The 57671-nt window shown below is 72.5% G+C and carries 47 protein-coding genes and 1 pseudogene (1 of these 48 cut by a window edge); 38 read left to right on the top strand and 10 right to left on the bottom strand.

Annotation, left to right across the window (positions count from 1 at the left end):
- Together RDV89_RS03795 and RDV89_RS03790 are read left to right on the top strand one after the other, a co-directional pair.
- Positions 1–691: the 3' portion of a CaiB/BaiF CoA transferase family protein gene (locus RDV89_RS03795; RefSeq protein WP_315731421.1), read on the top strand. Its footprint begins 473 nt before the window's first position; only the last 691 of its 1164 coding nucleotides appear in the window; the start codon falls outside the window, past its left edge; its stop codon occupies positions 689–691.
- A complete protein-coding gene (locus RDV89_RS03790; RefSeq protein ID WP_315731419.1) occupies positions 688–1512 on the top strand; it encodes an FAS1-like dehydratase domain-containing protein in 825 nt (274 codons plus the stop codon). Before RDV89_RS03795 ends, RDV89_RS03790 begins: the two co-directional genes overlap by 4 nt.
- 78 nt (positions 1513–1590) lie before the next feature.
- On the opposite strand, the gene RDV89_RS03785 is transcribed toward RDV89_RS03790, so the two are convergent.
- The gene (locus RDV89_RS03785; RefSeq protein ID WP_315731418.1) at positions 1591–2748 is read right to left on the bottom strand and encodes an acyl-CoA dehydrogenase family protein; all 1158 of its coding nucleotides are present in this window, start codon (positions 2746–2748) and stop codon (positions 1591–1593) included.
- Positions 2745–3938, bottom strand: coding sequence for an acyl-CoA dehydrogenase family protein (locus RDV89_RS03780; RefSeq protein WP_315731417.1), 1194 nt, complete (start codon positions 3936–3938; stop codon positions 2745–2747). The genes RDV89_RS03785 and RDV89_RS03780 overlap by 4 nt, the downstream gene beginning before the upstream one ends.
- 109 nt (positions 3939–4047) lie before the next feature.
- Between RDV89_RS03780 and RDV89_RS03775 the strand changes: the two genes are divergently transcribed.
- From RDV89_RS03775 to RDV89_RS03765, 3 genes are read left to right on the top strand one after another with little or no spacing between them, the layout of a single operon-like run.
- Positions 4048–5022: a cyclase family protein gene (locus RDV89_RS03775; protein WP_315731416.1), complete on the top strand. Its 975-nt coding sequence runs from the start codon at positions 4048–4050 to the stop codon at positions 5020–5022.
- A 42-nt stretch (positions 5023–5064) separates the two neighbouring features.
- The gene (locus RDV89_RS03770; protein WP_315731415.1) at positions 5065–5937 is read left to right on the top strand and encodes an enoyl-CoA hydratase; all 873 of its coding nucleotides are present in this window, start codon (positions 5065–5067) and stop codon (positions 5935–5937) included.
- Entirely contained in the window at positions 5916–6752 is an 837-nt protein-coding gene (locus tag RDV89_RS03765) for an SDR family NAD(P)-dependent oxidoreductase (RefSeq protein ID WP_315731414.1), read from the top strand. The genes RDV89_RS03770 and RDV89_RS03765 overlap by 22 nt, the downstream gene beginning before the upstream one ends.
- 19 nt (positions 6753–6771) lie before the next feature.
- On the opposite strand, the gene RDV89_RS03760 is transcribed toward RDV89_RS03765, so the two are convergent.
- On the bottom strand, positions 6772–8415 hold the full coding sequence (locus RDV89_RS03760) for a hypothetical protein (protein ID WP_315731412.1): 1644 nt from the start codon (positions 8413–8415) through the stop codon (positions 6772–6774).
- Between the two features lie 112 nt (positions 8416–8527).
- Here RDV89_RS03760 and RDV89_RS03755 point away from each other — a divergent pair, with 112 nt between their 5' ends.
- Entirely contained in the window at positions 8528–8839 is a 312-nt protein-coding gene (locus tag RDV89_RS03755) for a hypothetical protein (RefSeq protein ID WP_315731410.1), read from the top strand.
- 219 nt (positions 8840–9058) lie between these two features.
- Positions 9059–9580 (top strand): hypothetical protein, encoded by a 522-nt coding sequence (locus RDV89_RS03750; protein ID WP_315731409.1) that lies wholly within the window; start codon positions 9059–9061, stop codon positions 9578–9580.
- An 81-nt stretch (positions 9581–9661) separates the two neighbouring features.
- Here the strand turns inward: RDV89_RS03750 and RDV89_RS03745 are convergent, their stop codons facing one another.
- The 3 genes from RDV89_RS03745 to RDV89_RS03735 form a co-directional block, all read right to left on the bottom strand.
- Positions 9662–11326 (bottom strand): flavin-containing monooxygenase, encoded by a 1665-nt coding sequence (locus RDV89_RS03745; RefSeq protein ID WP_315731408.1) that lies wholly within the window; start codon positions 11324–11326, stop codon positions 9662–9664.
- Positions 11327–11384: 58 nt separating this feature from the next.
- Positions 11385–13856 carry a CaiB/BaiF CoA transferase family protein gene (locus RDV89_RS03740; RefSeq protein WP_315731407.1) on the bottom strand — a complete coding sequence of 824 codons (2472 nt, stop codon included), beginning with the start codon at positions 13854–13856 and terminating at the stop codon, positions 11385–11387.
- Positions 13857–13940: 84 nt separating this feature from the next.
- Positions 13941–15689, bottom strand: a complete 1749-nt coding sequence (locus tag RDV89_RS03735) for a class I adenylate-forming enzyme family protein (RefSeq protein WP_315731406.1) — start codon at positions 15687–15689, stop codon at positions 13941–13943.
- 32 nt (positions 15690–15721) lie between these two features.
- On the opposite strand from RDV89_RS03735, the gene RDV89_RS03730 reads away from it, so the two are divergent.
- The 7 genes from RDV89_RS03730 to RDV89_RS03700 all read left to right on the top strand — a co-directional run bounded on the left by RDV89_RS03730 (position 15722) and on the right by RDV89_RS03700 (position 24545).
- Positions 15722–17200 (top strand): carboxylesterase/lipase family protein, encoded by a 1479-nt coding sequence (locus RDV89_RS03730; RefSeq protein WP_315731405.1) that lies wholly within the window; start codon positions 15722–15724, stop codon positions 17198–17200.
- A gap of 105 nt (positions 17201–17305) precedes the next feature.
- Positions 17306–18778: a flavin-containing monooxygenase gene (locus RDV89_RS03725; RefSeq protein WP_315731404.1), complete on the top strand. Its 1473-nt coding sequence runs from the start codon at positions 17306–17308 to the stop codon at positions 18776–18778.
- The gene (locus RDV89_RS03720; RefSeq protein WP_315731403.1) at positions 18775–19644 is read left to right on the top strand and encodes an amidohydrolase family protein; all 870 of its coding nucleotides are present in this window, start codon (positions 18775–18777) and stop codon (positions 19642–19644) included. The genes RDV89_RS03725 and RDV89_RS03720 overlap by 4 nt, the downstream gene beginning before the upstream one ends.
- Positions 19641–22226: a CaiB/BaiF CoA-transferase family protein gene (locus tag RDV89_RS03715; RefSeq protein WP_315731402.1), complete on the top strand. Its 2586-nt coding sequence runs from the start codon at positions 19641–19643 to the stop codon at positions 22224–22226. The genes RDV89_RS03720 and RDV89_RS03715 overlap by 4 nt, the downstream gene beginning before the upstream one ends.
- On the top strand, positions 22226–23395 hold the full coding sequence (locus tag RDV89_RS03710; RefSeq protein WP_315731400.1) for a thiolase family protein: 1170 nt from the start codon (positions 22226–22228) through the stop codon (positions 23393–23395). Before RDV89_RS03715 ends, RDV89_RS03710 begins: the two co-directional genes overlap by 1 nt.
- Positions 23392–23802: a Zn-ribbon domain-containing OB-fold protein gene (locus RDV89_RS03705; protein ID WP_315731398.1), complete on the top strand. Its 411-nt coding sequence runs from the start codon at positions 23392–23394 to the stop codon at positions 23800–23802. Before RDV89_RS03710 ends, RDV89_RS03705 begins: the two co-directional genes overlap by 4 nt.
- Positions 23799–24545: an enoyl-CoA hydratase-related protein gene (locus tag RDV89_RS03700; RefSeq protein WP_315731396.1), complete on the top strand. Its 747-nt coding sequence runs from the start codon at positions 23799–23801 to the stop codon at positions 24543–24545. Before RDV89_RS03705 ends, RDV89_RS03700 begins: the two co-directional genes overlap by 4 nt.
- 48 nt (positions 24546–24593) lie before the next feature.
- On the opposite strand, the gene RDV89_RS03695 is transcribed toward RDV89_RS03700, so the two are convergent.
- Positions 24594–26210 (bottom strand): GMC family oxidoreductase, encoded by a 1617-nt coding sequence (locus RDV89_RS03695; protein ID WP_315731394.1) that lies wholly within the window; start codon positions 26208–26210, stop codon positions 24594–24596.
- Between the two features lie 79 nt (positions 26211–26289).
- On the opposite strand from RDV89_RS03695, the gene RDV89_RS03690 reads away from it, so the two are divergent.
- The 9 genes from RDV89_RS03690 (at position 26290) to RDV89_RS03650 (ending at position 36632) form a co-directional block, all read left to right on the top strand.
- Positions 26290–26802: an FAS1-like dehydratase domain-containing protein gene (locus tag RDV89_RS03690; RefSeq protein WP_315731392.1), complete on the top strand. Its 513-nt coding sequence runs from the start codon at positions 26290–26292 to the stop codon at positions 26800–26802.
- The gene (locus tag RDV89_RS03685; RefSeq protein ID WP_315731390.1) at positions 26799–27236 is read left to right on the top strand and encodes a MaoC/PaaZ C-terminal domain-containing protein; all 438 of its coding nucleotides are present in this window, start codon (positions 26799–26801) and stop codon (positions 27234–27236) included. The genes RDV89_RS03690 and RDV89_RS03685 overlap by 4 nt, the downstream gene beginning before the upstream one ends.
- A 139-nt stretch (positions 27237–27375) precedes the next feature.
- Complete coding sequence (locus tag RDV89_RS03680; RefSeq protein WP_315731388.1) at positions 27376–28791, top strand: aldehyde dehydrogenase family protein; 1416 nt, start codon at positions 27376–27378, stop codon at positions 28789–28791.
- Positions 28792–28851: 60 nt separating this feature from the next.
- Positions 28852–30099, top strand: a complete 1248-nt coding sequence (locus tag RDV89_RS03675; protein WP_315731386.1) for a cytochrome P450 — start codon at positions 28852–28854, stop codon at positions 30097–30099.
- Between the two features lie 73 nt (positions 30100–30172).
- Complete coding sequence (locus tag RDV89_RS03670) at positions 30173–31528, top strand: MFS transporter (RefSeq protein ID WP_315731524.1); 1356 nt, start codon at positions 30173–30175, stop codon at positions 31526–31528.
- Positions 31529–31635: 107 nt separating this feature from the next.
- On the top strand, positions 31636–34362 hold the full coding sequence (locus RDV89_RS03665) for an ABC transporter permease subunit (RefSeq protein ID WP_315731384.1): 2727 nt from the start codon (positions 31636–31638) through the stop codon (positions 34360–34362).
- On the top strand, positions 34359–35114 hold the full coding sequence (locus tag RDV89_RS03660; RefSeq protein WP_315731382.1) for an ABC transporter ATP-binding protein: 756 nt from the start codon (positions 34359–34361) through the stop codon (positions 35112–35114). The genes RDV89_RS03665 and RDV89_RS03660 overlap by 4 nt, the downstream gene beginning before the upstream one ends.
- 71 nt (positions 35115–35185) lie before the next feature.
- Positions 35186–36376: a cytochrome P450 gene (locus RDV89_RS03655; protein ID WP_315731380.1), complete on the top strand. Its 1191-nt coding sequence runs from the start codon at positions 35186–35188 to the stop codon at positions 36374–36376.
- A gap of 28 nt (positions 36377–36404) precedes the next feature.
- Positions 36405–36632 (top strand): ferredoxin, encoded by a 228-nt coding sequence (locus RDV89_RS03650; RefSeq protein WP_315731378.1) that lies wholly within the window; start codon positions 36405–36407, stop codon positions 36630–36632.
- Positions 36633–36731: 99 nt separating this feature from the next.
- On the opposite strand, the gene RDV89_RS03645 is transcribed toward RDV89_RS03650, so the two are convergent.
- The gene (locus RDV89_RS03645; RefSeq protein WP_315731376.1) at positions 36732–38369 is read right to left on the bottom strand and encodes a flavin-containing monooxygenase; all 1638 of its coding nucleotides are present in this window, start codon (positions 38367–38369) and stop codon (positions 36732–36734) included.
- 115 nt (positions 38370–38484) lie between these two features.
- Between RDV89_RS03645 and RDV89_RS03640 the strand changes: the two genes are divergently transcribed.
- From RDV89_RS03640 to RDV89_RS03605, 8 genes are all read left to right on the top strand, one after another.
- On the top strand, positions 38485–39306 hold the full coding sequence (locus RDV89_RS03640; protein ID WP_315731374.1) for an alpha/beta fold hydrolase: 822 nt from the start codon (positions 38485–38487) through the stop codon (positions 39304–39306).
- Positions 39303–40433, top strand: a complete 1131-nt coding sequence (locus tag RDV89_RS03635; RefSeq protein WP_315731371.1) for a Rossmann-fold NAD(P)-binding domain-containing protein — start codon at positions 39303–39305, stop codon at positions 40431–40433. Before RDV89_RS03640 ends, RDV89_RS03635 begins: the two co-directional genes overlap by 4 nt.
- Positions 40434–40651: 218 nt before the next feature.
- The gene (locus RDV89_RS03630; protein WP_315731370.1) at positions 40652–41803 is read left to right on the top strand and encodes an ABC transporter substrate-binding protein; all 1152 of its coding nucleotides are present in this window, start codon (positions 40652–40654) and stop codon (positions 41801–41803) included.
- A gap of 87 nt (positions 41804–41890) precedes the next feature.
- Positions 41891–43063 (top strand): epoxide hydrolase family protein, encoded by a 1173-nt coding sequence (locus tag RDV89_RS03625; protein WP_315731368.1) that lies wholly within the window; start codon positions 41891–41893, stop codon positions 43061–43063.
- 109 nt (positions 43064–43172) lie between these two features.
- A complete protein-coding gene (locus tag RDV89_RS03620; RefSeq protein ID WP_315731366.1) occupies positions 43173–44162 on the top strand; it encodes a PDR/VanB family oxidoreductase in 990 nt (329 codons plus the stop codon).
- 89 nt (positions 44163–44251) lie between these two features.
- Positions 44252–45490 carry a cytochrome P450 gene (locus RDV89_RS03615; protein WP_315731364.1) on the top strand — a complete coding sequence of 413 codons (1239 nt, stop codon included), beginning with the start codon at positions 44252–44254 and terminating at the stop codon, positions 45488–45490.
- 39 nt (positions 45491–45529) lie between these two features.
- Entirely contained in the window at positions 45530–46798 is a 1269-nt protein-coding gene (locus RDV89_RS03610) for a cytochrome P450 (protein WP_315731363.1), read from the top strand.
- Entirely contained in the window at positions 46795–48021 is a 1227-nt protein-coding gene (locus RDV89_RS03605; protein ID WP_315731361.1) for an NAD(P)/FAD-dependent oxidoreductase, read from the top strand. The genes RDV89_RS03610 and RDV89_RS03605 overlap by 4 nt, the downstream gene beginning before the upstream one ends.
- Before the next feature lie 95 nt (positions 48022–48116).
- On the opposite strand, the gene RDV89_RS03600 is transcribed toward RDV89_RS03605, so the two are convergent.
- Positions 48117–49211, bottom strand: a complete 1095-nt coding sequence (locus tag RDV89_RS03600) for an NDMA-dependent alcohol dehydrogenase (RefSeq protein ID WP_315731359.1) — start codon at positions 49209–49211, stop codon at positions 48117–48119.
- Positions 49212–49434: 223 nt separating this feature from the next.
- On the opposite strand from RDV89_RS03600, the gene RDV89_RS03595 reads away from it, so the two are divergent.
- The 4 genes and pseudogenes from RDV89_RS03595 (at position 49435) to RDV89_RS03585 (ending at position 53652) form a co-directional block, all read left to right on the top strand.
- Positions 49435–50844 carry an FAD-dependent oxidoreductase gene (locus RDV89_RS03595; RefSeq protein ID WP_315731357.1) on the top strand — a complete coding sequence of 470 codons (1410 nt, stop codon included), beginning with the start codon at positions 49435–49437 and terminating at the stop codon, positions 50842–50844.
- Positions 50845–50849: 5 nt separating this feature from the next.
- A pseudogene (locus RDV89_RS20210) lies at positions 50850–50960 on the top strand (CoA transferase); the annotation flags it as partial.
- A 57-nt stretch (positions 50961–51017) separates the two neighbouring features.
- Positions 51018–53093: a CaiB/BaiF CoA-transferase family protein gene (locus RDV89_RS03590; protein ID WP_315731356.1), complete on the top strand. Its 2076-nt coding sequence runs from the start codon at positions 51018–51020 to the stop codon at positions 53091–53093.
- A gap of 46 nt (positions 53094–53139) precedes the next feature.
- Positions 53140–53652 (top strand): nuclear transport factor 2 family protein, encoded by a 513-nt coding sequence (locus tag RDV89_RS03585; RefSeq protein ID WP_315731355.1) that lies wholly within the window; start codon positions 53140–53142, stop codon positions 53650–53652.
- A gap of 9 nt (positions 53653–53661) precedes the next feature.
- On the opposite strand, the gene RDV89_RS03580 is transcribed toward RDV89_RS03585, so the two are convergent.
- A complete protein-coding gene (locus tag RDV89_RS03580; RefSeq protein ID WP_315731354.1) occupies positions 53662–54471 on the bottom strand; it encodes an alpha/beta fold hydrolase in 810 nt (269 codons plus the stop codon).
- A gap of 140 nt (positions 54472–54611) precedes the next feature.
- On the opposite strand from RDV89_RS03580, the gene RDV89_RS03575 reads away from it, so the two are divergent.
- The 3 genes from RDV89_RS03575 to RDV89_RS03565 are packed head-to-tail and all read left to right on the top strand — an operon-like array spanning position 54612 to position 57057.
- Positions 54612–56042, top strand: a complete 1431-nt coding sequence (locus tag RDV89_RS03575) for an NAD-dependent succinate-semialdehyde dehydrogenase (protein WP_315731353.1) — start codon at positions 54612–54614, stop codon at positions 56040–56042.
- Positions 56039–56560, top strand: coding sequence for an HtaA domain-containing protein (locus RDV89_RS03570; protein WP_315731352.1), 522 nt, complete (start codon positions 56039–56041; stop codon positions 56558–56560). Before RDV89_RS03575 ends, RDV89_RS03570 begins: the two co-directional genes overlap by 4 nt.
- On the top strand, positions 56557–57057 hold the full coding sequence (locus RDV89_RS03565) for a nuclear transport factor 2 family protein (protein ID WP_315731351.1): 501 nt from the start codon (positions 56557–56559) through the stop codon (positions 57055–57057). Before RDV89_RS03570 ends, RDV89_RS03565 begins: the two co-directional genes overlap by 4 nt.
- Positions 57058–57671: the final 614 nt, after the last annotated feature.

The raw sequence follows: 57671 nt of genomic DNA, 5'->3' as shown, positions 1-57671 counted from the left end.
GGACCCGAGCAAGGTGGGCTTCTCCGTCGCGGACATCGCGACGGGCATGTACGCCTACTCCGGCATCCTCGCCGCCCTGGTGCAGCGCGGGATCACGGGCCAGGGGGCGACCCTGGAGGTCGCGATGATCGACGCGCTCGGCGAGTGGATGGCCCAGCCGCTGAACCACTCGGTCTACGGCGGGGGCGAGCCGCGACGTACGGGGGCGCGGCACGCGTCGATCTCGCCGTACGGTCCCTTCCTCGCCGGCGACGGCAGCCGCGTGTTCCTCGGCGTGCAGAACGACCGCGAGTGGGCAGCGCTGTGCCGGGAGCTGCTCGGCGACGCCGCGCTGGTCGAGGACCCACGGTTCGTGCACAACCCCGAGCGGGTGGCCAACGACGCGCTGCTGGCCCCGATCATCGAGGCGGCGCTCGCCGGGCTCACCGCCGACGAGGTGGTGGCGCGGCTCGACGAGATCGGGATCGCGTGCGCGCGGCTGCGCTCGCCGGCTGAGCTCGCCGCGCATCCCCAGCTGGAGGCGCGGGACCGCTGGCGCGACGTCAGCACGCCGGGCGGGACCATCCGCGCCCAGCTGCCGCCGGTGACGGTGCAGGGCCAGGAGCCGCGCATGGGGGCCGTGCCGCGGTTGGGAGCGCATAACGCAGCGATCCGGGCCGAGTTCGGGCCCGTCACGGAGGAGGAGCGATGACCGAGGACGTGATCGTGCGGAGCGAGCTGATCGGTCCCGGGCCGGCGGAGGCGCTGGCCGGGTTGCTCGACGTCGGGCTGCCGGACCTCGAGGCGGAGGGGCTGCCGCTGCTGTGGCACTGGCTGCACCTCCTCGAACGGCCGCGGCAGGAGGACCTTGGCGCCGACGGGCACCCCGTGCGGGGCGTCATCCCCGCCCCGCCCGAGCCGGGGCGGCGTCGCATGTGGGCGGGGGGACGGGTGCGTCGGCTGGCTCCGCTCCGTGTCGGCCGCGAGGCCGGGCGCACCACGCGGGTGCTCTCGACGACCGACAAGGAGGGTCGCTCCGGCCGGCTCACCTTCGTCGTGGTGCAGCACGTGATCAGCCAGGACGGCGTGGACGTGGTCGTCGAGGAGCAGGACGTCGTCTACCGCGACGCGGTGGCCGTCACGACGCCCCCGGACGCGGAGCCCGTGGGGGAGCACGCCCCCCTCGCCGCGGGGGACCGGGACGTGCCTGTCGACCCGACACTGCTGTTCCGGTTCTCGGCGCTCACCTACAACGGGCACCGGATCCACTACGACCGCGACTACGCGCGGGAGGTCGAGGGATATGCGGGTCTCGTCACCCACGGCCCGCTGCAGGCCGTCGTGATGGCCGAGGCCGCGCGGGCTCTCGGGGCCAGGGGCCCGCTGGAGATCGACTACCGGCTGGTCTCACCGCTGCTCGACCACCAGGGTCTCGTCGTGCGCGCCGACGAGGACGCCGACGGCTGGGTGACGCGCACCCGCGACCTCGCCGGTCGCACCACCGCGCAGGGACGGGTCGTCGCGCTCGGCTGACGCCGACCCTCCCGACGCAGTCGTGGCCCCAGTGGTACGGATTCCGTACCGCTGGGGCCACGACTCGTGGTGGACCGATCAGGCGCCGTCGATGACCTGGCGCGCGACCTGCTCGACGTGGTCGTCGGCCGCACCGAGGACGGCGGCGTCCGAGACCGCGCGCTTCAGGTAGAGGTGGGCCGGGTACTCCCACGTGAACCCGAGGCCACCGTGGAGCTGGATCGCGGTGGCGGCGACACGGAAGTAGGTCTCCGACGCGACGGCCCGCGCCAGGCTCGCGGCCAGTCGGGGGTCGTCGGTGCCGTCCTGGAGGGCCCAGGCGCCGTGGTACGCCGCGGAGCGGGCCTGCTCGACGGCCATGAACATGTCGGCGCACTTGTGCTTGACGGCCTGGAACGCACCGATGGCCTGACCGAACTGGAGTCGGGTCGACGCGTGCTCGACCGTGCGGTCGAGCATTCGCTGGGCGCCGCCGACCTGCTCGGCGGCCAGCAGGACGGCGCCGACGCGGGCGGCCTGCTCGCAGGCGCCGGCCGCAGCGTCCACGTCGGCGACGAGGCGCGCCGGCACGTCGACCAGGTCGAGCCGGGCCTGCCGGCGGGTGAGGTCCATCGTGCTGTGGGCCGTGCGGGAGAGCCCGGGCGCGTCGCCGTCGACGGCGAGGAGCACCGCCCCGTCGGCCGTGCGGGCGGCGACGAGGAGCACGTCGGCCGCCGCGCCGTCCGGCACGTGGTCGACGACGCCGTGCACGGTCCAGGCCTCCCCGTCCCGCGTCGTGGAGGCCCCGAGGGCGTCGCTCTCGAACGTGCCGGAGCCGAGGGGCGCGGCGAGGGCGAGCACCGTCGTGCCGGTGAGCGCCGAGCCCAGCAGTTCGGCGGCGAGGGCACTGTGCGGCAGGACCGAGAGCGCCGGTACGGCGAGGGCGAGCGTCCCCACGACCGGGCCGGGCACGAGGGCGGCGCCCATCTCCTCCAGCACCACCGCCTGCGCGACGAGGCCGATGCCGTCGCCGCCGAGCTCCTCGGGCACGGCGAGACCGAGTACGCCGAGCTCGGAGCCGAGGCGCCGCCAGAGGGCGGGGTCGTGGCCGAGGTCGGACTCCATCGCCGCGCGCACCACCTCTTCGGGCACGACCTCGGCGCAGAACTCGCGCACCATCTGTCGGAGCTCGACGAGGTCGTCGGAGAAGGCGAACTCGGTGGCCTCGGTGGCCTCGGTGGTCGGGCTCTGCGTCATCGGGGGACGTCCTTCCAGGGCTTGCCCTTGTCGTTGCGGACCTCCTGCGGGAGCTTGAGGACCCGCTCGCCGATCACGTTGCGCATGATCTCGGAGGTGCCGCCCTCCAGCGTCGTTGCCCGCGAGCGCAGGAACTTGCGCTGCAGCGCGGTGGGACCGCTGACGTCGTCTGGGGCGTCGGGGGAGTAGGTGTCGACGAGCGCACCCTCGGCCCCGAGCAGGTCGATGCAGAACTCGTAGACCGCCTGGTTGAGCTCGGAGCCGACGAGCTTCGTGATCGCGCTCTCGGGTCCGGGGGTGCCTCGGGCCGCCGAGACCCGCGCACGGTCGGCGGTCAGCCGGTGGGCCTCGGCCCGGATCCACAGGCGCGTCAGGCGCTCCCGGCGCACCGGCGTGTGTCGGTCGGGACGGGCACGCCACAGGTCGATCGCGTCGGCGATGGTGCCGCTGCCGCGGGCCGGGACCCGGTCGCCGAGCGAGGTCCGCTCGTCGCCCAGGGTGCTGTTGGCGACGAACCAGCCGGCGCCGACGTCGCCGAGCCGCTGGGAGTCGGGGATGCGCACGTCGTCGAGGAACACCTCGTTGAAGGACGCGCGGCCGGTGATCTGCCGCAGCGGACGCACCTCGATGCCCGGGCTGTCCATCCGCACGACGAAGTAGGTGAGGCCCTTGTGCTTGGGCACGTCGGGGTCGGTGCGGGCGAGCAGCACGCCCCAGGCCGACTTGTGGGCGAGGCTGGTCCACACCTTCTGGCCGTTGACGACCCACTCGTCGCCGTCGCGCACCGCGCGGGTCGCGAGGCCGGCCAGGTCGGAGCCGGCGCCCGGCTCGCTGAAGAGCTGGCACCACAGCTCCTCGCCGGTGGCCAGCGGGCGCAGCAGGCGCGCGGCCGTCTCCGGCGGGGTGAAGCGGCAGATGGTGCCGGCGACGATGCCGTAGCCGATCGTGTTGACGGTGCGCGGCTCCGGGCCACCGGCCTCGCGCAGCACGCGGTTGGCCCGCGGCTGGGCGGAGCGCTCCGCGCCGAGACCGCCGAGGCCCGGGGGGAAGTGGACCCAGGCGAGGCCCGCGTCGTACCAGGCCCCCATCAGGTCCGTCAGCGGCGTGGTCGCGGGCGGGTGGGCGGCGACGACCTCGCGCGCCAGCGCCTCGACCGCGCCGGCGTCGGGCGGTGTCTCGGCCGTCGTCATCGCGTCTCCTCTACTGTCGTACCGGGCTCTGGCGCGACAGTAACAGAACTAGAACATAATTAGACCTGGGTGCCGCCCGGCTCCCGTCCCCGCACCAGGAGGTAGTCCCGTGACCGCACCCGAGGACCTGGCGCCCCGCCGGGACTGGACCACCGACGAGGTCCACGCGCTCGCGCTCGAGCTGCGCACCTGGGGCGACTGGGGCCCGGACGACGAGATCGGCGCCGCCCACTGGACGACGCCGGAGACGGTGCGGCACGCGGCCACGCTCGTGCGGCGCGGGGTCGCCTTCCCGCTCGCGCTGCCGCTGGACCGGACGGGGCCCCAGACGGGCCGTACGGCGCGGGTCAACCCCCAGCACGTGATGCTGCGGCACGGGGGCGACCTGCTCGCCGACGGCGAGGCCGGGCTGCGCGGGATGCGCTCGACCGACGACGCGGTCTACCTGCCGCTGCAGGCGGGCACGCAGTGGGACGCGTTCTGCCACATCTTCTACGACGGGCAGACCTACAACGGCCGGGGCCCGGAGACCGTGACGAGCGCCGGGGCGTCGGTCAACAGCATCACGCGGATGGCCGACCGCTCTGCGGGGCGGGGGGTGCTCGTCGACCTGCCGCGGCTGGTCGGACGGGAGCACCTCGAGCCCGGCGAGGCGGTGCAGGACAGCGACCTGGAGCGCTGGTCGGCCCAGCACGGCGTCGAGATCGGCGCGGGCGACACCGTGCTCCTGCGCACGGGGCACCTCGCGCGCAGGCGGGCCGAGGGGTGGGGCGACTACGTCGCGGGACCGGCCCCGGGGCTGGGCCTCAGCGGCGCGGCGTGGCTCGCGCGGCGCCGGGTCTCCGCGGTGGCGGCCGACACCTGGGGCATGGAGGTGCTGCCCTCGGAGTGCCCCGATATCTCGCACCCGGTGCACGTCGTACTCATGGTCAACGCGGGCGTGCGGATCGGCGAGATCTGGGACCTCGACGACCTCGCCGCGGACTGCGCGGAGGACGGCGTGCCCGAGTTCCTGCTGGTCGCGCCCCCGCTGCCCATCACCGGGGCGGTGGGGTCACCGTTGAACCCGCTCGCGATCAAGTGATGCTATAAACGTCTCCAAGTAATGATCGAGAGAGGGTTGCGCATGACGGAGTACCGGTTCATCACCTATGAGCTGCTCGACGAGGGCACCATCGCCCGCATCACGCTCGACCGGGCCGGCTACCGCAACGCGCAGAACCGCACGCTGCTCGTCGAGCTCGACCACGCCTTCCTCGCCGCCGAGGCGGACGACACGGTGCGCGTCGTCATCCTGGCCGGCGCCGGTGAGGTGTTCTCGGCCGGTCACGACATGGGCACGCCGGAGCGGGCCTCGGAGCGGGACCCCGACTCGGAGCACTTCCACCCGACGTTCACGACCCACGGCGCGACGAAGCGCAGCGCGGAGAAGAAGACCGTCGAGGAGTGGCACTTCTTCTACCAGAACGCCTGGCGCTGGCGGAACCTCCGCAAGATCACCATCGCCCAGGTCCAGGGCGCCGTGCTCGCGGCCGGGCTGACCCTCGCGTGGTCGTGCGACCTCATCGTGGGCGCCGAGGGCACGAAGTTCGCCGACCCGGTCGCCGTCCGCCTCGGCATGTGCGGCGTGGAGTACTTCGCCCACCCGTGGGAGTTCGGCCCCCGCAAGGCGAAGGAGCTGCTGCTGCTCGGCGACACGATCGACGTCGAGGAGGCGCACCGCCTCGGGATGGTCAGCCGGGTCTTCCCGGCCGACGAGCTCGAAGAGAAGACGCTCGAGATGGCCCGTCGCATCGCCGAGCGCCCCAGCTTCACCAGCCTGATGATCAAGGAGTCGGTGAACCAGACGCTCGAGAACCAGGGCTTCTACAACGCGCTCCAGTCCGCGTTCAACCTCCACCAGCTCAACCACGCGCACTGGGCGGAGATCCACGGCGAGGGCGGGGACCGGGCGACGGCCGAGGACGGCGCGCGTCCGTGGAAGCTGACGAGGGACTGAGCGCGATGACGGTGGAGCGCGACACGAGCGAGGTCCCCGACTACGCCGCGATGCTGCGGCTCGACGGCACGGTGCAGGTGGTGCTGGGCGCGGGCTTCGGCATCGGCCGCCAGGCGGCGCACGCCCTCGCGGCCGCCGGCGCCACGGTCGTGTGCGTCGATCTCGACCCCGAGCGCGCGGCGGACGTCGCCGCCGAGGTGGGCGGTGCCCCCTGGTCGGGCGACCTGACGCAGCGCGACGACGTCGCCGCCCTCTTCGACCGGGTGATCGCGGACCACGGCCGCCTCGACGGGGTGGTCGACATCGTCGGCGCCGCGCGCTACAAGGCGCTCACCGACCTCACGGACGACGACTGGGCGTTCCACCTCGACCTCGTGCTCCGCCACGCGTGGCTCGCGATCGAGCACGCCACCCGCTTGTGGCGCACCCACGGCGGCGGCGGCACCATCACGTTCGTCGCGTCGGTGGCCGGGTTGACGAGCGCGCCGATGACCGCGGCGTACGGCGCGCTCAAGGCCGCGCTGATGTCGCTGGTGCGCACGTCCGCGGTGGAGCTCGGGCCGGAGGGGATCCGCGTCAACGCGGTCGCGCCGGGAGTGGTCCGCACGCCGCGCCAGGTGGCGAACCCGCGGTGGACCCAGGACCTGCTCGACTCCAACATCGCCAAGACGCCGCTGCGGCGGCTCGCCACCCCCGCGGACGTCGCCTCGGCGCTGCTGTTCCTCAGCACGCCGCTCTCGGCGTACGTCACCGGGCAGACCCTGGTGGTCGACGGCGGCGCCACGATCGTCTACTCGGTCGACACTCCCGGCTGAGGCGCGGCGACCGCCCGCCTCAGCGCAGGAGCTTCTCCACCTCGCGCTCGGCGAGCTCCTCGGCCTCGGTCCGCGTCAGTCCGCGGCCGCCCGGCTTGACGATCCGGGCGAGCCCGCGGCGGAGGTCGTCCTGGTAGCGCGCCTCGACCACGTCGAACTCGAGGTTCTTCACGTAGATCCGCAGCCGGTCGCGCAGCGAGCCGTCGGCGTCGGCGGCCTCCACGACGTCGGGCAGCATGCTCGTCTGCACGAGCAGCGCGTGCGCGACGCGGCGGGCCCGCTCGTCACGCAGACCGATCACGATCTCGCGCTCCGAGGACCGGATGATGTGGTCCTTCCACCAGTCGAAGTCGTCCTGCGCCTGCACCGCGACGAGCTCGATCTCCGGCTGCGCCAGCGTCCGCGCGAGGTTGCCGGTGGCGGCGCGGAGGTAGACCGACCGCTCGGCCGCGGAGAGCGCCCGGAAGGTGCTGCGCAGCTCGTCGCGGGCGTCGGCGGCGGAGTAGCAGTAGCGGCGCACGCCGTGGATCGAGGAGTCGTTCAGCCCGAACTCGTAGTTGAGGATGCGGAACGGGTTCACCGCGCTGCCCAGCTCGGCCGGGCGGCCGACGGCGGCCGCGGCCCCCGGGGTGAACCCCCACACGGGCGTGCCGACGCGGTCGCCGGAGAGCACGTCGTGGTGGATCGCCGCGCCGAAGAAGCGCTGCGGCAGCAGCGGGCCCGGCCCGCGCGAGTACGAGATCGTGACGCCGCTCGACTGCGCCTGGCGCAGGAAGCGGTTCATGTCGAGGTAGGTCAGCGACGCCGTGTAGCGGGTCAGCGGGGAGGGCCGCAGCACGCTGAGGTGGAAGGCGGCGTCGAAGAGGCGCTGGGGCCACTCCTCGCCCCAGCAGTCCAGGGCGGCCGCGGCGATCGCCCGACCGACGTCGGCGTCCTCCCCGGCGTACTGCGCCCCGACGCTCGCGCAGCCGAGCAGGCCGAGCACCGCGGTGACGGGCGAGTCGAAGCCGACGACGTCGTCGGAGGACGTGACGAGCAGCCCCAGGGACCCGCAGAGGCGCCCGAGCGGCGTCGCGCGGTCCACGACGAGCTGGGGCTTGAGGTCCGCGAGGAGCCGCAGCCCGCCGGCGGTGAACTCGCGCTGCCGCTCGCCCGTGTCCATCGCGGCGACGACGAACTCGCGCAGCACGCGGGACTCGTCGGCGTACCGCTCCTCCGGCCGGCCCTCCTCGAGGGACTCCACGACGTACGCCGCGAGCGCCGCCGTCGCGGGATCGGCCGCGAGCGCGTCGAGGAACTGGACCAGCTCGCGTCGCCGGGTGGGGGAGAACGGGGCGGGCGCGCTCCGGTTCGCGGCGATCGCCACCTCCGAGAGGGACACCTGCGGGGCGGGCCGGGAGCCGTCGGGGGAGGCGTAGGTGCGCAGCGTGCCCTTCCGCACCCACTGGTTGACCGCCTGCCTGCTCACGCCCACCACGCGCGAGGCCTCCGCCTGCGTGACGAGGTCCAGCGGGGCCTCCCGCGGGGCGCCGCGCGTGCGCAGCCGCTCGGCGGCCCGTTCGAGCGAGCGGACCAGCTCGCCGACGGGGACGGCGCCGGACTCGCCGAGGGTGAGGGCCAGTCGCTCAAGGGCGTCGGTGATCGAGTTGGGCTTGTCGCTCATGGTGCGAGGAGCGTACCCGCAAACGGTGTCAATGGCGTCGCTTGACGCCGGTCGGCGAGCGATCTAGTGTGCGTGTGACCCGCACGACAGTGGGTCTCGTGAAGGAGGACGCATGGGGCACCCCGAGCAGCGCTGGGCGGACCTGGGCGACGCCGCGGCGGCACTGCTGCCCGAGGCGCCGGCCGAGGACGACGTCGTCGGCTACCTGGCGTGGCGCGAGCTCGTGTGGGGCACCGCCGAGCGGCTCGCCCGCCGTGCCGACGCGGACCTCGACGCCCCGACGCTCGCCGCGCCCGCGCTCGAAGGCCCCGCCCTGGACGGCCCCGCGCGGGCCGTGACGGGTGCGGCGCTCCTGCACCTCGCGCGCGAGATCGCCGCCGCCGACCGGGTCGCGCGACGAGGGTCGTTCCAGCACCACCGCTGACCTCGGCCCCGAGCGGCCCGCAATGCTTACCTAACACAATTCGATCACGGGAGGTGTCCGACGGTGTCGGGCCTGTTCGCAGGCCACGAGGCCGGGCGGAGGGGTCGCCTACTATTCTTGACAACGCTCGAACCATGGTGCTCCAATGATCCTGGTTCGAGTCCTTGTCGTGCTATCAAGCACCACTCGAACCGGCTCCGTCGGCGAGAGAAGGTGGCCATGGTGGCTCGGGACCGCACCGCGCGAGCACGCATCCGTCAGTTCCTGGCGACGTCGGGACCTCTCGACGACAGCTCGGGGCACGCCACGAGTGCGCTCAAGGAAGCGATCGACTACCAGGGATCATCGGTCGCCTTCATCCAGCTGATAGCGGCAATGGACCGGGACGGCGAGATCGAACGGGAGATCCGTGGCAAGCGGACCTACCGCATCACCGGGGTCGGATCCCCACTGACGCACGCAGCCGCTCCCGCGCCTTCAGGCATAGTCACGGTGGCGGGGGCAACGCCTGCCACGCTCACGATCGATTACGACCTGCTGGCCCGTGCCCTCGTCCGTGAACTGCTCGCACAGGTCGCCGCACCTGCGGCGCCGGTCGAGACGGACGCACAGACCGCCGCGGAGCGCGCGGAGTACATGCGCCGCCTTGCGGATGCCCGCGAGAAGATCGACGCCCTCCTGTCCGGGGAGATCGACGGCGAGGTCGCTGCGCCCGAGGGCACCATCGTCAGCTCCCGCTGACAGCGACCCGAGCCAGAGAACTCGAACGTTGCAGGGCCCCGTCCGGTGGACGGGGCCCTGCCACGTTGTGGGAGAGGTGTGTCACCGGGTGAGCACGAACCCGGACCAGCCGGCGTCGCGGGAGTCGTGCAGCTTCTGCACGAAGTCGGGCAGCGAGCCCGAGTACGCCAGGTAGGCGCGCGGCCGCCCCGGGATGTTGTCGCCGTACACGTACGTGTTGGCCGTGGCCATCAGCGAGTGCGAGGCGATCTCGTAGACCCACTCGCTCCACTCCTTCTCGGCGCGCGGGTCGGCCTCGACGCGCCGCACGTCGTGCTCGACCAGCCAGGCCGCGAAGTCCGCCATCCACTCGACGACCTTCTCGCTGCAGCGGGGCGAGTTGCCGTGGCCGCCCTTGCCGTGCGGACCGCCCATGATGAAGAAGTTCGGGAAGTCGGCGACCTGCACGCCCATGTAGGTGAGCGGGCCGTACTCCCACTTCTCGCGCAGCAACAGACCGTCCACGCCGCGGATCTCGATCCGGTTGAGCGCGCCGGTGAACGCCTCGAACCCGGTCGCGATGATGATCACGTCGGCCTCGATCTCGCCGTCCGGGGTCCGTACGCCGCGCGGCGTGTACTCCAGGATCGGCGACGTCTTCAGCGACACCAACTCGACGTTCGGCCGGTTGTAGGTCTCGAAGTAGTTCGTCTCGCACGGCACCCGCTTGGTCCCGAACAGGTGGTCCGTCGGGATCAGCTGCGCGGCGACCTCGGGGTCGTCGACGCGGTCGCGGATCTTGCCGGCCAGGAACTCGCCGTACTCCCGGTTGGCCGTCTCGTCGGTGGCGACGTCGTGGTAGACGCCCTGCCACTTCGCGAAGCCGGGCCGCTGGTAGAGGTCCTCGTAGTGGGCCAGCCGCTCCTCGCGCGGGACGCTCGTCGACGTGGTCGGGTCGGCCTCGTGCATGAATCCGCTGAAGGTGCGCTGCAGGCGGGGGAACAGCGCGGGGTAGTCCGCCCGGATCTCCGCCATCTCCTGCGCCGACAGCGGCCGGTTGCGCAGCGGGATCGCCCAGTTCGGCGTGCGCTGGAAGACGGTGAGGTGCTCGGCGACCTTGCCGACCTCCGAGATCACCTGGATCCCGGTGGCGCCGGTGCCGATCACGACGACCTTCTTGCCCTCCAGCGCGACCTCCTCGTGGGGCCAGGCGCCGGTGTGGTGCCACTCGCCCTCGAAGGTCTCCAGCCCCGGGATGTCCGGGAAGTTTAGGGCGGAGAGCACGCCGGTGGCCGCGATGACGTACGTCGCGTGCAGGATCTCCCCGCCGCGCTCGTGGACCTCCCAGAGGTTCCGCTCCTCGTCGAAGACCAGGCGCTGCACCGTGAAGCCGAACTGGATGTCACGGCGCAGGTCGTGCTTGTCCGCGACGCGGTTGAAGTAGCGCAGCAGCTCGGGCTGGCCCGCGAACATCTCGGCCCAGTCCCACTCGGCGAGGAGCTCCTCGTCGAAGGCGTACTGGTAGGTGAAGCTCTCCGAGTCGAGCCGGGCGCCGGGGTAGCGGTTCCAGTACCAGGTGCCGCCGACGTCGCCGCCGCCCTCGACGACGCGCACGCGCAGGCCGCGGCGGCGCAGCAGGAGCAGCTGGTACATGCCGGTGACGCCGGCGCCGACGATCACGACGTCGTACGGCGCCGTCGCCGAACCGGTGGCGTCGGTGGTGGCGGGCTGCTCGCCCGCGGGGGGCGTGTCGATGGTCTGGCTCATGGGTCCTCTGTCGTCGATCGGAAAGGGTAGGCCGCGGCGGGGGCCGGCGGGCGGCCGGCTACGCGAGCCGGGAGACCGGCCGGAGGTCGGCGGTGTCGAGCGCGATCCCCAGCTCGGTCGTGACCCGTGCGGTGTCGACGCCCGGGAGGGGAGCCGCCGCTGCCGGCGGCGGCGCCGAGACGCTGAACTTGAGGGCGGGGCCGGCCACCTGCACGCCGCCGTCCGCGACCGCGTCAGGCAGCGTCATCCGCATGCCCCGGGCCAGCGCCTGCGGGTGGGCGAACGCCTCGGCGATCGTCAGCACTCGGGCGCCGGGGATCCGGAGCTCGACGTACAGCTCCTCCCACTGCGCCGCGGTGCGGTCGAGGAAGCTGGGCTCGACCAGCCGGTAGAGCTCGGCCTCGTTGGCGCGGCGCAGCGGCTCGGTCGCGAACCGCGGGTCGTGCTCCCACTCGGGGTGACCGGCTGCCTCGCAGAAGCGGTGCCAGAACTGCGGGGTGATGCAGATGACGAACCAGCCGTCGTCCGCGGTGCGGAACGCGCCGAACGGCAGCGACCCGCTCCCGCCGCGGCGCGGCTCGGGCAGGAACTTCTTGCCGACCGTCACCGCCTGCGGCACCCGGTAGGACAGCAGCGCGACCTGCGCGTCGAGCAGGGCGAGGTCCACGCGGCCGCCCACCCCTGTGAGGCGACGGCGACGCTCGGTCGCGAGCACGCCGAGCGCCGCGAACAGCGACCCGGTGAGTCCGCCGATCGGGTTTCCCCAACGGACCGGTACGTCGGGCTGCGTGTGGTCGACCGTCACGCTCATCCCGCCGCCCAGCGCCTGGATCGCGGGGTCGAACGCCGGGTGGGCGCTCCAGGGGCCCGAGTGGCCGAAGCCCGTGATGGAGCAGCTCACGAGGTCGGGCCGGACCTCCTGCAGCGACGCTAGGTCCGCGCCGAGGCGCTCGAGGACGCCCGGCCGGTAGTTGTCGAGCACGACGTCGGCGTGCGCGGCGAGCGAGCGGAGGAACGCGCGTCCCTCGTCGGTCTTGAGGTCGGCGGTGACGCTCTCCTTGCCGCGGTTGAGGCCGGCGCGGAAGATCGCCTCGCGGGCGACGTCGGGGTAGGGCTCGAGGTGCTGGCCCACGGGCCGGTCGACCCGCAGCACGCGGGCGCCGAGGTCGGTGAGCAGCTGGGCGGCGAAGCCCTTGCTGGGCTCGTCGCCGTTGAGCTCGAGGACGACCGTGCCGGCGAGCGGCCGGTCGGTGGGCCGGCCCGAGCCGTCCGGCGTGGGCACGAACCGCTCGCGCAGCGCGACGGCCGGCACGCCCTCCTCGCGCGAGAGGTGCAGCGCACCGGCGGCGTCGAGGCGCTCGAGCTCGTCGGCCGGTACGCCGAGGAGCGCGGTCAGCACGTGGGCGGTGTCCGCGCCGACGGGCCGCGGCGCCCACCACGCGGCGGGGTCGCTGAACTTCAGCGGGTCGCCCGCGACGGTGGCGGTGCGCCCGCGGTGGTCGGTGATGTCGACCGACATGCCGCGGGCGAGCACCTGCGGGTGGTCGAAGACCTCGGCGACGCCCTGCACCTTGCAGACGACGACGCCGGAGGCCATGAACTCGGCCTGCCACTCGTCCGCCGTCCGCGCCCGCAGCTCGTCCTGGAGGATCGCGGTGATCTCGTCGCGGTGGGCGTAGCGCTCGGCCTGGGTGGCGAAGCGCGGGTCCGTCGCCAGGTCGGGGCGCCCGAGGATGCGGCACGCGTCGGCCCACATCCGCTGGCTGATGCACAGTGCGACCCAGCCCTCACGGCAGCGGAAGTTGCCGAAGGGGACGGTGCCCTGCCCGCCCTCGAAGGGGGACGGGCAGGGCTCCTGGTCGAACGTCAGGGCCTGCGGCACGCGGTAGGTGTTCAGCGCGAGCATCACGTCGAGCATCGAGACGTCGACGTGCTGGCCGACGCCCGTGCGGTCGCGGTGCACGATCGCGCCCACGACGCCGATCGCGGCCATCACGCCGGCGTACAGGTCACCGATCGGGATGCCCCACCGCACCGGGGGGCTGTCGACGCCGAGGCGCGTGTAGTTCATGGTGCCGCTCAGCGCCTGGACGATGGGGTCGTACGCCGGCATGGTCGCCCAGGGGCCGTCGCCCCCGAACCCGGTCAGCGAGCAACTGACGATCGCGGGGTTGCGCTGCTCCAGCGCGGCCCGGTCGAGCCCGAGGCGGTCCATCACGCCTGGGCGGAAGTTGTCGAGGACGACGTCGGCCTGCTCGACGAGGCGCAGCATCAGGTCGCGGCCCTCGGCGCTCTTCAGGTCGAGGCTCACGGAGTGCTTGTTGCGGGCCAGACCCCAGGAGAAGGCCTCCTCCTCGGTGAGGGGCTGGCTCCCGTCGGGCGCCTCGTCCCCGGTCGGGACGGCCTCGACGCGGATCACCTCGGCCCCGAGGTCCGCGAGCATCAGCGACCCGAACGGACCGGAGACGACGCGGGTGAGGTCGAGGACGCGGACGCCGTCGAGCGGCGGCGCCGAAGAAGACTGAGGCATGCGCCGAGCCTAACTGCCACTCTTGTTAAAACACAACTAGAACACCATTTTCAGTAATGGTGGAGCGGCGGTCCCCCGACCCGCTCAGCCGGCGCTCTCCAGGGCCTCCGCGAGGCCCATCTCGTCGGCGATCCCGAGCTTCAGGATCTTCCCGCTGGCCGTGCGGGGCAGCCCGATCTCGGTGAGCACCACCCGGGCCGGCACCTTGAACGCGGCCAGGCGCGCCGCGACGTGGGCGCGGATCGCGTCGGCGTCGGCGCTCGCGCCCGGACGCAGGCGCACGATGGCCGCCAGCTCCTCGCCCAGCGTCGGGTGCGGGCGGCCGAACGCCGCCGCCTCCACCACGTCGGCGTGCTCCGTCAGGCACGCCTCGACCTCCGCGCAGTGGATGTTCTCCCCACCACGGATCACGACGTCCTTGAGCCGCCCCGAGACGTAGAGGTAACCCTCGTCGTCCAGACGTCCCAGGTCGCCGGTGCGGAACCAGCCGCCGACGAAGCTGTCGGCGGACGCGCCGTGCTGGTAGGCCGTGATCACCTGCGGGCCGCGCAGGGCGATCTCGCCCTCGACGCCGGCCGGCTGCACCCGCGCCTCGCTGTCGAGGATCGCCACCTCGGCGGTCGGCAGCGCCCGCCCGACGCTGTCGGGCCGGGCGATCCAGTCGGGCCCGCCGATGGCAACGACGCCCGACGTGCTCTCCGTCAGGCCGTAGCCGGTCCGCGGCTTGACCCGCCCGCCGAACTGCTCGTGCACGCGGAGGATCACGTGCGGCGGGATCGAGGCGCCGCCCAGCCCGATGCTCGTCAGGGACCCGACGTCACGACCGCCGTCGGCCACCTCGTCCAGGAACGTCTGCACGACGAACGGGGGACCGGACAGCTCCGTCACGCCCTCGGCCTCGACGAGCCGCGCGGCCTCGGCCGCCTCCCACTTGTGCAGGAGCACCATGCGGTGGCCGGGGTAGCTCGACGTGTAGAGGGTGTTCACGCCGGCGATGTGGAAGAACGGGAAGGTGACGAGCTTGACGCCGGGGCGCGGCATCACGACGCGACCGTCCGGCTCGACGCGGACGGCCCGGATCAACTTGTTGAGGAGGGAGGCCGCGTGGTTGAGGTGGGTCCCGACCGCGCCCTTGGGCCGACCGGTCGTGCCGGACGTGAACAGCACCGTGGCCGGGTCGAGCGGGTCGACGCTCACGTCGGGGACGCCCGCGTCGGCCGGTGCAGCGGCGAGCAGGTCGGCGTACGCCAGCGCGCCCTGCGGGAGGTCGTCGGTGCGGACGCCGACGACCGTGCGGACGCCGAGCGCGGCGACGTCGGCCTCGACGGCGGCCGCGACCCGCTCGCGGTCGGCCACCAGCACCGACGGGCGCGCGTCCGCGACGAGCGCGGCCAGCTCGGCCGGCTTCAGCCACGCGTTGAGGGGGACGGTGACGGCCCCGAGCAGTTGGGTCGCCCAGAAGGTGAAGATCCACTCGGGGTAGTTGCGCATCGCGATCGCGACGCGGTCGCCCTGGCGTACGCCGACCTGCTCGCGCAGCGCGTGGGCGAGGCGGAGCACCTCGGTCCACTGCTCGGCGAACGTCCACCGCTCCTCGCCGTAGACCACGGCGTCGCCCGCGTGCGTCGCTGTCGCCAGGAAGGCGTCGCGCAGCGTGCGAGGGTCGCGGTCGAAGACCTCGAGCGCGACGCCGTCCACGACCCGTCGCGTCAGAGGGAAGGGGCCGCCGGGCGCCGTCAGCAGCTCCATGGCGGAGCCGGGCGTGGTGCCGGTGGTCGTGCGGGCTGTGTCGACGTGGGTCACCGACGGTCCTTCCTCGTCGTGGTACATCATTAGAAACACCATAGCAACAGTGGAGGGATCTCGTGGACGTCGATGTCGTCATCGCCCAGGGGCGGGTCACCGGCACGCGTGCGGGCGGAGTGAGCGTCTTCCGGGGCGTGTCGTACGCCGCCGCGCCCCGTGGGCCGCTGCGGTTCGCCGCGCCCGCGCCGCCGCCGCGGGGCGACGTCGACGCGCGCGCCTGGGGAGCGACCGTGGCGACGCCGCCGCAGCGCTCGCCGGAGATCGACGCCCTGCTCCCGGACCCGGTGCGCGCGGGCGACCAGCCCCTCAACGTCAACGTGTGGACCCCGGACCCGGCGGCACGGCTCCCGGTGCTCGTCTGGGTTCACGGGGGCGGCTTCGTGACCGGGGCCGGCTCGATCACGGCGTACGACGGCGCCGCCCTCGCCCGGGGCGGAGTCGTGGTCGTGACGTTCAACTACCGGCTCGCGGTCGAGGGCTTCGTGGCGCTCGGGGGCGCGCCCGCGAACCGTGGCCTGCGCGACCAGCTCGCCGCGCTCGCGTGGGTGCAGGACAACATCGGTGCGTTCGGCGGCGACCCCGACCGGGTGACCCTGGCCGGGGAGTCGGCCGGGGCGATGGCGGTCGTGACGCTGCTGTCCGCGCCCGGTGCCGCCGGGCTGTTCCACCGGGCGGTCGCGCAGAGCGGGGCCGGCCACCACGTCCACACCCCCGACGAGGCGGCGGTGGTCGCGGAACTGCTCGGGCGTGAGCTCGGGGTGCCGCCGACGGCGGAGGCCGTCGGCGCCGTGGCCGAGGCCGACGTGCACGGCGCGCTCAACCGCGTGCTCGGGACCGTCGCCGCTGGCCGGGAGCCCGGGACTGCGCCGCTGCGCAGGCTCGGGGTCCAGCCCGTCGTCGACGGCGAGGTGCTCCCGGCCCGCCCGGTGGACGCGCTGCGGGCCGGGGCGGGGGCCGACGTCGACCTGCTGATCGGCACGAACGCGGACGAGTACGGGCTGTTCGTCACGGCGACCGGTCTCGACGCGCGGCTGGACGAGGCCGCGCTGACGGGGCTCGTACGACGGCTGGGGCCCGACGTCGCGGGGCTGCTGCCGGCGTACCGGGAGCGCCACCCGGGCGCTACGCCCGCCGACCTGTACCGGCGGCTGCAGGCGGACTGGTTCTTCCGCGTGCCGCAGCTGCGGGCCCTCGCAGCGCGGCACGACACCGCCGGCGCGGGGCGGACCTACGCCTACGAGTTCGCCTGGTCGCCGGCCACCTTCGACGGTCGCCTCGGGGCGTGCCACACGCTCGAGGTCCCGCTCGTGTTCGACAGCGTGGACGACCCGTGGGGACGGGCGCTGCGCGGCGAGGTCCCCCGCCCCGTCGTCGAGGTGGTGCACGGGGCCTGGCGCCGCTTCGTCGTCGACGGTGACCCCGGGTGGCCGGAGCACGGCCCGGAGCAGCGGGTGGGCGTCCTGACCGACCGGGTCGACGTGGTCGACGACCCGTACCGCTGGACCGCGGACCTGTGGGCGGGGCTCGCGCTGTCATGACCGGCGTACGACTGCGGACCCTCTAATTATGTTATAGTCGTGTTCGTCTTCGGTCGCCCCCTGCGTGCGGCCCGGGTGAAGCGAGCGAACGGGAGAGAGCTGAGCATGAAGCCGCTGAAGGTCGCCGTCGTCGGCGCCGGGATGTCCGGCCTGTTCATCGGCTACCACCTGAAGCGGGCCGGCCACGACCTGACGATCTACGAGAAGCGGTCGGCGGTCGGCGGCACCTGGGACGCCAACACCTACCCGGGCCTCCACGTGGACGTGCTCACGCGCAACTACGAGTTCCCCTTCGCTCGCAGCCACCACTGGTCGAAGCGGTACGCCCCGGGCTCCGAGGTCCGTACCTACCTCCACGACTTCGCGCGGGACCAGGGCCTGCTGCCACACGTCCGCTTCGGCGTCGAGGTCACCTCCGCGACGTGGCAGGACGGCGCCTGGGCGATCACCACCTCTGACGGCCGCTCCGACGTGGTCGACGTCGTCGTCGCCGCGACGGGCTTCCTGCGCGTGCCGCGGCGCCCGGCCGTGCCGGGCGCGGAGTCGTTCGCCGGCCGCTCCTTCCACTCCTCAGAGTGGGACCACTCGCTCGACCTCGACGACCGCAGTGTGCGGTACGCCGTGGTCGGCACCGGCTCCAGCGGGGTGCAGATCACCACCGCCCTCGGCGAGCGCGGCCTCGACGTCACCCAGTTCGTCCGCAGCCCGCAGTGGATGCAGGTGAAGCCCAACCCGCGCTACACCGTGTGGGAGAAGCTCGTGATGCGGATCCCGCCCCTGGCGCGGCGCTACGACCGGAAGATGGCCGAGCTGCGCGTGCGCACCGACGGCAACGAGACGTGGCGCCTGGTGCCCGGACCGGACCGCGAGGAGATGAACCGGCGCTTCCGCGACATGCTGCGCACCGAGATCCCGGACCCCGAGCTGCGTGCGCGGTTCACGCCCGAGGAGACCCTCGGCGTGAAGCGGATCGCGAAGACCCCGAACTACTACCGGGTCGTGCAGCAGCCCAACGTCACCCCGGTCTTCTCGGGGATCACGCAGATCGAGCCGACCGGGCTCGTCGACGACGACGGCGTGCTGCATGAGGTCGACGTGATCGTCTGGGCGACCGGCTTCGACGCGCACGCCTACATGCGCCCCATGAACGTCATCGGTCCCGGCGGCACGACCATCGACGAGGCCTGGTCCGCGGGGGTCAGCGCCTACAAGGGGGTCGCCGTCACGGGCTTTCCCAACCTGTTTCTGCTCTGCGGCCCGTTCGCGCCGGTGAACTCGATCTCGATCCCGACGACCCTCGCGCACGAGGTCGGCTACCTGATGCAGCTGCTCGAGAAGATCGAGAGCACGGGCGCCGGCTACGCGCCGACGGCCGAGGCCACCGAGGAGTTCCTCGCCGAGGTGCGCGCGGCGCTGCCCGGCACGACGTACTCCGAGGGCGACAACTGGTACAGCCAGACCGTCGGCACCCCGATCATCTGGCCCTTCACGCGGCAGAAGCACATCGACCAGTACGCCGAGCTCCGCATGGATGACTTCGAGGTGTTCGACGCGTCGCACGCCGCCCGGTCCTCATGAGCCCGCGACCCCTGGTGGTCGACGCCCAGGTGCACGTCTGGAAGGGGTCCACCCCCGACCGGCCGTGGCCCGCGGACGCGATCGAGCCGCAGCGCGTCGTACCGCTCGAGGTGCCCGAGCTGCGCCGGGAGCTCGACGCGGCCGGCGTGCAGGCGGCGCTGCTGCTCGGGCCCACCTGGGAGGGCGGGCGCAACGACTACGTGCTGGAGCACGCCGCGGCGGACCCCGCCCGGTGGGGCGCGCTGTGCCGGTTCCCCACCTCCGACCCCGCCGAGGTCGAGCGGCTCGCTCACTGGCGCGACGTCGTCGGCATGCGCGGCATCCGGCTGTCGCTCAACCGCGGCGACGTGGCGGGCGACCTGGAGCGGGCGACCCGCAGCGGTTTCTTCACCGCGGCGGAGCGGTACGGCGTACCGCTGAGCATCTACGCGCCGGGCCGCTACGACCTCTACGCCGAGCTCGCGCAGCGTCACCCTGCCCTGTCGATCACGGTCGACCACGTCGCCGTTGAGACGGTGGTGCCGTCCCTCGTCGACGCGGTGCGCCCCCTGCGGGCCCTCGCGCGGTTCCCCGGCGTCGCAGTGAAGGCCTCCGCGCTGCCGTGCTTCGTCGCCGAGGAGCACCCGTTCCCGTCGCTCGCGCCGGCCGTCTACGAGCTGGTCGACGCCTTCGGGGCGCAGCGGGTCTTCTTCGGGTCCGACCTGTCCCGGCTTCCCGTGCCCTACGCCCGGCTCGTCGACGCGTTCGTCGAGCACCTGCCGCGTCTCGACGCTCCCGAGCGGGAGCTGGTCCTGGGACGCGCCCTCACCACCTGGCTCGACTGGCCCGAGCCGGTCGCCGCCCGAGAGATGGAGATCCTGCGATGACAGAGCCCACCGGGACCACCGAGCCCACAAGGACCAGCGGCTCGGCCGCGCTCGCCGACGTCCGGGTTGTCGAGATCGGTGACCACCAGGGCGAGTACTGCGGGCTCGTGCTCGCCGGCCTCGGCGCCGACGTCGTCAAGGTCGAGCCCGTCGGCGGCAGCGCGTCGCGACGGTTCGGCCCGTTCGTCGACGACGAGCCGCACCCCGAGCGCTCGCTGCACTTCTGGGCGTACAACCGCGGCAAGCGCTCCGTCGTCCTCGACCTCGCGACCGACGCGGGCCTCGCGGAGTACCGCGCGCTGGTCGCCGGCGCCGACGTGGTCGTCGACTCGACGCCGCTGGGTGAGCTCGACGCGCTCGGGCTCGGCTCGGCGCAGCTGCGTACCGAGCACCCGCACCTCGTCTACGCCCGGCTCACGCCCTTCGGCGAGGACGGGCCGCAAAAGGACTTCCGCGCCTCCGACCTGGTCCACCTCGCCTACGGCGGCGTCGTCATGAACAACGGCTACGACCCCGACCCGCGCTCGCGCTACGAGACCCCGCCGATCGCGCCGCAGCTCAACCACTCCTACGCGATCGCCGGCGAGCAGCTCGCGTTCACCGTCGTCGCGGCGCTGACCACCCGTGGCCGGACGGGCCGGGGCCAACACCTGTCGTGCGCGATCCACGAGGCCGTCGCCAAGAACACCGAGGGCGACCTGATGTCGTGGGTCGCGCTGCGTACCCCCTTCCACCGCCAGACCTGCCGCCACTCGGCGCCGTCGGTCTCGCGGCACCGCTCGATCTTCAGCACGAAGGACGGGCGGTGGTATCTCGCGATGACCCGCAACGCGAAGCTCCTCGGTCCCTTCCTCGACGAGTGGGGGATCGGCGGCAGGATCACCGACGGGAGCGAGGAGAAGGAGCAGGACTCACGCGTGCTCCCCGGCATGGAGGGCGGCTCGGCGAGCAACATGGACGTCGTCGAGCAGACGATGCGCCGCTACATGTACGACACCGTGCCGTGGCGCGAGGCGCAGCAGGCCGGGCTCATGTGGGTGCCGGTGCGCAAGCCGCACGAAAGCGCCGACGACGAGCACTGGAAGCAGCGGGGGACCTACACCGAGGTCGCGCACCCCGAGCTCGGCCGGTCGTTCCCGTATCCGACGAGCAAGTGGGTGACCGACGGGTCCCGATGGATCACCGGTCGGCGCGCACCGCTGCTGGACGAGGACCGCGCCGCCGTCCTCGGCCAGCCGCGACCGCGCCCCGTGGTGACGACGCGGCCCGTGACAGGCCCGGAGCGACTCACCCCCGCGGGCACGCCGTTCCCGCTCCAAGGCGTCCGGGTGCTCGACTTCACGTGGATGCTCGCCTCCGCGGGGGCGACCCGCTTCCTCGCGGCGCTCGGCGCCGACGTGATCAAGGTCGAGTGGCATAAGAACCTCGACCCCCGCCGCGGCGGTGCGCCAGTCGGCGGGCGGGAGGCGCGCGAGGCGGCGACCGGCCCGGTGCCGTCGCGCTGGCCCGCCGACCAGGGCGGCCCCGTCGGGGCGCAGTACAACAACAAGAACCCCGGCAAGCGGGGCCTCTCGCTGAACGTGAAGCACCCCGAGGGCCTCGCGCTGGCCAAGCGGCTGATGGCGGAGTCGGACATCGTCGCCGAGGGCTTCTCGCCGGGCGTGATGGAGAGCTGGGGCCTCACCTACGACGTGATGCGCGAGATCAACCCGCGGATGATCTACGCGAAGCAGTCCGGCATGGGCAGCCAGGGTGTGTACGGCCGTTTCCGCACCGTGGGACCGGTCGCGCAGGCCTTCTCGGGCCTGTCCCACATGAGCGGTCTGCCCGAGCCGTACGCCCCGGCTGGCTGGGGCTACTCCTACCTCGACTGGTACGGCGCGTACAGCTTCGCGCTCGCGATCCTGGCCGCCGTCTACCGCCGGGACCGGACCGGTGAGGGCGAGTGGATCGACGCGTCGCAGAGCGAGGTCGGGCTCTATCTGACCGCGCTGCCGCTGCTCGACCACGCCGTCAACGGCCGTGAGTTCGAGCGGGTCGGCAACCGCTCGCCGTACGGCACCGCGGCGCCCGAGGGCATCTACCGCTGCGCCGGCGACGACCGCTGGATCGCGATCACCTGCGCCACCGACGACGACTTCGCCCGGCTCGCGAAGGAGGCCGGCCACCCCGAGTGGCTCGAGCGTCCCGAGCTGGCGACGCTCGAGGCGCGGCAGGCGCACCGGGCCGAGCTCGACGCGCTCGTCGAGGCGTGGACGTCGGAGTGCGAGGCCTTCGCACTGATGGAGAGGCTCCAGGGCGCCGGGGTCGCGGCCGGCGTGGCGCAGACGGCGGCGGACCGCTACGACCGCGATCCGCAGCTGCGGCACCTGAACTGGCTCACCGAGCTGGAGGCGACGAACTTCGGCCGGTGGCCGGTGGCGGCGCCGTCGGTGCACCTGAGCGAGACGCCGCAGCACATCGGCGGGCCCGTGGGGCGCGCCGCGGCGGCGTACGGTGAGCACAACTACGAGGTCTACTCCGAGCTGCTGGGCCTCTCGACCGACGAGGTCGACGGACTCGCCGCGCGGGGGATCGTCTGATGACGGGCCGCCGCGCCCCTGGGGCGGTGGGCGGCGACGTCGCCGTCGTCGCGGTGGGCAACACGCTCCAGGGCACCCTCCCCGGCATCTCCGCGGACGAGCTGGCCGTCGAGGCGCTGCGGGTCACGCTCGCGGACGCCGGCATCGACAAGTCCCGCGTCGACGGGCTGATCACCTGCAAGTCGTACGGCGGGTACGGGATCGACACCGAGATCGGACGGCTGGCGGGCCTCAACCCGGCCTACAGCGCCACCCTCGACTACGGCACCTGCAACTTCTCGCTGCACCTCGCCGTGGCGGTCGTGCGCGCAGGGCTCGCCCGCTGCGTCGCGATCGTCTACGGCACCAACCAGCGCAGCGCCGGCAACCGCTTCACCCTGCCGCTGGGCCGGCAAGACGACGCGAGCGTCAACGGCTTCCTCAACGTCGCCGGCGTGGCAGGTATGGCGTTCCGGCGCCATCAGGCGCTCTACGGCACCACGGAGGCGGACCTGGCCGAGATCGCAGTCTCCCAGCGCCGGTACGCCGCGGACAACCCCCTCGCCATCTTCCGCGACCCCCTGTCGGTCGAGGACTACCTCGCCTCGGACTACCTCGTCGAGCCGCTGCGCCGCTCCGACCTCTGCATGATCTCCGACGGCGGGGCCTGCCTGATCGTCGCGGACGCGGCGACTGCCGCCGAGCTGACGGACCGCCCGGTGCACGTGCTGGGCATCGCTCAGCAGACCGGGTTGCGGGACCGGCAGAACGCCGACCAGTGGATGCGGCCCTGGATCGGCCAGGTCGCCGACCGGATCTACCCCGCCGCGGGCGTGGAGCGCTCGGACGTCGATGCGCTCTACATCCAAGACCCGACGAGCGTGTGGGTCATGCAGATGCTCGAGTGGTACGGCTTCGTGGAGCCCGGCGGCGTCGGCGAGGCGTTCCGCTCCGGCGCGATCGGGTACGGCGGGCGGTTGCCGCTGAACACCAACGGGGGCCAGCTCTCGGAGGCCTACATGTGGGGGTTCCTGCACCTGTGCGAGATGGTCCGCCAGCTCCGCGGCGAGGCCGGCGCGCGCCAGCTCGAGGGGCTGCGCACGGCCCAGTACTGCTCGACCTTCGGGATGATGAAGGCCGCGAGCACCATCTTCTCGGTGGACCCCGCTCTCGTGGTGGACGCGGCATGAGCGCCGACCTGCCGTACGGCGCGACCGGTGACGACTCCCCGTTCTGGGCGGGCGCCGCCGAGCGCCGCCTCGTGCTGCAGCGCTGCGATGACTGCGCCTACGTTCGGTGGCCGGCCGCCGGGGTGTGTCCGGAGTGCCTGTCGCGGCAGGTCACCTGGGCCGAGGTCGAGGGCCGCGGGACGATCTGGAGCCACGTCGTCTACCACCGGGCGTACGCCGCGTCCCTGCGCGAGCAAGTGCCGTACCGCGTCGCTCTGGTGGAACTCGTCTGCGGCGCGCGGATCCTCGGTCGCGTCCCGGACGTCACCACGCCGCTGGCCGTCGGGGACGAGGTCGTCGTGGACTACGCCGAGGTCGGCGAGCACGGCCTCGTGCCGGTGGTGGTGCCGGTCCCGCGGTCGGCGTGAGCGCGGTCGTCACGCGGGTCGGTCCGGTGCCCGTCGTCGAGCTCGACCGGCCGCACCGGCGCAACGCGATCGACGCGGCGACCACCGCCGCCCTCGACGCCGCGTTCGACCGGCTCGAGGACGACCCCACGCTCCGCGCGGCCGTCCTGGGCGGCCGGGGGCCTGCGTTCTGCGCGGGCAGCGACGTCATCGACGGGCCGGGTACGCCGACGGCGCGCGGCGGCTGGTACGGCGTCGTCCGCCGCGGGCCGCTCAAGCCGGTCGTCGCTGCGGTCGACGGCCCCGCCCTCGGCGGGGGCTTCGAGCTGGTGCTGGCCTGCGACCTCGTCGTCGCCTCCACGGCGGCCTCCTTCGGGCTGCCGGAGGCCACCCGCGCCCGGCTGGCCCTCGCGGGCGGTCTCTTCCGCGCCGCCGACCGCCTCCCGCGCAACGTCGCGACCGAGCTGCTGCTGACCGGCGGTCGTCTCGACGCCGCGCGCGCCCACGCGCTGGGACTCGTCAACCGCCTCGTCGCGCCCGGTGACGCGCTCGCGACGGCCGTCGCGCTCGCAACGGACCTGTGCCGGGACGCGGCGCCGACGTCGGTCGAGGAGACGCTGCGCGTGACGCGGCGCCTCGACGCCGCGGCGGAGGCCGACGCCTGGGCGGCGACGGCCGCCGCCGCCGAGCGGGTCGCCGCGTCGCCGGACCGCGCCGAGGGCACCGCCGCGTTCCGTGAGCGGCGCGCCCCGCGCTGGACCTGAGCACCGCCCCGCTCCTCCCCCGGGGGAGCGGGGCGGTGCCCGGGAGGCTCAGGCGTCCTCGAGGATGAGCCCGGAGGCGATCCACGCGAGCGCCTGCGTCGGCGCGCTGCAGTTGCCCGACGGCATCGCGGGGAAGACCGACGAGTCGACGACCCGCAGACCCTCGACGCCGCGCACCCGCAGCCGCCCGTCGACCACGTCGTCGGCGTCCGGGCCGATCGAGCAGGTGCCCAGCGTGTGGATCCCGGCGACGCCCTTGTTGAGCGCGAAGTCGGCGACGTCCGCCTTGGGCGGCAGGGCCGGACCGGGCTCGAGCTCCTCCGCGACGAGCCGCGAGAAGGGCTCCGTGGCGAGGATCGCCCGGGCCTTCTCCAGTACCTTCGGGATCAGGTCGCGGTCGTGCTGCGTGGCCATGAAGTTCGGCACGATCCGCGGCGCGGCGTCGGGGTCGGGGCTCGTCACGTGGATCGAGCCCTCGCTCGTCGGAAAGGTCGGCGAGACGACCATCCGGGCGCCGGGGAACGAGTCGACCACGAGGCGGCCCGAGATCGGGTTGACGCGCGACGTCGAGATCGGCGTGAAGAACACGTGGGTGTCGGGCCGCTCGGCGGCCGGGTCGGAGCGCCAGTTGGCGACGACGTTGTAGCCGCCGAACGCGATCAGCCCGCGCCGCGTGAACAGGTACTTGAACCCCGCCCACATCTGCCGGACGAAGCTGGAGGCCTGCCGGTTGTAGCCCGCGGCGCCCTTCAGGCGGACCTGGAGCTGGATGCCGCGGTGCTCGCGCAGGTTCTCGCCGACCTTCGGGCTCGCCACGCGCACGGGGATGCCGGCGGCCTCGAGCACGTCGGGGCGGCCGATCCCGGAGCGTTCCAGCAGCTGCGGCGACTCGAGCGGGCCGCCGGCGACGATCACCTCGCGGGCGACGCGGTAAGTGACGGGCCGACCCTTGCGGCGGGCCTCGACCGCGACGACGCGGGTACCGTCGAGCACCAGCCGGTCGGCGGTCGTGCCGGTCACGACGGTCAGGTTGGGGCGGCGCCGAGCGGGGCGCAGGAAGGCGCGCGCGGTGCTCACGCGGGTGCCGCGGCGGATGCTCGAGGCGACGTACCCCACGCGCTCGTCGTCGCTCCCGTTCGGGTCCTCGACGAACCCGATGCCGTGCGTGCCCATCGCCTCGATCAGCGCGTCGCTGACCTCCTCGGTCGGGCGCGCGATCGAGACGGACACCGGCCCGCCCTTCCCGCGGTACGGGCCCGCGCCGAGCTCGTGGTCCTCCAGCTCCTTGAACGCCTGCAGGAAGCGGTCCCAGTTCCAGCCCTCGAGGCCGCGGGCCTCCCAGGCGTCGTAGTCAGGCGCCCAGCCGCGGTTCCAGACCATCCCGTTGATGGTGGTGGACCCGCCGAGCACGCGCCCCCGGGGCCAGGTCGCGACCTGCCCGTCGCCGTACTCCTCCGTCGAGTACGTCGTCGCCGAGCGTGGGTCGTTCATCGTGAAGTAGAAGCCCTTGGGCACGAGGTGCATCGGGTTGCGGCCGGGGCCGCCCGCCTCGATCAGCAGCACGCGGTGGCGGGGGTCGGCGCTGAGCCGGTTCGCGACGACGGCGCCGCCAGCACCGCTGCCGACGATCACGTAGTCGAACTCGGTCGAGGACTGCTCGGGCATGCGCGCAACCTATCTAGGTGTGGACGATGTGCGCCACTATTATGTTCTATTAATGTTCAAGTGAAGGCAGGTGGTCCACGTGGAGCAGGGGACGCTCGTCAACGACGAGATGCGCGCGGCGCTCGGCGACGAGATCGACTGGCGCACGTCGTACCCCGTCGACGCCTCCGACCTCCGGCGCTGGTCGATCGCCGTGCACTACCCGGAGGCGCCCCCGCGGCGGTTCCTGAACGCCGAGCACTACGGCGGGCTGGTCGCCCCCGACGAGTTCAACCCGTTCGCGTGGCAGGTCGCCCGGCGGCGTCGCCCGGTGGTCGTGCCGAAGGCCCGCGACACCGACCGTCCCGAGAAGGTCCATGGGATCCGTGGCCCCGGGCTGCGGCACCAGGTCGCCGGGGGCATCGAGGCCACCTACGGGGAGTCGATCCGCGTCGGCGACGTCGTCACCTCGCGCACCCGGCTGGTGGCGTACGTCGAGAAGCAGGGCCGCCTCGGCCCGATGCTGCTGACGACCACGGAGGACCGCTGGACCAACCAGGACGGCGCGTTCGTGCGGCTGCTGCGAGAGACGTCGATCCGGTACGACGCGTGAGCGGCCCCGACCCGGCGCCGGGCGTCGGCGACGTGCTGCCGTGGCTGAAGCGCGTCCCGGGCCTCGCGCACTGGAACCGCTTCGCGGCGGTCAACGACGAGTTCGTGCCGATCCACATGGACGACGAGGCCGGTCGCCGGGCCGGGTACCCCGGGGCGATCGGGATGGGGAGGCTGCAGTGGGCGTACGTGCACGTGCTGCTGCGCTCGTGGCTGCCCGACGGCGGTCGCGTGGAGCGGGTGGACCTGCGCTTCGTCGCGCCGAACCTCCGCGACCGACCGGTACGCGTCGGCGGCCGCGTGACGGCGGTCGAGGAGGCGGGAGCGGGGGGCGTCGAGAGGGCCGGGTGCCGGGTCGCCGTGGAGCTCGTGGTCGAGGACGACGCGGGCGCATGCCTGGCCCGGGGCAGCGCCCGGGTCCACATCCCCGTGTGATCCCGCGCACTCGTGCTGTTGCGCAGCCGTCCGCGCGCTACTAATCTTCTAATGAAGTTAGATCACTTCTTGCTGCGGCGACCGAACACAGTTGTCGAGTCGTCCAGCCACCCGTCCGATCTCCCGAAGGTGGCCCACCGTGCCCGACCTCCAGCAGTTCCGCATGACGATCGACGGCCGGGCCGCCGGCTCCGAGACCTTCACCGTGCTCGACCCGGCCACCGAGCAGCCGTGGGCCGAGGTGCCCGCGGCGACTCAGTCCGAGGTCGACGCCGCGTTCGCCGCGGCGGACGCCGCCTTCGCAGGCTGGGCCGCGGACGACGACGCCCGCCGCGCAGCGCTCCGCCGTGCCGCTGAGAAGGTCGGCGTCCACCTCGACGAGCTGGCAGGCCTGCTAGTGCGGGAGCAGGGCAAGCCGTACGCCGACGCGCTGGGCGAGGCCCAGGGCACGGTCGGCTGGATCCAGTGGTTCGCCGAGGTCGAGGTCCCCAAGTCCGAGGTCGTCACCCCGGGCGAGGTGCTGCAAGTGCGCTTCCCCCTCGGGGTCGTCGCGGGCATCACGCCGTGGAACTACCCGCTGATCCAGTCGGCCTGGAAGTTCGCCCCCGCCCTGCGGGCCGGCAACACCGTCGTGCTGAAGCCCTCGCCGTACACCCCCGTCGCCACGCTGCGTCTCGGGGAGCTGCTCGCCGAGGTGCTGCCCCCAGGCGTGCTCAACGTCGTCTCCGGCGGCGACGCGGTGGGGGTGGCGATGACGACGCACCCGACGACCGCGATGGTGAGCTTCACCGGCTCGACGGCGGCCGGGAAGTCCGTCGCCGCCGCCGTCGCCCCCGACCTCAAGCGGGTCACCCTCGAGCTGGGCGGCAACGACCCCGCGATCCTCCTCGACGACGTCGACGTCGACGCGATCGCCGAGCCGCTGTTCTGGGGCGCGTTCACCAACAACGGCCAGGTCTGCGGCGTCGCCAAGCGCGTCTACGTGCCGGCCGCCCTCCACGACCGGGTGGCCGACGCGCTCGCCCGCGTCGCGGAGTCCGTCGCTGTCGGCGCGGGCTCCGAGGACGGGGTGCGGCTCGGGCCAATCAACAACCGCCCGCAGTACGAGCGCGTCAACGGCCTGCTCGAGGACGCCGTGGCGGCCGGCGCGACGGTGCGCTCGGGCGGCAAGCAGGTGGGCGAGGCGGGCTACTTCCTGACCCCGACGATCCTCACCGACGTCGCGGCGGGCGCCGCGATCGTGGAGGAGGAGCAGTTCGGCCCGGTGCTGCCGCTGGTGGCGTACGACGACCTGGACGCCGTGGTCGCCGAGGTCAACGCCTCCAAGTTCGGGCTCGGCGGCTCGGTGTGGAGCGCCGACGCGAACCGCGCCCTCGGCGTCGGTCGCCGGCTGCGCGTCGGCACGGTCTACATCAACGGCCACGCGATCAACCACGGCCCGCACGTGCCCTTCGGCGGCGCCCGCTGGAGCGGCATCGGCGTCGAGAACGGGCTCGCCGGCCTGGAGGAGTACACGCAGCGCCAGATCATCTACGGCAACGGCGCCGACCTCTGAGCCTGCCCCCGCGCACCCGAGCACCCGAGCACCCGAGCACCGCCCCCGAGGAGAACCATCATGAGCGTCGACCAGATCGCGCTGGAGGACCTGCGCGCGCAGCACCGCCGCGACTACGACCCTTACAACAACGCGACGATCGCGGAGCACCTCGCCGAGATGGCCCAACGGCGCCGCGAGATGCCGATCAGCTACTCGGCGCGCGGCAACGGCACGTGGGTGCTGACGCGGTACGACGACATCGCCAGCGTGCTGCGGCGCAACAACCGCGGCTTCGTGAGCAACCCGAACGACCCCGACGGAGGGAACCCGCAGGGCGCGCAGAAGGCGCTGATCCCGATCGAGCTCGACGGCGACGAGCACAAGTTTTACCGCCGGCTGCTCGACCCCCTGTTCTCGCCGCAGCGGGTCGCCGCGCTCGAGGACCAGCTGCGCGCTGCGGCCAACGACTTCATCGACGGGTTCATCGAGCGGGGCGAGTGCGACTTCGTCGAGGAGTTCGCGATGCCCTTCCCGGGGGCGACGGTGATGCACCTGATGGGCTGGCCGCTGAAGGACCTCGGTCGCCTGAACGAGTGGACCGGCACGATCCAGCACGGGATCGTCGGCGTCTCGAAGGAGGAGAGCCAGGCCGCGCAGGGGCGGGCGGCAACGGAGATGCGGGCGTACCTCCTCGACCTGATCGCGGAGCGCCGCACGAACCTCGGGGACGACGTCACCTCGCACGTGCTGCGGGCGGAGAAGGACGGCGCGCCGCTCTCCGACGACGACCTGTTCGACCTGCTGCTCCTCCTGGTGCTGGCCGGGCTCGACACGGTGCAGAGCACCTTCGCGCAGAGCTTCATGCACCTGGGCCGCCAGCCCGAGCTGTGGGACCAGATGTTCGCGTCGCCCGAGTCGTTGGAGCCCGCGATCGAGGAGCTGCTCCGGATCGCCGCCCCCGCGGTGCCGACGCGCACCGTCGTCCACGAGTCGGTGCAGGTCGGCGAGCTCGAGCTGCCCGAGGGGGAGCGCGTGCACTTCCCCCTGGCCGCGGCCAACCGGGACCCGGCGTACTACCCCGACCCGGACCGGATCGTCTTCGACCGCGCCCCGAAGCCGCACCTCGCCTTCGGGATGGGCCCGCACCGCTGCCTGGGCGTCCACCTCGCCCGGCTCGAGCTGCGGATCGGGTTCACCGAGCTGCGGCGCCGGATGCCGCGGTTCAGCCTCGACGAGTCCCGGACGCCGACCGAGCACCTCGGGCTCGCGTGGGGCGTGGGCAACCTGCACCTGCTCTTCGAGCCCGGTCCGCGCGAGCGTTCCTGAGGTCGTCGCGCCTCCCTCCGCGGGCCGTTCTCCGCACCCACCTGCGGGCGCCGGTCCGCGCGGCACCGTCGCGATCCTCGCGGTCGCGGTCTGCTCGTTCGCCCTGATGCAGTCGCTGACCGTCCCGGTGCTGGCGCGGATCGCGCAGGAGTACGACGCGGCGCAGTCGACGGTCACCTGGGTCCTCACGGGGTACCTCCTCGCCGCCTCGGTGGCGACGCCGATCGCCGGCCGGCTCGGCGACGTCCACGGCAAGCGCCGGGTGCTCGTCGTCTCGCTCGGCCTGCTCTGCGCGGGTTCGCTGCTGGCCGCGGTCGCGCCGTCCGTCGGCGTGCTGATCGCCGCCCGGGTCGTGCAGGGGCTGGGCGGCGGCGTGGTGCCGCTGTCGTTCGGGATCGTCCGGGACCGGCTCGACCTCCCCCGGGTGCCGGGGGCGATCGGCCTCCTGTCGTCGCTGATCGCGGTGGGGACAGGCGCCGCGGTCGTCGTGGCGGGGCCGATCATCGCGACCTTCGGGTTCGCGGCGCTGTTCCTGCTGCCCGCCGCGGTGACGGGCGCGGCCGCGGTCGCCGCCCGGCTGCTGCTGCCCGACCCGCCGCGCGGCGAGCGCGCCCGGCTGCCCCTGCTGCCGGCCGTGCTGCTGGCCGCGTGGCTGGTCGCCCTCCTCCTCGGCGTGACGCGGGCGCCCGTCCTGGGGTGGACCTCGGCGCCCGTGCTCGCGCTGCTCGGCGGCGCCGTCGTGGTCGGTGGCCTGTGGGTGCGCCAGGAGCGTCGGGGCCCCGTACCGCTGATCGACCTGCGCCTGCTGGCCCGGCGCCCCGTCTGGACGGTGAACGTGGCCGCCATGCTGCTCGGGGGAGCTCTCTACGCGTTCGTCGCGTTCGCGCCGCAGCTGCACCAGACACCGACCTCGGCCGGCTACGGGCTGGGCGCGACGGTGACGGGCTCGGGGCTGCTGATGCTGCCCTACTCCGTCGCCACCTTCGTGCTGGGACTCCTGTCGGCGCCGCTCGCGCGGCGCTTCGGCGGCCCGTCCGTTGCCGCGGCCGGCTGCCTCGTCACCGCCGCGGCGACGGCGCTGCTGGCCGTGGCCCACGACGCCGTCTGGCAGGCGGCGCTCGTCAGCACCCTCGTGGGTGTCGGCAACGGGCTCGCCTTCGCGTGCCTGACGAGCCTGCTCGTCGCCTCGTCGCCGCCCGAGCACAGCGGGGTCCTCAGCGGGATGAACGCGAACCTCCGCACGATCGGGGGATCCGTCGGCACGGCGGTCGTCTCCAGCGTGGTGACGGCGCGAACGACGGCGGACGGGCTGCCCGTCGAGGGTGGCTACGTCGCCGGCTTCCTCGTGCTCGCCGTCGCGCTCGTCGCCGCCGCGGTGGTCGCACGGCTGGTGCCGACCCCGCCCCGCACCCGGGGTGGGCGGCTATAGTTGTGTTGAACTGCTGGACAAGTAATGGAGTAGCATCGTAGCGTGACGCATGACACGCCGCGGCGCCCACGGTCGACGTCGCGGCTCGAGGCAAGGATCTCCACGTAATGCTGACTGAGCTGCTGCCCTTCGTCGTCGCGGGAGTCGCGACCGGCGCCATCCTGGGCATCGCCGGCACCGGTCTTGTGCTCACCTACAAGACGTCCGGCATCTTCAACATCGGCCACGGCGCCGTGGCTGCCGCGGCGGCCTACGTCTTCTACTTCCTGCACGTCGAGCAGGAGCTGCCCTGGATCCCCGCGTTCCTGCTGGCTGTCGTCGTCCTGGGGCCCGTGTTCGGGCTCGTGATGGCCGCGATCAGCCGGTCGCTGGCGGAGCAACGCGCCGCGATGAAGATCGTCGCCACAATCGGGCTGATCCTGATCGTGCAGGGCCTCGCGACGGTGAAGTACGGGTACAACGGCCTCCAGGTGCCGCAGTACCTCCCGAACGGGCTGCAGACCTTCGAGCTCGGCGGCGTCTTCGTCTCCTACGCCCAGGTCACGGTGATCGGGATCTCGCTGGTCGCCGTCGGGGCGCTCTTCGTCTTCTTCCGCACCTCGCGCACCGGCCTCGCGATGCGGGCGGTCGTCAACGACCCCGAGCTCGTCGGCCTGCACGGCACGAGCCCGCAGCGCGTGCAGCGCCTCGCCTGGGTGATCGGCGCGACCTTCGCCGCGCTCTCGGGCGTCCTGATCGCCCCGGTGAGCGGCCTGGAGTCCGTCGCGCTGACGTTCCTCGTGGTCCAGGCGTTCGGCGCCGCCGCGGTCGGCGCCTTCTCCAGCATCCCGCTGACGTACGTCGGGGCGCTCGTGATCGGCGTCGCCGCCAGCCTGACGACGAAATACGCGCTCGAGCTGCCCGAACTCGCCGGGCTGCCCGCGAGCCTGCCGTTCGTCTTCCTAATCGTCGCGCTGCTGGTGCTGCCGAAGAGCAGGCTCGTCGCTCCGGCGCGCAACGAACGGGCGCCGAACGTGCCCTGGCACGGCCCGACGTCCTCCCGCCTCGTCGCGGGCGTGGTCGTGGTCGGCGCCCTCGCGCTGGTGCCGACCTTCGCGGGCGCCAAGCTGACCTACTTCACGACCGGTCTGACGCAGGCGATCATGCTCCTCTCGCTGGGCCTGCTGATCCGCACCGCCGGCATGGTCTCGCTGTGCCACGCGGCGTTCGCGGCCATCGGTGCCGCCGCGTTCGCCCAGTTCGCCGGCGACGCCGGCATGCCCTGGCTCGTCGCCCTGATGCTCGGCGCCTTCGTCGTGGTGCCCGTGGCGGCCCTGCTCGCGCTCCCCGCGATCAGGTTGTCCGGGCTGTTCCTCGCGCTGGCGACGCTCGGCTTCGGCCTGATGGTCGAGCAGCTGCTGTACTTCCGCGACTTCTTCTTCACCCAGACCGGCATCGGCCGGGAGATGCCGCGGCCCTCCGGCTTCAAGAGCGACGACCGCTACTACTACGTCGTGCTCGCCTTCTTCGTGGCGACGGGCGTCGCGATGATGCTGATCCACCGGGGCCGCCTGGGCCGCGTGCTGCAGGGGCTCTCGGAGTCGCCGCAGGCGGTGCGAACGCTCGGCCTCAACGTGAACCTGACGCGCCTCATCGTCTTCTGCGTCTCCGGCTTCTTCGCGGGTGTCGCCGGCATCCTCTACGGCGCGTCGGCGAACTACGCGGCGCTCGGCGACCCGCAGTTCATGGCGTACCAGTCGCTCGTCCTCGTGGCGACGCTCGCGCTGATGCCGTTCCGCGAGCCCTGGTACGCCGTGATGGGCATTGCGGCGGCGGTGATCCCGGCGTACATCCACGGCGAGTCGACGGCCGCCTGGATGAACGTGCTCTTCGGCTTCTTCGCCATCGTCACTGCGACGCAGGGCGGTACTCCGGCCATGCCGGCCCCCGTCCGCCGCGCGGTCGACCGGGTGTTCCGCAGCCGGCGCCCGAAGCCCGCGCCGACGCGGGTCGCCACGGACGGCGAGGGCTACCGCCTGCGCGACGGGGCCAGCGGCCTCGAGGTGCGCGACCTGACGATCCGCTACGGCGGCCGGACGGCGGTCGACGCCGTCAGCTTCACCGCACCAGTCGGGCAGATCACGGGGCTGATCGGGCCCAACGGCGCGGGCAAGACGACCACCTTCAACGCGGTGAGCGGGCTCCTCTCGCCGTCGGAGGGTGCGGTGCTCCTGCACGGGTCGGAGGTCACGTCCCTCAGTCCCGGTGCCCGCGGGCGCCGCGGGCTGGGCCGGACGTTCCAGCTGATGCAGCTCGCCGACTCCCTGACGGTCGCCCAGAACGTCGAGCTCGGCGTCGAGTCGGGTCTCGCGGGCTCGTCGGTGCGCGGCCAGCTGGTCGCCTCCCCGGCCGAGCGCCGCGCGACGGTCGCCGCCGCGGAGCGGGCGATGGAGCTGTGCGGGATCACGCACCTGCGTGACCAGCACACGGGCGCGCTGTCGACCGGGCAACGCCGCCTCGTGGAGCTCGCCCGGTGCCTCGCCGGCCCGTTCGATCTGCTGCTGCTCGACGAGCCGTCGTCCGGGCTGGACCCGGTGGAGACCGAGCAGTTCGGCTCGACGCTCGAGCGCGTCGTCGCCGAGCGCGGCTGCGGGATCCTGCTGGTCGAGCACGACATGGCGCTGGTGCTCCGCATCTGCCGGGAGATCCACGTCCTCGACTTCGGGAAGCTTCTCTTCCATGGCACGCCCACCGAGGTCCGCACCAGCCCGGTCGTCCAGGCGGCCTACCTCGGCAGCGCCGAGATCATCGAGGAAGAGCTCGACCAGTCCGTCCAGGAAGGACTCGTCCGATGACCGCGGTCACCACTCCCCCCACCTCCGCAGCCGGTACGACGGCCGCCGCCCACGCCGCCCTCGAGCTGCGCGGCGTCGACTGCAGCTACGGCGACACGCAGGTGCTGCGCGACGTATCCCTCGTCGTACGCCCCGGCCGGGTCACCGCGCTGATCGGGCCCAACGGGGCTGGGAAGACGACCTCGCTGCGCGTCGCCTCGGGCCTGCTGCGGCCCACGACCGGGACCGTGCTGTTGGGCGGCGAGGACATCACCGGGGTGCCGACGCACCGCCGGTCCACCCGCGGGCTGTGCCACGTGCCCGAGGGACGCGGGGTCTACCGCAACCTCACCGTGCAGGAGAACCTCACGATGCAGGCGCCGCGCGGCACCGTCGCCGCCGGCATCGAGCGCGCGACCGCAGCCTTCCCCGTGCTGGGCCAGCGGCTGCAGCAGAAGGCGGGCACGCTCAGCGGCGGGGAGCAGCAGATGCTGTCGCTGTCCGCGGCGTACCTGCGCAACCCGTCCGTGGTCCTCGTAGACGAGCCGTCCCTCGGGCTCGCGCCGATCATCGTGGACGTCGTCTTCGAGTTCCTCCAGACGCTGGGCGCCGAGGGCGTCTCGCTGCTCCTGGTGGACCAGTTCGCGATCCGCTCCCTGTCCATCGCCGACCACGCGTACGTGCTGCGGCGCGGCCGCGTGGCGTACGACGGCCCGGCCGACGAGCTGCTCGACGGCAACATGTTCGAGCAGTACATCGGCGAGGGAGCCTGAGCGCGACGGCCTGAGCGCGGCGCTCGACCACCGACCGAACGAACGACCACGAGACCACGGAGGCACACCGCATGCCGACCATGCTGGAACGGGCCGAGAGCCACGGCCTGCCCGTCCACCTGCTCGACCTGGAGAACGACGAGCGGCTCGCCGCCGACCCCTTCGGGGTCTGGGACGAGATGACGAAGGTGGCACCGCTCTTCTACAGCCCGGCCAACCGAGGTTTCCTTGTCGCCTCGGACTTCGACACCATCAAGACGGTCCTGCGGGACGCGAAGACGTGGGCGAACCTGCCCACGACGATCGTGTACACCAAGGAGCAGGTCCTGATGAACACGCCACCGATCAGCATGGACCCGCCGGTCCACACGAAGTTCCGGCGCGCGCTGATCCCGCTGTTCGCCCCGAACGAGGTCACGCCGCTCGAGCCGCGGATCCACGAGATCACGCACCGCCTGATCGACGAGATGCTGACGAAGCCCGACCCTGACTACATCCGGGACTTCTCCTCCCAGCTGCCGGCGCGCTTCTTTCTCGGTTGGCTCGGGCTCGGCGACGACGACGTCAGTCGGATGTACCAGCTCGCCCAGCGCGCCACCTTCGAGTTCGAGGACCAGGCGAAGCGCGACGCCGTCGAGCACGAGATCGGCGAGATCGTCGGCAACCTGTTCCGGGCCCGCAAGGAGCACCCGCAGGACGACCTGGCCAGCAAGATGCTGGCAATGGAGATCGACGGGGAGCCGATCGACGTCGACCTGTGCATCGACATCGGCCGGCTCGCGTTCATCGCCGGCCAGGACACGACGTCGACCCAGCTCGGATACATCATGTGGCACCTCGCCCGGAACCCCCAGGACCGCGCGCACATGGTGGCGCGCCCCGAGCTCACGAACGACGCGGTCGAGGAGCTGACCCGGTACTACAACACCGGCGGCCCCGCCGGTCGGATCGCGCGGCAGGCCGGCGAGCTGAACGGCTACCCGATCGAGCCGGGCGACCGCGTCTTCATCGCCCGCTGCGGCGCCGACCGGCAGTTCGCGCCGGAGGTGCAACTGGACCGCAAGCCCAACCGCCACACCGCCTTCGGGCTCGGGATCCACCGCTGCCTCGGCTCGCACGTCGCACGCGTCGAGATGGAGATCGCGCTCAAGGTCTGGCACGAGCGGATCCCGGAGTACCGGATCGCCGACGGCTTCGCGCCGCGGCACCGCTACGGGTCGTTCATGCAGCAGCTCACCAGCCTCCCGCTCGCCCTCGGCTGAGCCGGACCACCACGACAGGAGACGAGAGATGACCGCACAGCAGACGGAGACCGGCCTGCGCTACCGGATCGACACGGAGTTCTGCGCCGGCCACGGCCGGTGCTACGCCCTCGACCCGGACGCTTTCGTGTCCGACGACGTCGGGTACGGCGAGGTCGTCGACAAGGTCCACCCCTTGTCGCGCCGCGACGAGATGGAGTCGGTCGCGGTCGCGTGTCCGGAGGAGGCCGTGACGGTGGTGGGCTCCGAGGACTGAATCCCAGCGCCCACGACGAAGGGGGCGGCGAGCATCCTGCCGGATGCTCGCCGCCCCTTCGTCGTACCGGGACGGGGCCGTGGGCCCGCGGGCCCCGGCTCAGCTCAGCTCGAAGCCCTTGTAGCCGGCCTCGGCCGACTCGGCGATGCGCTCGCGGTACTGGGGCTGGCCGCCGGCGTACAGCAGGTACGCCCGCTGGCGACCGTCGCCAACGTTGGTGCCGAAGGCCCAGCCGCTCGCGTCCTCCTGGAGCGTGCCCTCGATCCCCGACAGCACGTGCTCGTGCCACTCCTGCTCGGCCGCCTCGGTGGTCTCGATCCGGCTCAGGCCGCGGTCGCGCAGGTGCGCCACGCAGTTCGCGACCCACGTCGCCTGCGTCTCGGTGACCCGCGGGATGATCCCGGCCGAGCTCTGCGGACCGCCCACGAGGAACAGGTTCGGGAACCCGGCGGCCTGCATCCCCAGGAAAGTGTGGGGCCCGTCCACCCAGTGCTCCTGCAGGGTGCGCCCGCCGGTGCCGCGGATGTCGATCGACTCGTACGACCCCGTGACGGCGACGAAGCCGGTCGCGATCACGATCACGTCGAAGTCGTGGCTCTCGATCGCGGTCTCCAGACCCGTGGGGGTGTAACGCACCAGCGGGTCCTCAACGGTGGACACGAGCCGTACGTGCGGCTCGTTGAACACCTCGTAGTAGCCATTCTCCAGCGGCGGGCGCTTCTGGCCGAAGCCGTGGTCGTCCGGGGTCAGGAGCGCGGCGGTGCGCGGGTCCTTCACGCGCTCGCGGATCCGCTCGGTCAGGTAGGCGGTGAGGTGGCCGTTCGCCTCGCGGGAGAGCGCGACGTCACGGAAGTTGCCCAGCACGAACGCCATCCCCGGCGCGTCGTAGAGCCGGTCCCAGACCGCGCGGCGCTCCTCGTCGGACAGGGCGAGGGACGACTCGGTCATCGGCGCATGGATCGCGCCGCCGGGCGTCTCCTGGGTGCGCGTGTAGATCTCCTGGATGCGCTCGCGCAGGTCGGCGGCGCGCGCGTCGTCGATCGCGAAGTTGTTGATCGGCGTGGCCCAGTTGGCGGTGCGCTGGAAGACGGTCAGCGACGCGGCGTCCTTGGCGAGGAACGGGATGACCTGTACGCCGCTCGAGCCGGTGCCGATCACGGCGACCCGCTTGCCGCGGACGTCGACGTCCGCCACCGGCCAGGTGCCGGTGTGGTGCCACTCGCCCTGGAAGTCCTCCAGGCCGGGCACGCGCGGGAACGCGGGCTTCGACAGGATGCCGAGGGCGGTCACGAGGTACGTCGTCAGGTACACCTCGCCCGTCGCGGTGGTGACCTCCCAGACGCGCTCGTCCTCCTGCCAGTGCGCGGAGACGACCCTGGCGTCGAAGCGCATGTCCTTGCGCAGGTCGAGCCGGTCGGCGACGAAGTTCAGGTAGCGCTCGGTCTCGGGCTGCCCGGCGTACTCCTCCGACCACGTCCACTCCTCGAGGATCTCGGGGGAGAAGAAGTAGCCGTACGTGTAGCTCTCCGAGTCGAACCGCGCGCCCGGGTAGCGGTTCCAGAACCAGACGCCGCCGACGCCCGAGCCCGCCTCGAGCAGCACGGTGCGCAGCCCCTTGCCGCGCAGCTCCCACAGCTGGTGGATCCCCGAGATGCCGGCACCGACGACGAGCGCGTCGACGCGGGTGGGGGAGGCGTCGGGGGAGGCGTCGGTCGGGGTGGGGGTGGCGTCCGGCATCGGTGACCTCTCGTGTGAGTCCGTGGGAGGGCGACGCCCTCTCCAATTATGTTACGTCCATCTGCAATGATGGTGAAGGCATAATAGGATCTGGTTCGAGAAGAGTGACCCGGGGGTGAGCGTCGTGGGGCAGCGGGGCAGTCGCAGCGCCGCCGGCGCACCCGGCGCGCCCGGCATCGTCCTCGTCCACGGCAGCGCCGCGCACGCGGGGTGGTGGGACCACGTCGCCGCCGCGCTGGCCGACGAGGCGCCGCTCGTGGCGCCGGACCTGAGCGGGCACGGCCGGGGCCCTCGGCGCGCGTCCTACACGCTGTCGGGCTGGGCCGGCGAGGTCGCTGCCGCCCACGCGGCGCTCGGGCCCGGGCCGCACGTGGTCGTCGGCCACAGCATGGGCGCGCTGGTGGCGCTGCGCGTTGTCGAGGAGCACCCCGACCTGGTCGCCGCGCTGGTGCTGGTGGACCCGCCGTTCCGCACCGTCGACACGCGGGCCCGGGCGCTGCGCTCACGGATCGTGACGAAGACGCCGCGGGTGTACGCGAGCCGCAAGGAGGCAGAGGCGCGCTGGCGCCCAGCCCCCGACCAGCCGATCCTGTCCGGGCTGCGCGAGGCGATCGCCGCGGGGTCCGTCGGACCGGTCGAGGGTGGTTGGGGCTGGCGGTTCGACCCGCGCACCTTCGACCGCCCGGACGTCGACGTGGAGGAGGTCGGGCAGGTCGGCGTACCGGCACTCGTCCTGCGTGCCGGGCACGGGATGCTCGAGCCGGCCCGCGCGGAGCGCCTCGTCGCGCGCCTCGGCGCCACCGCCCGCCTCGAGGTGGTGCCCGACGGGCACCACCACCTGATGCTCGACCAGCCCGACCGGGTGGTCGACGCGATCCGTCGTACCCGCGCCCGCGCGCTCGCCGCGCCGGCCGCCGAGAACAGGAGTGGACGATGACCGCACGTGCCCTGGTGGTCGGAGGCACCGGCCCGACCGGCCCCCACGTCGTCGACGGGCTGCGTCGGCGCGGGTTCGAGGTGACGATCCTGCACCGGGGCACGCACGAGGTGCCCGAGCTCGCCGACCTCGAGCACCTGCACGCGGACCCGCACTTCGAGGAGAACGTTCGCGACGTCGTCGGCGACCGGACGTTCGAGGTGGTCGTCGCGACGTACGGCCGCCTGCGCCACGTTGCCGCGGCCCTGGCCGGGCGGTGCGAGCGGTTCGTCGGGGTCAGCGGCGTCCCGCTCTACCCCGGCTACCACGAGCCCGGCAGCGTCCGGCCCTACGGGATGGCGGTGGCAGCGGCGGAAGACTCGGTCCCAGACACAATCCCGGGTGGGCCGGGCGGGGCGACCTCGGACGCAGCGCGGTTCGCGGGCTCGATCCGGCGCGCGGAGCTGGCGGTGCTGGACCTCCATGCCGGCGGCGCGTTCGCCGCGACGCTGTTCCGCTACCCGTCGATCTACGGACCGCGCCAGCTCTATCCGCGGGACTGGTCGGTCGTGCGGCGCGTCCTGGACGGCCGCCGCCGGATCATCCTCGCGGACGGCGGCCTCACGCTGGTGACGCGCTGCGCGGCGCAGAACGCGGCCGCGTTCCTCCTCGCCGCGCTCGACGCCCCGGAGGCCGCCGCGGGCGAGGTGTTCAACGTGGCCGACCGCGACCAGTACTCCCTGCGGCAGTGGGTCGAGCTGACGGCCGGCTTCGCGGGCGGCGAGCTCGAGGTCGTCGCGCTCCCGTTCGACCTCGCGGGACCGGGGCGCGAGCTGTTCCCGGTGCCCCACACCGCCCACGGGCTGGTGACGGCCGAGAAGGCCCGGACGCTGCTGGGGTACGTCGAGCCGGTCACGGCCGCGCAAGCGCTGCGCAGCACGGTCGAGTGGTACCTGGAACACCCGCCATCGCCGAGCACCACCGAGCGAATGATCGACTCCTTCGACTACGCGGCCGAGGACCGGGCCGTCGTGGCGTACCACGACGCGACGGCAACGCTGCTGCGCAGCCAGGCGGCCGCGTCGTCGGCCGACCACCCTTATGCCCACCCGACCGCCCCGGGCGCCGTCGACGAGAAGGGGCGCTGACCCAAACCGTGTTTCCTAGTTATGTTATTGCTTGACTGCGAACATCATTGGACCCTAGCGTGCTGCGCGTCACATCCACCGGTGCCGCAGATGGCGGCGCAGCTCCAGGAGAACTGATGATCAATCGCAAGCACGGGTCTCGATCCGCACGACTCCGTCTCGGGGCCGTCGTCGTGCTCGCTTCCCTGTTCGTGTCCGCCTGCGGCGGCGGGAGCGAAGTGGACGAAGGCGCCGACCTCGAGGGCGACCCGATCAAGATCGGCTTCGCCGTCTCGTTGACCGGTCCACAGTCGTCCAGTGTCACCGCTGCGCCCGCCGCCGCGCACGCTTGGGAGCAGCAGACCAACAGCGAGGGGGGCATCGGCGGACGCCCTGTGCGGGTGGAGATCGTCGACACCAAGAACAACGCGAGCGCCGCGCAGGCTGCCGTGAAGACGCTGGTCGAGGACGAAGAGATCGTCGCCATCATGCTGATGGACTCGGTCGCCGAAGGCGCGGTGGGCGAGTACCTGCAGCAGGAGAACATTCCGGTCATCGGCTCGTCCGGCTACAACGCCGCTGTGTGGAACCAGCTGACCAACTTCTTCACGCAGGCGCCCCTCTCCTCGACGGTCATCAGCTCACTCGTGACGGCCGCCGACGCGGCAGACGCCGAGGAGTTCGTCTCCGCGGTGTGCGCGGAGTCGGCCACCTGCGCCGACGATGCGGCCTCGCTCTACGAGCCGGCCACGGCCGCGTACGACCTCGGGTACGGCGGCTACGTGACGGTCGCGGCCAACTCAGCGAACTACACCGCCGAGTGCCTCTCGTTCCAGGAGAAGGACGCCGACTTCATCGCGCTCCTCGTCACCGTCGACAGCGCCGTGCGCGTGATGACGGACTGCATTCAGCAGGGCTACGAGGGCACCTTCGCGACCTCGTCGACCAGCTTCAACCCCGAGAAGTACGGCGCCGTGCCGAACATGAACATGGTGGGCACGCTCAACGCCTTCCCGTGGTGGGCCGACGCCGCGCCCGTGGAGCGCTTCCGGGAGGCGATGGAGGAGTACGAGGAGGACGTCAACTACGAGAGCAGCAGCGCCACCGCCGCGTGGTCCTCGCTGGAACTGTTCGCGAGCGTCGTGTCCGCCGACCCTGAGACAATCACCCGGGACTCGGTGTTCGCCGGCTACCGCGCGCTGGACGGTGAGACGCTCGACGGACTGCTCCCGCAGCCGATCTCGTACGCCGAGGGAGAGCCGTCGCCGTCGATCCAGTGCTTCTGGCAGTTCGAGTTCACCTCGGGCGAGGACGACCCGACGCTGCTCGCTCCCGCGGGCGAGTCGGGCAACGGCGCCGAGGGTGACCTCGCCACCGCCTGCTCCGCCTGACCACGACAATCAACCCAGTGCCGTCGAAGCTCGGCCGGACCGGTTCGCACCGGCCCGGCCGAGCGTCGTTCCCGAGGAGGTAGTACGTTGCGCCCGACCGAGCGTTTCGTGGTGGACGTCCCCGACGCCGACGTCGAGGACCTGCGGGACCGCCTGCGTAGGACCCGGTGGGGCGACGACCCCGGCAACGAGGACTGGGCGTACGGCACGCCGCGCAGCTACCTGGAGCCGCTGGTGCGGTACTGGGCGGAGGAGTACGACTGGCGCCGCCACGAGGACGCGATCAACGCCCACCCGCACGCCCGCGCGACCCTCGACGGTGTCCGCGTGCACTACCTGCACCGGCGCGGCGTGGGGCCCGCACCGATGCCGCTGCTGCTGACCCACGGCTGGCCGTGGACCTTCTGGGACTTCGCGAAGATGATCGACCCGCTGACGAACCCGGCGGCTCACGGCGGCGACCCGGCCGACGCGTTCGAGGTCGTCGTGCCGTCCTTACCCGGGTTCGGCTTCTCCTCGCCCCTGACGCGCACGGGGGTCGGCGCCGGCGCGACGGCGGGCCTGTGGCGCTCGCTGATGCGCGACGTGCTCGGCCACCGGCGCTTCGGGGCGATGGGCGGCGACTTCGGGGCCGTCGTCACGCAGCGGATGGCCCAGGAGGACGACGGCGCCCTGGTCGGGGTCCACCTGACGCGCTATCGCCGTCCCGCGGGGACGGCCGGCGTGGCCGCGTCGGTCGCAGGGCCTGACGACTACGGGCCGGACGAGGCCGGCGACCACGCGCGCGACCAGGCGGGTGCAACCCTGGTCGCGAGCCACCTCGCCGTCCACTCTCACGACCCGCAGACCCTCGCGCACGCGCTGCACGACTCGCCGGTCGGGCTCGCCAGCTGGCTCCTCGAGCGTCGTCGCGCCTGGTCGGACGGCGAGCTCGACGATGTCTACACGCGCGACGAGCTCCTGACGACGATCTCGCTCTACTGGTTCACCCGCACGATTGGCTCCTCCATGCGCTACTACCGGGACACGGCGCTGGAGGGCCCGGCGCCGGCCGGGCGGATCGACGTACCGGTCGCGATCGGTGTGCTGCCGCGCGACGTGAGCGCGCTCCCGCGCCGGCACGCGGAGGAGGACACGGACTTGCGGCGGTGGACGCGGTTCCCGCGCGGCGGGCACTTCGGGCCTGCCGAGGTGCCGGAGCTCCTGGTGGAGGACCTGCGGGAGTTCTTCCGGCCCCTGCGCGCAGCGGCGGAACAGTAGTCCTTCTAGTCGTGTTCAAGCGATGTTAGAGTCGTGCTTAGCGTGACCCAGGTCATGCGTCGAGGGCCGCGGGCCCCGACTTCCCGAGAGCGAACAGGGGTTGATGAGCATGTCCGACGTCGCCGTCCGAGGTGCCCAGGGCGCGGTGGACATCGAGCAGGTACGACGCCTGCGGGTCGCGCGCAAGGAGCAGGTCGCCACCGACGTGGTCGTCCTCGACCTCGTCGACCCCGACGGTGCCGAGGTGCCCGCGTGGGCGCCGGGCGCGCACGTCGACCTCGTGCTCCCGGGGGACCTGGTTCGGCAGTACTCCCTGTGCGGCGACCCCGCGGACCGGACCCGTCTCCAGGTCGGTGTGCTGCGCGAGGCCGAGGGCCGCGGCGGCTCGCTGTACCTCCACGACACCCTCACCGAGGGCGACGTGCTCGAGGTGCGCGGGCCGCGCAACAACTTCCGGCTGGAGCCCGCCGGCTCCTACGTCTTCGTCGCGGGCGGGATCGGGGTGACCCCGCTGATCCCGATGGTCGCGGAGGCGATCGCGCGCGAGATCCCGTTCGAGGTCATGTACGGCGGCCGCACCCGGTCGTCGATGTCGTACGTCGATCACCTCGAGGCGCTGTGCGGCGAACGGGTCAGCGTCCGTCCGCAAGACGAGCACGGGCTGCTCGACCTCGCCGGGCTGCTTGGTGAGCCGCGCGAGGACGCCGCGATCTATTGCTGCGGGCCCGAGCCGCTGCTGCAGGCGGTCGAGGCGGCGAGCGCCGCGTGGCCGACGGGCGCCCTGCACCTCGAGCGCTTCAGCCCGAAGGAGCTGGAGGCCCCGGTCCTGGCCGGGTCGTTCGAGGTCGAGCTGACGCTCTCGGGCGAGGTCCTCACGGTGCCGCCCGACCGATCGATCATGGCGGTGGTCGAGGAGGCCGGCGTACCGATCGTGGCGTCGTGCCTGGAGGGCACCTGCGGGTCGTGCGAGACCGTGATCCTCGAGGGCGAGGCCGACCACCGCGACTCGATCCTCACGGCGGCGGAGCAGGAGGCGAACGAGACGATGATGATCTGCGTGTCACGCGCGGCCTGCCCGCGACTGGTGCTCGAGCTCTGATCCCTCTTGTGATCCAAGTCATGCTCTAGTTAGTGTGTAAGTGACGTCACAGCATTATTGCGACGCCTCGACCACCGACGGAGGACGACATGACCGTGGACCTGGAGACCCAGCGCGCGGAGCGGCGGCTGGACTACGACCCGTACAACGTGGCGTCGATCGCCGACCACCTCGGCGAGCTCGCCGAGCGGCGCGCGACGCAGCCGATCAGCTACTCGGCGCGCGGAAACGGCTGCTGGGTGCTGACGCGGTACGACGACATTTCTAGCGTCCTGCGGCGCAGCAACCGGGGCTTCATCAGCTTCCCGAACGACCCCGACGGGCAGAACACCCAGGGCTCGTCCGAGGGCATGATCCCGATCGAGATCGACGGGTTGCGGCACAAGCAGTTCCGGCAGCTGCTGGACCCGTACTTCTCGCCGGCGCGCGTCGCCGAGAAGGAGCAGACCCTCCTGGCCTGGTGCAACCGCTTGATCGACGACTGGATCGAGGACGGCCGCTGCGACTTCGTGAAGGGCTTCGCGCTCCCGTTCCCGGGCGTGACGGTGCTGACGATCATGGGCTGGCCGCTGGCGGACCTCGAGCGGATGAACGCCTGGACCGACACGCTGCTGCACGGCAAGCAGGGCGGGACGCCGGAGGAGCAGATGGCCGTCCGCGGCCAGGCACACGTGGAGATGCGCGCCTACATGCTCGACCTGATCGCGCAGCGCCGCGCGGAGCCGCGCCGCGACGACGTCACGTCCGGGGCGCTCGACGCCGAGATCGACGGCGAGCCGCTGAGCGACGACAAGCTCTTCGACCTGTTCCTGCTGATGATGACGGCGGGGCTCGACACAGTGCAGAGCGTGCTGTGCCAGTCGATGGTCTTCTTCGCGCGCCACCCCGAGCAGTGGGACCGGATGTTCTCCACGCCGGAGATGCTCGAGCCCGCCGTCGAGGAGCTGCTGCGCTGGTGCGCGCCCGCAGTGCCGACCCGCAACGTCGTCGAGGACGGCGTCGTCGTCGGCGACGTCACCCTCGGGCCGGGGGAGCGGGTGCACTTCCCGCTCGCCGTCGCGAACCGCGACCCCGCCTACTACCCCGACCCCGACGAGGTCGTCTTCGACCGGCCGGCCAAGCCGCACCTCGCGTTTGGGCTGGGGGCGCACCGCTGCGTGGGGCTGCACCTCGCGCGGCTCGAGCTGAAGATCGCGTTCACCGAGCTGCACCGCCGGATGCCGCGCTTCTCGCTCGTCGAGGGCGTCGAGCCGCACGAGCACCTAGGCCTCGCCTGGGGTGTCGACAACGTCCACCTCGAGTTCGCGCCGGGTGCGCGCGAGTCCTGACCCGACCTGCCTGACGACCTACTTCACCACGGAGAGACCATGACCACCTCAGCGGCTCCGGCCGAGACGCTCGACGACCTGCGCGCCCGCCACCGGCGCGACTACGACCCGTACGCCGCCTGGTCGATCCAGGAGCACATGGACGAGATCGCGGAGCGTCGCGACGTCCTGCCGATCAGCTACTCGGCGCGCGGAAACGGCTGCTGGGTGCTGACGCGCTACGACGACATCTCCAGCGTGCTGCGCCGCAACAACCGCGGTTTCGTGAGCTTCCCGAACGAGCCCGACGGCATCAACGCGATGGGCTCGGAGATCCAGCAGATCCCGATCGAGACCGACGGGGCGCTGCACAAGCAGTTCCGCCAGCTGCTCGACCCGTACTTCTCGCCGAAGCGGGTCGAGGCACTCACCGACCAGCTCACCGGGTGGGCGAACCGGCTCATCGACGACTGGGTCGAGGACGGGGAGTGCGACTTCGTGGACGGCTTCGCGCTGCCGTTCCCCGGCGCGACGGTGCTGACGATCATGGGCTGGCCGGCCGAGGACCTCCACCGGATGAACCACTGGGCCTCGACCCTCATGCACGGCGTGGTCGGCGGCACCGCCGAGGAGACCGCTGCCGCCCGGGCGGTGGCCCACGGCGAGCTGCGCGATTACTGGTTCGCGATGATCGCCGAGCGCCGCGCGTCGGGCCACCTCGACGACGTCACCTCGGCGGCGATCGAGGCCGAGATCGACGGCGAGCGGCTCACCGACACCCAGCTGTTCGACCTGTTCCTGCTGATGATGGCCGCCGGGCTGGACACGGTGCAGAGCGTGCTGTGCCAATCGATGGTCTACCTCGCGGCGCACCCCGAGAAGTGGGACGCCATGTTCGCCACCCCCGAGAGCCTCGAGCCGGCGATCGAGGAGCTCCTGCGCTGGTGCGCCCCCGCGGTCCCGACCCGCAACGTCGTGCACGAGGAGGTCGAGGTCGCCGGGCTCGTGCTGCCGAAGGGCGAGCGCGTCCACTTCCCGCTCGCGGCGGCGAACCGCGATCCGGCGTACTACCCGGATCCGGACGAAGTGATCTTCGACCGGGCGGCGAAGCCGCACCTGGCCTTCGGTCTCGGCACTCACCGCTGCGTCGGGCTCCACCTGGCGCGGCTCGAGCTGAAGATCGCGTTCACGCAGCTGCGGCGCAGGCTGCCGTCGTTCGCGCTCCACCCCGACTACACGCCACGCGAGCACCTCGGGCTCGCCTGGGGCGTCGACAACGTCCGGCTCACCTTTGTGCCTGGTGCCCGGGAGACCGAGGGCAGCAGGTGAGCGGGACACCGGTGGGCGCCCGCAGGATCGTCGTCGTCGGTGCGGGCCTTGCGGGGCTCCGCACCGTCGACGCGCTGCGGCGCAAGGGGTGGACCGAGGACATAGTCGTGCTCGGCGACGAGCGGCACGCCCCATACACCCGCCCGCCCCTGAGCAAGAAGTTGCTCGCCGAGGGCGGCGCGGACCACGCGTCGGTCGCCCTGCGGATGCGGGAGGACCCGCACCCGACGACGTGGCGGTACGCCGAGGAGGTCGTCGGCGCCGACCTCGACGCGGCGACGGTGACGCTCGCGTCGGGCGACGAGCTCGCGTACGACGGGCTGGTCGCCGCGTCCGGCGTCCGGCCGCGCCGGCTGCCGCTGGGCGATCCCGACGCGCGCCTGGTGCTGCGCACGGTCGACGACGCGGCGGCGCTCGCGGCGCACCTGGGCCCCGGGGTCCGGGTGGTCGTGATCGGAGGCGGCTTCATCGGCTGCGAGGTCGCCGCGGCCGCCCGGGCCCGCGGCGCCGCGTCGGTCGACGTCGTCACCCTCGACACGCAGCCGATGCTCACCCCGCTGGGGGCGGTGGTGGGCGCCGAGCTGCGGCGGCGTCACGAGGTGGCCGGTACGACGGTGCGCTGCGGCCGCACGGTGAGCGAGGTGACCCGGGACGGCGACGCCTCATCCGGGGTCTGCCGCGTGGTGCTCGACGACGGAACGGTCCTGGAGGCCGACGTCGTCGTCGAGGCCGTCGGCTCCGTGCCCGCGACGGTGTGGCTCGAGGGCAACGGGCTCGACCTCGCCGACGGCGTGGTGTGCGACGCGGCGCTGCGCCTCGGGGGTCGACGCGGCACGGTCGGCGTCGGCGACGTCGCGCGGTTCCCGAACGCGTCGGTCGACGCGGTGGCGCGACGGGTCGAGCACTGGCAGATCGCGGGCGACACGGCCGGGCGCGCGGCGACCACGCTGCTCGGCGACCTCGGTGTGCTGCCGGAGGACCCCGCACCGTTCGCCGTGGTCCCGTCGTTCTGGTCCGACCAAGGCGTCGTCAGCGTGCGGGGCATCGGGATGCCGTCGCTCGGCGAGGAGTCCGAGGTGGTCGAGGGGACGCTCGACGCCGAGGCGGCGGTGCTCTACCGCCGGGGCGACGACCTCGTGGGTGCGGTGCTCCTGGGGCTGCCGCGGCGGCTGGGCTACTACACGCAGCTGGTCACGGCGGCGTCGGTGGGCACCCCGGCCTGAGGACCTCGGGCGAGGGCGCGAAGGGGGCCGGTACCGACAGCGCGTCGGCGCCGGCCCCCTTCGTCGTGCTTGCGTCGTCGCCGCGCGGGTCCGTGTCAGTCGAAGACGAGGACGCCGCGGAGGTTCTTGCCGGCGTGCATGTCGGCGTACCCCTGGTTGATGTCGTCGAGGGCGTACGTCGTGGTGATCAGCCCGTCCAGCTCGAGCTTGCCGCGCTGGTAGAGGCCGAGCAGGAGGGGCACGTCGCGGTAGACGTTCGTGCCACCGTAGACGTTGCCGCGCAACGTCTTCTCCGAGAGGGCGAACTCGAAGAGGTTGAGCTTCACGGTGTCCGAGGCCGCCGGCGTCACCGAGGTGATCACGGTGCGCCCCCCCGGCTTGGTCAGGCGGGTCGTGTCCTGCAGGACGCTCCCGTCGCCGACGCCGACCGACAGGATCGCGACGTCGGCCATCGCGCCCTTCGTGATCTCGGCGATCAGGGCGGAGGCCTCCTCGACCGACGCCGCAGTGTGGGTGGCGCCGAAGCGGACGGCCTGCTCGCGCTTGTACTCCACCGGGTCGACCGCGACGATGATGTCCGCACCGGCAGAGCGGGCGCCCTGGAGCGAGTTGACGCCGACGCCGCCGCTCCCGATGACGACAACGGTCTCGCCGGGCTTCACCTCACCGAGGTACGTCGCCGCTCCCCAGCCGGTGATCACGGCGCAGCCGAGCAGCGCGGCGGAGGCCAGCGGGATGTCCTCGGCGATCTTGATGCAGCGTGCCTCGGTGACGACCGTGTACTCACCGAAGGTGCCGAGCTCGGCGATGGCGGGGACGGCCTGGCCGCGGGCCGAGAACGCCGGCGGCAGGGGGTCGGCCTTGGGCGGGTTGTAGATGCAGAGGTTCTGGTGGCCGGTGTTGCAGTAGCCGCAGTCGCCGCACGGGACGTTGAAGACGAGAACGACGTGGTCGCCCGGCTTCACCCGGGTGACCCCGGGGCCGACCGCCTCGACGACGCCGGCGCCCTCGTGCCCGCCGACGACCGGCAGCGCGGCCGGCTGGTCGCCGGTCGCGTAGTGGTCGTCGGAGTGGCACAGGCCGCTGGCCGCGATCTTGACGAGCACCTCTCCGGCGCGCGGCTCGGTCAGCTGGACGTCCTCGACGGTCCACTTGTCACCGACGTTCCACAGGATGGCGGACTTGCTCATGGACTCTCCTGGACTAGGGCCCGCGCCGCGTCGCACGGGGCCGGCGGGCGAACCGAGGGCGGCTCGCAAGATAGCTTGAACATAACATGAACATGTGACGTGCGGCACCCCGGATAGGCCGTCTATCCCGAGGTTGTGTGACGCGTGCCACCGATGCTACTAATGCTGTAATTGTGAATTGGTCGGACGTTGGTCCCGGCCCGGACCCGTGGGAGGAACCGTCATGGCTGGACGTGACCCGGAGCGCGCCAGAGGCCCCGAGCGGCCCGCCCGCGCGGTCGTGATCGGTGGCAGCGTCGCGGGGTCCCTGGCCGCCGCGGCTCTCGCCGACCGGTTCGGCGAGGTCGTCGTGCTCGACCGGGACGCCTTCCCCGAGGCGCCGGCCCAGCGCGCCGGCGTACCGCAGGGTGCGCACTTCCACGCCCTCCTGGCGGCCGGCCGCCAGGCGATGGACGCGCTGCTGCCCGGCTTCTCCGCCCAGATGCTCGAGATGGGTGCAGCGGACCTCGACTCGACCGCCGACGTGATGCGGCTCGACCGGCTCGGGTGGTCGCCGCGCTTCGCGACGTCCCTGCGCTTCCTGATGGCCAGCCGTCCCCTGATCGAGTGGGTGCTGCGGGACCGCGCCTCGCACCTGCCGGGCGTCACCTTCCGGTCCCGCTCGGACGTCGCGGGCCTGCTGGGCGACGCCACACGAGTCACCGGCGTCCGCCTCGCGTCGGGCGAGGAGATCGTGGCGGACTTCGTCGTCGACGCCAGCGGCCGGCGGGCGCGGACGCCCGACTGGTTCGCCGAGCTGGGCGCGCCCGCGCCGTCGGAAGAGCTGGTCAACGCCCACTGGGGCTACGCGAGCACCTTCCTGCGCGTGCCCGACGGGTGGGACCCGGGGTTCCGGGCGCTGGCGTGCGTGCCGTTCGGCGAGGGCGCGCTGACGCCCGAGTCCGAGCGACGGGCCATGGCGATGTGGGTCGTCGAGGGCGAGAACCGGTGGGTGCTCACGGTCCAGGGGTCGGCGGGCGACTACCCGCCGCGCGACGTCGACGACCTCAAGGCGTTCGTCGCGAGCATCGGGGCGCCCGAGCTCAGCGGCGCGCTCGACGCGGTCGAGTTCCCCGAGAAGATTGCGCTGTGGCGCGACACCACCAACCGGCTGCGCGACTTCGCCGGGCACGATGGGCGTCCGGAGCGGTTCGTCGCCCTGGGCGACGCGTGGGCGGCGTTCAACCCCGTCTACGGGCAGGGGATGACGTCGGCCGCGCTCCAGGCGCAGGCCCTGGGTGACCAGCTCGCCACTCACCTCGCAGGCGGGGGCGACCTCGACGGGCTCGCGGACCGGTTCTACGCGGCCACCCGCGAGCTGGTCGACTTCTGCTGGTCGTCGTCGACGGCCCTCGACCACCGCCTGCCCGGCGTCGAGGTCACCCGCGACGGCGAGCCGCAGGAGGTCGTGGCGGGCTCGGCGGACCACGGGGACCGCGTGGCCGCGTGGGCCTCGCTCGACCCGGAGCGCTACGTGCGCTACCGCGAGACCACCCAGCTGCTCCGCTCGAACGCCTGGCTGCAGGCACCGGAGGTCGTCGCCGAGATCCAGGAGCGGTGGGACGAGCTCGGCGCGATGGTGACGGCGCGCTGAGCGGGATGACGGCCGAGCCCCTCGCCGACGTCCGCGTCCTCGATCTCACCGACGGGATCGCGGGTCCGGTCGCGGCGATGCTGCTGGCGGATCTCGGCGCAGACGTCGTCCGAATAGAGGCGCCCCGGGCGCGCGCGCTTGCGGGGGACCCTGTGTGGCAACGAGGAAAGCGCGTGATCAGCCGGCCTGCCGACCACCCCGACCGGGCCCGGCTCGCCGCCGGGGCCGACGTGGTCCTCTCCGGGGAACCCGGGACCGCCGTCGTCGCCGGGGTCCCGGCGACCGCGGTGCACGTCGTCATGCCCGTGCTCCCCGACGGCACGCCGGAGGACCCGTACCTCGCGAACGCCCTCCTCGCCGCGCGGAACGGGGTCGCGCGGCGGCAGTCGTCGTCGGACGGCGGCCCCGTGGAGGCCGTCTACCCCCACCTCGCCTACGTCCACGGGCTGTGGGCGGCGACGGCCGCGCTCGCCGCGCTCCTCGAGCGGCGACGCTCGGGCCGCGGGCAGCGGGTGGTCGTCGACGGTGTGCACGGCACGCTGGTGGCGGCGACGACCACGCTCGTCGTCGACCCGCGCAGCACACCGCCGCTCACCGCGGTCGGGCCGGGCGGGCCCAACCCGGCGTACTCGACCTATCGGTGCGCCGACGGCCGCTGGCTCTTCCTCGGCGCGCTCACCGACACGTTCCAGCGGCGCGCCTTCGCGGTGCTTGGGGTCGCTGACGTGCTCGCCGACCCACGGGTGGCGGACGTCGGCGAACGGCTCTACGCGCCGGAGAACCGGGGCTGGGTCCGCGATCGGATCGGGGCCGCCTTCGCCACCCGCCCCCGCGCCGAGTGGCTCGCGGCGCTGGCCGCGGCCGACTGTCCGGCCAACCCGGTCGAGGACCGCGCGACGTGGCTCGACCACCCGCAGGTCGTGGCGCTCGGGCAGCGGGTCGAGCTGGTCGACCCGGAGGTCGGGCCGGTCGTGATGCCCGGCGTACCGGTCGACCTCGACGGTCCGGTCCGGACGCCCCGACCGCGGGTGTTCGTCGAGGACGCCGACTGGGCGGCGCCCGCCGCGGTGCTCGCGCCCGGCCCCGACGCCGTGGGGGGGCCGCTCGCCGGTGTCCGCGTGCTCGACCTCGGCACGGTGCTCGCGGGGCCGTACGCCGGGATGCTCCTCGCCGAGCTCGGCGCCGACGTCGTGAAGGTCGAGCCCGTGCAGGGCGACGCCTTCCGCCTCCGCGGCTACCCGCACAACCGGGGGATGCGCGGGCTCGCCCTCGACCTGAGGTCCCCGGCCGGGGCGGACGCCTTCCGCCGGCTCGTCCGCGACGCCGACGTGGTGATCGACAACTTCCGCCCCGGCGTGCTCGAGCGGCTCGGCGCCGACCACGCGCGGCTCGCTGCGCTCCAGCCGCGGATCGTCACGGCGTCGATCACGGGGTACGGCGACGTCGGACCGCTCGCCGGTCGTCCGGGCTTCGACCCGGTGCTGCAGGCCCTCTCCGGGATGATGGCGGCCCAGGGCGGCGACGGGCCGCCGGTGTTCTCGACCGTCGCCGTCAACGACGTGACCGCCGCCGCGGCCACCGCCTTCGGGGCGCTGGTGGCGCTGTGGGCGGTGCGGGCCGGGCGCGCGGCTACGCACGTCGACACCTCGCTCGCCGCGATCGCGACCTTCATGCAGTCGGGCGAGCTGGTCCGCCACGCCGGTCGGCCCCCCGCGGCGTACGGCTCCTCCGACCACCGCGGACCTTCCGCATTGTCGTGCCACCGAGCGACAGCCGACGGTTGGGTACGCCTGCACGCGGCGTCAGCGGCGACCCTCGTGGACGCGGGTCTGCTGGCGGCCGGGACCGTAGGCACCCTCAGCCCGACCGAGCTCGAGGATCAGCTGGCCGCCGCCGCGGCCGCGGTGCCGACTGCCGAGCTCGTAGCGCGAGTGCGTTCCGCAGGCGGCTGGGCCGAGCCGAGCCGGACGTACGCCGAGGTCGCGACCGACCCGGTCGCGCTGGAACGGGAGCATCTCGTTCCGGTCCGCTGGCCCGACGGGCGCACGACGTTCCTCCCGCACAGGTACGCCCGGTTCGAACGGACGCAGGAGAAGCGCACCCTGCTGCCGCCGGGCCTCGGCGAGCACAGCCGCCAGATTCTGCGTGAGGCAGGACTGACGGACCTCGAGGTGGATGCAATGCTCGCCGACGGCACGACCGCCGAGTCCGGACCACTCGCCTCGGTCGCGGACGTCGGCTACCGCTGAAGCCCTTCCACGATCCGCAGCACCCCTTCCAGCTAGGAGTAGCGAGATGAGCACCCCGGAAGACCGCTTGGCCCGCATCGAGGCGAGGCTGATCGAGCTCGAGGACGAACGCGCGATCCGCGAGGTGCTCTCGCGGTATGGGCACTACGCAGACGCGTGCCTCGATGACGACTACTTCGCGCTCTTCACGGAGGACTGCGTCATGGAAGTCTCTCAAGGCCGCGGCGACGACCCCTACGCGATCGTGCGCTGGGACGGTCGGGAGCAGATGAAGGAGTTCCTCGCCGTGCGCACCGCGGGGCACGGCGACGGGTTCTACGGCCGCAGCCTGCACATGCAGGGCAACAACCTGACGCTGCGGATCGACGGCGACGTGGCGATCGCGAACAACTACTCGTTCATCCTCCACCAGGACGGCGTCGACCTGCGGCTCGTCAGCGCCTCAGTGAACGACTGGCGCCTGGTTCGACGCGACGGCCGGTGGCTGATCAGCGAGCGCCGCCGCCGGATGGTGGGCGCGCCGGACACGGCGGACATCCTGCGCGCCTCGGAGCGCTGATAACTCTCCTCATTCGCGGCCGAGCGCCTCGCGGATGAGCCGCGCGCACGCCTCAGGGTCGTCCAATGTGACGTTGTGATGGGCACCCGTGATCACCCGTCGTTCGACCGGTCGATCGAGGATCGCGTCGAGATGGTCGGCCGACCCCGCGTCCGCGATCGGGCTGTGCTCGCCCCACGCGTAGGTCACGGGGCAGCACACCTGTTCGATCACGGGGTCGAGGTCCACGGCGACCGGCGTGCCGACGGTACGCAGGTCGAACGACCAGCTCCATCCACCGGGCACGCGTCGGAGCCCATGAGCGGCCACCCGTGCCAGCAGGTCGGCATCGGCGGTCGTCTCGCGCGGCCGGAGCCGGAACGAATTAACGGCCTCCCGGTGCGTCGCGACCACTCGGTGCACCTCCGGCACCTGGCGGGCAGAAGAACGACCACGGACCCTCACGTCGAGCAGCACGAGCCGCGACACGAGGTCGGGTCGGGTCGCAGCGAGGCGGAGAGCAAGGGCTCCACCCATGCTGTGGCCGACGATGGTCACAGGTCCCCTCGCAGCGTGGTCGAGCACCGCGGAAAGCTCACGTACCCAGCCGTCGGGAGAGTAGGCCCGACGATGATCGCTCGTCCCGTGACCGCTGAGCTCCATTGCCAGCAGAGGGAGGTCGGTCAGGAGCGGGGCGAGGCCGAACCACCAGCCGACGTGGGCGGACCCGCCGTGGACCAGCAGCGTGGGGGAGTCGTCCTCAGGGTGGGTCCGGACGAATCGCACGTCGGCCCCGTCGACGCGTAGGGCGTCACACATCTCGTTCTCGGCGAGCAGCATCGACGCTCCTGTCGTAGGGGTAGTGATGGTCGAAACAGTACTGCTTCCGCATCAGGGGTTCTGCTGGACCTGCGGCTCGCTGTGCGTAATCATGTTCATATGATGTTTCGAGTGGTCAGTCGTGCAGGTGTGGAGGGACGATGAGGACCGAGCTGCTGGTCGATGGGCAATGGCGACCCGGTCGGGCGGGTGCGTTCGATGTCATGGACCCGGCGACGGGCGCAACGATCGCCTCGGTGGCTAACGGTGACCTGGCCGACGCAGGCGATGCCGTCGCGGCAGCGGACGCGGCGTTCGCCGGATGGGCTGCAACACCTGCGCGTGATCGCTCGGATATCCTTCGCCGCGCGTTCGAGCTGATGATGCGTGACGCGGACTCGCTCGCCGAGCTGATCGCAGCCGAGAACGGAAAGGCCGTGGGCGACGCTCGGAGCGAGGTGACCTATGCGGCCGAGTTCTTCCGCTGGTTCTCCGAGGAGTGCGTGCGCAGCGGCGGGGACTACGGGCCGGCCCCCACTGGCGGCAGCCGCACTCTGGTGACGCACAAGGCGGCCGGTGTCGCGGTGCTCGTCACCCCCTGGAACTTCCCCGCGGCGATGATCACGCGCAAGGTCGCCCCCGCGCTGGCGGCTGGTTGCACGGCGGTGCTGAAGCCGGCACGCGAGACGCCGTTGACCGCTCTCGCGATCGCCGCTCTGCTCATAGAGGCGGGGGTGCCCGACGGCGTGCTGAACGTGGTCCCGACTACGGAGTCGCGTCGAGTCGTCGCATCGTGGCTCGCCGACCCGCGGGTACGCAAGGTCTCCTTCACCGGGTCGACCCCCGTCGGCCAGGCACTACTGCGACTGGCGGCCGACCGCGTGCTCAACACCTCGATGGAGCTGGGGGGCAACGCCCCGTTCGTCGTCACCGACGACGCCGACCTGGAGGCCGCCGTCTCCGGCGCGATGGTCGCGAAGTTCCGCAGCGGTGGTCAGGCATGCACGGCAGCGAACCGCTTCTACGTCCACGCCGACGTCGTCGACGAGTTCGTCGACCGGCTGGGCGCCGAGGTCGAGAAGCTCAGCGTCGGCCCGGCTCGGGACGGTCACGACATCGGCCCCCTCATCTCGCCGCAGGCGGTGATCGAGGTCGGTGCGCTCGTCGAGGCGGCCGTCGCCTCCGGCGCACGGATCAGTCACATCGCGGGTATCCCGGAGGGTTCCGCCGGCAACTTCTACCCGCCCACGCTGCTCACTGGGGTCCCTCACGACGCAGGTGTGGTGAGGGAGGAGATCTTTGGTCCGGTCGCACCGATCGTGACCTGGCGCGACGAGACCGAGCTGGTTGCGATGGCGAACGACACCGAGATGGGGCTCGCGGCGTACGTCTACTCGGACGACCTTCAGCGGGCGCTGCGGATAGCCGAGGCGATCGACGCCGGAATGGTCGGGGTCAACCGCGGCATTGTCTCCGACCCCTCGGCGCCCTTCGGTGGGATGAAGCAGAGCGGCATCGGTCGGGAAGGGGCCCGGGTGGGTCTCGAGGAGTTCCAGGAGACCCGCTACTTCAGCGTGGGTTGGTCGTCGTGACCGAGGTGTACGCCCGATGGCCGTCGTTGCCGGGCCTGCGGTGGGGCATCAAGCAGTCCTTCCTGGAGTACATCGCGCGGATGCCGGACGGGCGCGGCACCGTCAGCGACGGCGCGACGCCGACCGAGTTCAACGAGATGGTCTTCGAACCGGACGGGGTGGAGCGGTCCGACGAGCGAGTCTCGCGATTGCGGTTCCGTGGCGACGTCCGGTTCGCGGGGCACCACGGGTTTCTCTTCGTGCGTCTGGCCGACCCGTGGGTCTCGATCGAGGGGGACCGGGGCGCGCTGTCGGTGCTCGATGTGCACGAGCCGGATACCGCGCCGCGGATCCCGCTCGTGACTTTTGCCGTCAGCGACCACCAGGTGGTCAAGGCTGTTGAGTACTGGACGGCGAACGCGGTTCGGCTCACAGAGGAGGGTTGCGAGGTGTTCAACAAGGTGTACCCGCCCGGCGAGTTGTTCGACCCGCTGGTGATCGCGTTGCCGGTTGGTCGAACGACGGAGGCGGTCACGTGAGCGCCGCGGGAGGCGCCCGAGCGGTCGGGGACGAGGTGGTAAGCCGTCTGGTCGACCGTGCTGCGATCGAGGACGTCGTTCGCCGGTACGCGGTCGGTCTCGACGAACGCCGGTGGGAGCTGTGGGAAGGGGTGTTCACCGACGACGCCGTCATCGACTTCACGCCGATGGGTGGGCGGAAGGAGACGCCGGCCGAGATGCGGGCCCGGCTCGGTGCTCCCGACCCGGAATGGTTGTTCGCGCAGCACCCCGTGAGCAACACGGTCGTCGAGATCGACGGCGATCGTGCGAAAGCGTGGTCGGAGTACGGCGTCGAGACCGGCCGACGGACAGCGACGCCGGGGGAGTTGCGACGGATGAGCGGCGGGGGTTCGTACGTCGACCGCCTCGTCCGCACAGGCGCGGGCTGGCGGATAGCGGAGCGTCGGGTGTCGATGAAGTGGAAGCGCACCGAGACGACGACCGACGAAGTCGACCGCGCGCGTCAGGGGACTTGAACGTGAAGCTCGATCCAGCGACCACGCCTCGACCAGGTTCGCCGACGGCGCAGCCGGTCGCGGTGCACCAATGGTTCGTCACCGCGCAGTACGCGCGCGTCGTGCCCGTGTGGGTCCGACGCTCCGGCTGGCGACACGAGTGGGAGCCGACGACCGTGACGCACGCGAAAACGATGGGGACCCTGCGTACCGCATGCGGACAGCTCGCCGAATCCTGGCCGAAGATGTGGGAGCGGGAGTTCGGCGACGCCGAGGACGTGCTCTGCCGACGGTGCGTGGCACTGACCGGACGAGCATCGACTGACCGTCGACGTCCCATCCCCAGGACCCCGGACCTCCGTGGTTCGACCGGCTAGTTCGACAACTTCGCGGCTCCGCCCCTCACCTCGTCGGCCGCAGCAGGTCCTCGAACCCACCGGCGCGATCTCGCTACGCCGACCCGCGCTGAGGAGCCGGAGCGGGGAGTTCGGCGTCAGCGCATCGGGACGAAGCGAGACCTACGTGGCGGAGTCATGGAGAGCCTGTGTTCCATTCGTGTACGAGACGCGTTCCCGCTGGGTGTCTGCGCAGGTCAGCGATGTATGTCCGGCGGACTGTAAATCCGTCGGCGTAGC

The sequence above is a fragment of the Nocardioides imazamoxiresistens genome, assembly GCF_032378595.1.
In the GTDB taxonomy this organism is placed as follows: domain Bacteria; phylum Actinomycetota; class Actinomycetes; order Propionibacteriales; family Nocardioidaceae; genus Nocardioides; species Nocardioides imazamoxiresistens.
Note: the sequence above shows the minus strand (reverse complement) of the source record. Positions and strands in the feature narration are given on the sequence as shown.

What these genes read in the sequence shown, in the direction of transcription:
- RDV89_RS03790 (WP_315731419.1), top strand. Translation starts at nt 688, where the DNA reads ATGACCGAGGACGTGATCGTGCGGAGCGAGCTGATCGGTCCCGGGCCG.
- RDV89_RS03785 (WP_315731418.1), bottom strand. Translation starts at nt 2,748, where the DNA reads ATGACGCAGAGCCCGACCACCGAGGCCACCGAGGCCACCGAGTTCGCC.
- RDV89_RS03780 (WP_315731417.1), bottom strand. Translation starts at nt 3,938, where the DNA reads ATGACGACGGCCGAGACACCGCCCGACGCCGGCGCGGTCGAGGCGCTG.
- RDV89_RS03770 (WP_315731415.1), top strand. Translation starts at nt 5,065, where the DNA reads ATGACGGAGTACCGGTTCATCACCTATGAGCTGCTCGACGAGGGCACC.
- RDV89_RS03760 (WP_315731412.1), bottom strand. Translation starts at nt 8,415, where the DNA reads ATGAGCGACAAGCCCAACTCGATCACCGACGCCCTTGAGCGACTGGCC.
- RDV89_RS03755 (WP_315731410.1), top strand. Translation starts at nt 8,528, where the DNA reads ATGGGGCACCCCGAGCAGCGCTGGGCGGACCTGGGCGACGCCGCGGCG.
- RDV89_RS03750 (WP_315731409.1), top strand. Translation starts at nt 9,059, where the DNA reads ATGGTGGCTCGGGACCGCACCGCGCGAGCACGCATCCGTCAGTTCCTG.
- RDV89_RS03745 (WP_315731408.1), bottom strand. Translation starts at nt 11,326, where the DNA reads ATGAGCCAGACCATCGACACGCCCCCCGCGGGCGAGCAGCCCGCCACC.
- RDV89_RS03740 (WP_315731407.1), bottom strand. Translation starts at nt 13,856, where the DNA reads ATGCCTCAGTCTTCTTCGGCGCCGCCGCTCGACGGCGTCCGCGTCCTC.
- RDV89_RS03735 (WP_315731406.1), bottom strand. Translation starts at nt 15,689, where the DNA reads ATGATGTACCACGACGAGGAAGGACCGTCGGTGACCCACGTCGACACA.
- RDV89_RS03725 (WP_315731404.1), top strand. Translation starts at nt 17,306, where the DNA reads ATGAAGCCGCTGAAGGTCGCCGTCGTCGGCGCCGGGATGTCCGGCCTG.
- RDV89_RS03720 (WP_315731403.1), top strand. Translation starts at nt 18,775, where the DNA reads ATGAGCCCGCGACCCCTGGTGGTCGACGCCCAGGTGCACGTCTGGAAG.
- RDV89_RS03715 (WP_315731402.1), top strand. Translation starts at nt 19,641, where the DNA reads ATGACAGAGCCCACCGGGACCACCGAGCCCACAAGGACCAGCGGCTCG.
- RDV89_RS03710 (WP_315731400.1), top strand. Translation starts at nt 22,226, where the DNA reads ATGACGGGCCGCCGCGCCCCTGGGGCGGTGGGCGGCGACGTCGCCGTC.
- RDV89_RS03705 (WP_315731398.1), top strand. Translation starts at nt 23,392, where the DNA reads ATGAGCGCCGACCTGCCGTACGGCGCGACCGGTGACGACTCCCCGTTC.
- RDV89_RS03695 (WP_315731394.1), bottom strand. Translation starts at nt 26,210, where the DNA reads ATGCCCGAGCAGTCCTCGACCGAGTTCGACTACGTGATCGTCGGCAGC.
- RDV89_RS03675 (WP_315731386.1), top strand. Translation starts at nt 28,852, where the DNA reads ATGAGCGTCGACCAGATCGCGCTGGAGGACCTGCGCGCGCAGCACCGC.
- RDV89_RS03665 (WP_315731384.1), top strand. Translation starts at nt 31,636, where the DNA reads ATGCTGACTGAGCTGCTGCCCTTCGTCGTCGCGGGAGTCGCGACCGGC.
- RDV89_RS03660 (WP_315731382.1), top strand. Translation starts at nt 34,359, where the DNA reads ATGACCGCGGTCACCACTCCCCCCACCTCCGCAGCCGGTACGACGGCC.
- RDV89_RS03655 (WP_315731380.1), top strand. Translation starts at nt 35,186, where the DNA reads ATGCCGACCATGCTGGAACGGGCCGAGAGCCACGGCCTGCCCGTCCAC.
- RDV89_RS03650 (WP_315731378.1), top strand. Translation starts at nt 36,405, where the DNA reads ATGACCGCACAGCAGACGGAGACCGGCCTGCGCTACCGGATCGACACG.
- RDV89_RS03645 (WP_315731376.1), bottom strand. Translation starts at nt 38,369, where the DNA reads ATGCCGGACGCCACCCCCACCCCGACCGACGCCTCCCCCGACGCCTCC.
- RDV89_RS03635 (WP_315731371.1), top strand. Translation starts at nt 39,303, where the DNA reads ATGACCGCACGTGCCCTGGTGGTCGGAGGCACCGGCCCGACCGGCCCC.
- RDV89_RS03620 (WP_315731366.1), top strand. Translation starts at nt 43,173, where the DNA reads ATGTCCGACGTCGCCGTCCGAGGTGCCCAGGGCGCGGTGGACATCGAG.
- RDV89_RS03615 (WP_315731364.1), top strand. Translation starts at nt 44,252, where the DNA reads ATGACCGTGGACCTGGAGACCCAGCGCGCGGAGCGGCGGCTGGACTAC.
- RDV89_RS03610 (WP_315731363.1), top strand. Translation starts at nt 45,530, where the DNA reads ATGACCACCTCAGCGGCTCCGGCCGAGACGCTCGACGACCTGCGCGCC.
- RDV89_RS03600 (WP_315731359.1), bottom strand. Translation starts at nt 49,211, where the DNA reads ATGAGCAAGTCCGCCATCCTGTGGAACGTCGGTGACAAGTGGACCGTC.
- RDV89_RS03595 (WP_315731357.1), top strand. Translation starts at nt 49,435, where the DNA reads ATGGCTGGACGTGACCCGGAGCGCGCCAGAGGCCCCGAGCGGCCCGCC.
- RDV89_RS03585 (WP_315731355.1), top strand. Translation starts at nt 53,140, where the DNA reads ATGAGCACCCCGGAAGACCGCTTGGCCCGCATCGAGGCGAGGCTGATC.
- RDV89_RS03580 (WP_315731354.1), bottom strand. Translation starts at nt 54,471, where the DNA reads ATGCTGCTCGCCGAGAACGAGATGTGTGACGCCCTACGCGTCGACGGG.
- RDV89_RS03575 (WP_315731353.1), top strand. Translation starts at nt 54,612, where the DNA reads ATGAGGACCGAGCTGCTGGTCGATGGGCAATGGCGACCCGGTCGGGCG.